Annotated in this window: 51 protein-coding genes, 4 tRNA genes and 1 pseudogene; 28 read left to right on the top strand and 28 right to left on the bottom strand. The window is 40.7% G+C overall.

Annotated elements, in window-relative coordinates:
* Positions 1-307: 307 nt before the first annotated feature.
* The 3 genes from WAE57_RS15095 to WAE57_RS15085 form a co-directional block, all read right to left on the bottom strand.
* On the bottom strand, positions 308-1,279 hold the full coding sequence (locus WAE57_RS15095) for a class I SAM-dependent methyltransferase (RefSeq protein WP_337711198.1): 972 nt from the start codon (positions 1,277-1,279) through the stop codon (positions 308-310).
* 293 nt (positions 1,280-1,572) lie between these two features.
* On the bottom strand, positions 1,573-2,271 hold the full coding sequence (locus WAE57_RS15090; protein ID WP_337711197.1) for a pirin family protein: 699 nt from the start codon (positions 2,269-2,271) through the stop codon (positions 1,573-1,575).
* A 193-nt stretch (positions 2,272-2,464) separates the two neighbouring features.
* Positions 2,465-3,700 (bottom strand): L,D-transpeptidase, encoded by a 1,236-nt coding sequence (locus WAE57_RS15085; protein WP_337711196.1) that lies wholly within the window; start codon positions 3,698-3,700, stop codon positions 2,465-2,467.
* A gap of 203 nt (positions 3,701-3,903) precedes the next feature.
* Between WAE57_RS15085 and hemE the strand changes: the two genes are divergently transcribed.
* The 5 genes from hemE (at position 3,904) to WAE57_RS15060 (ending at position 9,941) form a co-directional block, all read left to right on the top strand.
* A complete protein-coding gene (gene hemE / locus WAE57_RS15080) occupies positions 3,904-4,974 on the top strand; it encodes a uroporphyrinogen decarboxylase (RefSeq protein WP_337711195.1) in 1,071 nt (356 codons plus the stop codon).
* Between the two features lie 39 nt (positions 4,975-5,013).
* Positions 5,014-5,814: a DUF817 family protein gene (locus WAE57_RS15075; RefSeq protein ID WP_337711200.1), complete on the top strand. Its 801-nt coding sequence runs from the start codon at positions 5,014-5,016 to the stop codon at positions 5,812-5,814.
* 146 nt (positions 5,815-5,960) lie between these two features.
* On the top strand, positions 5,961-6,431 hold the full coding sequence (locus WAE57_RS15070; protein WP_337711194.1) for a DUF3015 family protein: 471 nt from the start codon (positions 5,961-5,963) through the stop codon (positions 6,429-6,431).
* Between the two features lie 70 nt (positions 6,432-6,501).
* The gene (locus tag WAE57_RS15065; protein ID WP_337711193.1) at positions 6,502-8,403 is read left to right on the top strand and encodes a DUF4105 domain-containing protein; all 1,902 of its coding nucleotides are present in this window, start codon (positions 6,502-6,504) and stop codon (positions 8,401-8,403) included.
* A 140-nt stretch (positions 8,404-8,543) separates the two neighbouring features.
* Positions 8,544-9,941 carry a diguanylate cyclase gene (locus WAE57_RS15060; protein WP_337711192.1) on the top strand — a complete coding sequence of 466 codons (1,398 nt, stop codon included), beginning with the start codon at positions 8,544-8,546 and terminating at the stop codon, positions 9,939-9,941.
* 8 nt (positions 9,942-9,949) lie between these two features.
* Here the strand turns inward: WAE57_RS15060 and WAE57_RS15055 are convergent, their stop codons facing one another.
* The 9 genes from WAE57_RS15055 to WAE57_RS15015 all read right to left on the bottom strand — a co-directional run bounded on the left by WAE57_RS15055 (position 9,950) and on the right by WAE57_RS15015 (position 15,589).
* Positions 9,950-10,507, bottom strand: a complete 558-nt coding sequence (locus WAE57_RS15055) for a DUF4385 domain-containing protein (protein ID WP_337711191.1) — start codon at positions 10,505-10,507, stop codon at positions 9,950-9,952.
* 263 nt (positions 10,508-10,770) lie between these two features.
* Positions 10,771-11,130 carry a cupin domain-containing protein gene (locus tag WAE57_RS15050; RefSeq protein ID WP_337711190.1) on the bottom strand — a complete coding sequence of 120 codons (360 nt, stop codon included), beginning with the start codon at positions 11,128-11,130 and terminating at the stop codon, positions 10,771-10,773.
* Positions 11,131-11,224: 94 nt separating this feature from the next.
* Positions 11,225-11,773 (bottom strand): GTP cyclohydrolase I FolE, encoded by a 549-nt coding sequence (gene folE / locus WAE57_RS15045; RefSeq protein WP_171264006.1) that lies wholly within the window; start codon positions 11,771-11,773, stop codon positions 11,225-11,227.
* A gap of 93 nt (positions 11,774-11,866) precedes the next feature.
* Complete coding sequence (locus WAE57_RS15040) at positions 11,867-12,553, bottom strand: Smr/MutS family protein (RefSeq protein WP_337711189.1); 687 nt, start codon at positions 12,551-12,553, stop codon at positions 11,867-11,869.
* Between the two features lie 15 nt (positions 12,554-12,568).
* A complete protein-coding gene (gene trpC / locus WAE57_RS15035) occupies positions 12,569-13,375 on the bottom strand; it encodes an indole-3-glycerol phosphate synthase TrpC (protein WP_337711188.1) in 807 nt (268 codons plus the stop codon).
* Between the two features lie 18 nt (positions 13,376-13,393).
* Entirely contained in the window at positions 13,394-14,440 is a 1,047-nt protein-coding gene (gene trpD, locus WAE57_RS15030) for an anthranilate phosphoribosyltransferase (RefSeq protein ID WP_337711187.1), read from the bottom strand.
* Positions 14,441-14,457: 17 nt separating this feature from the next.
* Positions 14,458-15,042 (bottom strand): aminodeoxychorismate/anthranilate synthase component II, encoded by a 585-nt coding sequence (locus tag WAE57_RS15025; protein WP_237787939.1) that lies wholly within the window; start codon positions 15,040-15,042, stop codon positions 14,458-14,460.
* 113 nt (positions 15,043-15,155) lie between these two features.
* Positions 15,156-15,359: an AlpA family phage regulatory protein gene (locus tag WAE57_RS15020; protein WP_337711186.1), complete on the bottom strand. Its 204-nt coding sequence runs from the start codon at positions 15,357-15,359 to the stop codon at positions 15,156-15,158.
* On the bottom strand, positions 15,356-15,589 hold the full coding sequence (locus WAE57_RS15015) for a hypothetical protein (protein ID WP_337711185.1): 234 nt from the start codon (positions 15,587-15,589) through the stop codon (positions 15,356-15,358). Before WAE57_RS15015 ends, WAE57_RS15020 begins: the two co-directional genes overlap by 4 nt.
* A gap of 9 nt (positions 15,590-15,598) precedes the next feature.
* Here WAE57_RS15015 and WAE57_RS15010 point away from each other — a divergent pair, with 9 nt between their 5' ends.
* The 11 genes and pseudogenes from WAE57_RS15010 to WAE57_RS14960 all read left to right on the top strand — a co-directional run bounded on the left by WAE57_RS15010 (position 15,599) and on the right by WAE57_RS14960 (position 24,038).
* Entirely contained in the window at positions 15,599-15,901 is a 303-nt protein-coding gene (locus WAE57_RS15010; protein ID WP_337711184.1) for a hypothetical protein, read from the top strand.
* Positions 15,902-16,457: 556 nt separating this feature from the next.
* A complete protein-coding gene (locus WAE57_RS15005; protein WP_337711183.1) occupies positions 16,458-16,640 on the top strand; it encodes a hypothetical protein in 183 nt (60 codons plus the stop codon).
* Between the two features lie 164 nt (positions 16,641-16,804).
* On the top strand, positions 16,805-17,242 hold the full coding sequence (locus WAE57_RS15000; protein ID WP_337711182.1) for a hypothetical protein: 438 nt from the start codon (positions 16,805-16,807) through the stop codon (positions 17,240-17,242).
* Positions 17,239-17,412, top strand: a complete 174-nt coding sequence (locus tag WAE57_RS14995; RefSeq protein WP_337711181.1) for a hypothetical protein — start codon at positions 17,239-17,241, stop codon at positions 17,410-17,412. The genes WAE57_RS15000 and WAE57_RS14995 overlap by 4 nt, the downstream gene beginning before the upstream one ends.
* 44 nt (positions 17,413-17,456) lie before the next feature.
* A pseudogene (locus tag WAE57_RS14990) lies at positions 17,457-18,251 on the top strand (hypothetical protein); the annotation flags it as partial.
* An 89-nt stretch (positions 18,252-18,340) separates the two neighbouring features.
* Positions 18,341-19,036: a phage major capsid protein gene (locus WAE57_RS14985; RefSeq protein ID WP_337711199.1), complete on the top strand. Its 696-nt coding sequence runs from the start codon at positions 18,341-18,343 to the stop codon at positions 19,034-19,036.
* Entirely contained in the window at positions 18,997-21,561 is a 2,565-nt protein-coding gene (locus WAE57_RS14980; protein ID WP_337711180.1) for a hypothetical protein, read from the top strand. Before WAE57_RS14985 ends, WAE57_RS14980 begins: the two co-directional genes overlap by 40 nt.
* Before the next feature lie 62 nt (positions 21,562-21,623).
* Positions 21,624-22,673, top strand: coding sequence for an acyltransferase (locus tag WAE57_RS14975; protein ID WP_337711179.1), 1,050 nt, complete (start codon positions 21,624-21,626; stop codon positions 22,671-22,673).
* Positions 22,674-22,750: 77 nt separating this feature from the next.
* A complete protein-coding gene (locus WAE57_RS14970) occupies positions 22,751-23,035 on the top strand; it encodes a holin (protein WP_337711178.1) in 285 nt (94 codons plus the stop codon).
* Positions 23,022-23,525 (top strand): lysozyme, encoded by a 504-nt coding sequence (locus WAE57_RS14965; protein WP_337711177.1) that lies wholly within the window; start codon positions 23,022-23,024, stop codon positions 23,523-23,525. Before WAE57_RS14970 ends, WAE57_RS14965 begins: the two co-directional genes overlap by 14 nt.
* Before the next feature lie 42 nt (positions 23,526-23,567).
* Positions 23,568-24,038, top strand: a complete 471-nt coding sequence (locus WAE57_RS14960; RefSeq protein ID WP_337711176.1) for a hypothetical protein — start codon at positions 23,568-23,570, stop codon at positions 24,036-24,038.
* Positions 24,039-24,053: 15 nt separating this feature from the next.
* Here the strand turns inward: WAE57_RS14960 and WAE57_RS14955 are convergent, their stop codons facing one another.
* Both WAE57_RS14955 and WAE57_RS14950 read right to left on the bottom strand, forming a co-directional pair.
* Positions 24,054-24,542, bottom strand: coding sequence for a DUF4760 domain-containing protein (locus WAE57_RS14955; RefSeq protein WP_165541304.1), 489 nt, complete (start codon positions 24,540-24,542; stop codon positions 24,054-24,056).
* 523 nt (positions 24,543-25,065) lie between these two features.
* Positions 25,066-26,271: an integrase arm-type DNA-binding domain-containing protein gene (locus tag WAE57_RS14950; RefSeq protein ID WP_337711175.1), complete on the bottom strand. Its 1,206-nt coding sequence runs from the start codon at positions 26,269-26,271 to the stop codon at positions 25,066-25,068.
* A 559-nt stretch (positions 26,272-26,830) separates the two neighbouring features.
* Here WAE57_RS14950 and WAE57_RS14945 point away from each other — a divergent pair.
* From WAE57_RS14945 to ubiA, 5 genes are all read left to right on the top strand, one after another.
* A complete protein-coding gene (locus tag WAE57_RS14945) occupies positions 26,831-27,058 on the top strand; it encodes a hypothetical protein (protein ID WP_337711174.1) in 228 nt (75 codons plus the stop codon).
* Positions 27,059-27,605: 547 nt separating this feature from the next.
* Positions 27,606-29,021, top strand: coding sequence for a type I glutamate--ammonia ligase (glnA, locus tag WAE57_RS14940; protein WP_171264001.1), 1,416 nt, complete (start codon positions 27,606-27,608; stop codon positions 29,019-29,021).
* 89 nt (positions 29,022-29,110) lie between these two features.
* Positions 29,111-29,389, top strand: coding sequence for a hypothetical protein (locus WAE57_RS14935; protein ID WP_237787938.1), 279 nt, complete (start codon positions 29,111-29,113; stop codon positions 29,387-29,389).
* Positions 29,390-29,492: 103 nt separating this feature from the next.
* Positions 29,493-29,993, top strand: coding sequence for a chorismate lyase (locus tag WAE57_RS14930; protein WP_237787937.1), 501 nt, complete (start codon positions 29,493-29,495; stop codon positions 29,991-29,993).
* Between the two features lie 17 nt (positions 29,994-30,010).
* A complete protein-coding gene (gene ubiA, locus WAE57_RS14925) occupies positions 30,011-30,889 on the top strand; it encodes a 4-hydroxybenzoate octaprenyltransferase (protein ID WP_337711173.1) in 879 nt (292 codons plus the stop codon).
* 389 nt (positions 30,890-31,278) lie between these two features.
* Here ubiA and WAE57_RS14920 read toward each other — a convergent pair whose 3' ends face one another.
* Positions 31,279-32,166 carry a LysR family transcriptional regulator gene (locus WAE57_RS14920; RefSeq protein WP_337711172.1) on the bottom strand — a complete coding sequence of 296 codons (888 nt, stop codon included), beginning with the start codon at positions 32,164-32,166 and terminating at the stop codon, positions 31,279-31,281.
* A 188-nt stretch (positions 32,167-32,354) separates the two neighbouring features.
* Here WAE57_RS14920 and WAE57_RS14915 point away from each other — a divergent pair, with 188 nt between their 5' ends.
* Positions 32,355-34,097, top strand: coding sequence for an FAD-dependent monooxygenase (locus WAE57_RS14915; protein ID WP_337711171.1), 1,743 nt, complete (start codon positions 32,355-32,357; stop codon positions 34,095-34,097).
* A gap of 152 nt (positions 34,098-34,249) precedes the next feature.
* Complete coding sequence (locus WAE57_RS14910; protein ID WP_337711170.1) at positions 34,250-34,498, top strand: hypothetical protein; 249 nt, start codon at positions 34,250-34,252, stop codon at positions 34,496-34,498.
* A gap of 78 nt (positions 34,499-34,576) precedes the next feature.
* Here the strand turns inward: WAE57_RS14910 and WAE57_RS14905 are convergent, their stop codons facing one another.
* The 7 genes from WAE57_RS14905 to WAE57_RS14875 form a co-directional block, all read right to left on the bottom strand.
* The gene (locus tag WAE57_RS14905; RefSeq protein ID WP_237787932.1) at positions 34,577-35,023 is read right to left on the bottom strand and encodes a DUF2726 domain-containing protein; all 447 of its coding nucleotides are present in this window, start codon (positions 35,021-35,023) and stop codon (positions 34,577-34,579) included.
* 54 nt (positions 35,024-35,077) lie between these two features.
* Positions 35,078-35,153 (bottom strand) — tRNA-Asn (locus WAE57_RS14900).
* A 103-nt stretch (positions 35,154-35,256) separates the two neighbouring features.
* Positions 35,257-35,508, bottom strand: a complete 252-nt coding sequence (locus tag WAE57_RS14895) for a hypothetical protein (RefSeq protein WP_337711169.1) — start codon at positions 35,506-35,508, stop codon at positions 35,257-35,259.
* Between the two features lie 252 nt (positions 35,509-35,760).
* Positions 35,761-35,836: transfer RNA gene (locus tag WAE57_RS14890), tRNA-Asn, on the bottom strand.
* 5 nt (positions 35,837-35,841) lie between these two features.
* Positions 35,842-35,917: transfer RNA gene (locus tag WAE57_RS14885), tRNA-Asn, on the bottom strand.
* A 158-nt stretch (positions 35,918-36,075) separates the two neighbouring features.
* Positions 36,076-36,702 (bottom strand): superoxide dismutase, encoded by a 627-nt coding sequence (locus WAE57_RS14880; protein WP_337711168.1) that lies wholly within the window; start codon positions 36,700-36,702, stop codon positions 36,076-36,078.
* Between the two features lie 153 nt (positions 36,703-36,855).
* The gene (locus tag WAE57_RS14875) at positions 36,856-37,614 is read right to left on the bottom strand and encodes a Nif3-like dinuclear metal center hexameric protein (RefSeq protein WP_237787930.1); all 759 of its coding nucleotides are present in this window, start codon (positions 37,612-37,614) and stop codon (positions 36,856-36,858) included.
* A gap of 171 nt (positions 37,615-37,785) precedes the next feature.
* On the opposite strand from WAE57_RS14875, the gene WAE57_RS14870 reads away from it, so the two are divergent.
* The gene (locus WAE57_RS14870) at positions 37,786-38,967 is read left to right on the top strand and encodes a trypsin-like peptidase domain-containing protein (RefSeq protein WP_237787929.1); all 1,182 of its coding nucleotides are present in this window, start codon (positions 37,786-37,788) and stop codon (positions 38,965-38,967) included.
* Between the two features lie 159 nt (positions 38,968-39,126).
* Here WAE57_RS14870 and WAE57_RS14865 read toward each other — a convergent pair.
* Positions 39,127-39,202: transfer RNA gene (locus WAE57_RS14865), tRNA-Asn, on the bottom strand.
* A 238-nt stretch (positions 39,203-39,440) separates the two neighbouring features.
* On the opposite strand from WAE57_RS14865, the gene WAE57_RS14860 reads away from it, so the two are divergent.
* Positions 39,441-39,899, top strand: a complete 459-nt coding sequence (locus WAE57_RS14860) for a hypothetical protein (protein ID WP_337711167.1) — start codon at positions 39,441-39,443, stop codon at positions 39,897-39,899.
* A gap of 94 nt (positions 39,900-39,993) precedes the next feature.
* Here the strand turns inward: WAE57_RS14860 and WAE57_RS14855 are convergent, their stop codons facing one another.
* Together WAE57_RS14855 and WAE57_RS14850 are read right to left on the bottom strand one after the other, a co-directional pair.
* Complete coding sequence (locus tag WAE57_RS14855; protein WP_337711166.1) at positions 39,994-40,428, bottom strand: PaaI family thioesterase; 435 nt, start codon at positions 40,426-40,428, stop codon at positions 39,994-39,996.
* Positions 40,429-40,575: 147 nt separating this feature from the next.
* The gene (locus tag WAE57_RS14850) at positions 40,576-40,824 is read right to left on the bottom strand and encodes a hypothetical protein (RefSeq protein WP_337711165.1); all 249 of its coding nucleotides are present in this window, start codon (positions 40,822-40,824) and stop codon (positions 40,576-40,578) included.
* A gap of 295 nt (positions 40,825-41,119) precedes the next feature.
* Between WAE57_RS14850 and WAE57_RS14845 the strand changes: the two genes are divergently transcribed.
* Positions 41,120-41,971 (top strand): DMT family transporter, encoded by an 852-nt coding sequence (locus WAE57_RS14845; RefSeq protein WP_337711164.1) that lies wholly within the window; start codon positions 41,120-41,122, stop codon positions 41,969-41,971.
* 110 nt (positions 41,972-42,081) lie between these two features.
* On the opposite strand, the gene WAE57_RS14840 is transcribed toward WAE57_RS14845, so the two are convergent.
* From WAE57_RS14840 to map, 3 genes are all read right to left on the bottom strand, one after another.
* Positions 42,082-43,308, bottom strand: coding sequence for a pyridoxal phosphate-dependent aminotransferase (locus WAE57_RS14840; RefSeq protein ID WP_337711163.1), 1,227 nt, complete (start codon positions 43,306-43,308; stop codon positions 42,082-42,084).
* Positions 43,309-43,598: 290 nt separating this feature from the next.
* Entirely contained in the window at positions 43,599-44,018 is a 420-nt protein-coding gene (locus WAE57_RS14835) for a hypothetical protein (protein ID WP_337711162.1), read from the bottom strand.
* A 532-nt stretch (positions 44,019-44,550) separates the two neighbouring features.
* The gene (gene map / locus WAE57_RS14830) at positions 44,551-45,378 is read right to left on the bottom strand and encodes a type I methionyl aminopeptidase (RefSeq protein ID WP_337711161.1); all 828 of its coding nucleotides are present in this window, start codon (positions 45,376-45,378) and stop codon (positions 44,551-44,553) included.
* A 208-nt stretch (positions 45,379-45,586) separates the two neighbouring features.
* On the opposite strand from map, the gene rpsB reads away from it, so the two are divergent.
* On the top strand, positions 45,587-46,339 hold the full coding sequence (rpsB, locus tag WAE57_RS14825) for a 30S ribosomal protein S2 (RefSeq protein WP_086175302.1): 753 nt from the start codon (positions 45,587-45,589) through the stop codon (positions 46,337-46,339).
* A 139-nt stretch (positions 46,340-46,478) separates the two neighbouring features.
* Positions 46,479-47,354, top strand: coding sequence for a translation elongation factor Ts (tsf, locus tag WAE57_RS14820; RefSeq protein ID WP_086175303.1), 876 nt, complete (start codon positions 46,479-46,481; stop codon positions 47,352-47,354).
* The last annotated feature ends 106 nt before the right edge of the window (positions 47,355-47,460 follow it).

The following is a 47,460-nucleotide window of genomic DNA, read 5'->3' as shown; positions in this document are numbered from 1 at the left end:
TTCATGACTCTAATATCGACTAAAATCTATTTTCAATTTCAGCTTTACGAACAATTTTTAGTTTTTAAAATAATTTATGAAAGAAGTCTAATAATTTTTGAATATATATTATGCGTAATTAAAATTTATTTATTTAATGTTACTGCAATTAATAGCTGGTGCTGTGGTTGCGCAATAACTTTCCATTCATCATAAGACAGAATAGGTGGAAAAGCGGCTACAGATTTAACAGTAGTCGCTTTGTTCTTTCTATGGGTCTCGACCTTAGCTAAACGCCTTTTAAATTTTTTTGATATTACAGTCACTTTTAACCCATCAATTCCAGTTTCACCAAAGCCAAAGCAATTCTTTCTATATGTTGATAAGCGGGTTGCTCCAATTCTTCGCCAAAAACATCGGGATCAATTTCTTCATAACACCAGTTCATATTGGAATAAGCAGTCATAAGCTGCTTTAAGTGTTCTAAAAATCGATTGCCATCTGCTCTTATAGCAACCCCGGTATATAAAAATAAACAGCCTTGGGGATTTAGTCGTTGAATGCCTTCTTTTACAATATTGAAGGCGAGTTCATTACCATCGAGTTGATCACCACCATGTCGATATTGGCGCTGATCTGCATCCATTAAATAAGGGGGATTGGCAAAAATAAAATCGAATTGGCCATCTAAATGGGCAAATAAATTACTGGAAACGGGATAAATATGGTTTAAACCAGCAAAGCTTGCATTGATCTGGCTATAAAATAAGGCCTTAGGGTTCAGATCCGCCACGATCATTTCTTTAAATTCCGGAGAGAACTTGGCCAAACTGATGGCAGCTGCAGAAGTGCCACAGCACAATTCCAACCCTCGTTTGAACGCATGGGCATGAGTCGATAAATATTGTTTCAGCTGATAAACAAAGCGATAAGTATCCGGGCCAAAAAAAACCGAGTCAGCGGCCAGGGTAGGAAAACTGGAATGAATAAATAATTCATCATCTAGCGATGATACACGGACATGACTGCGCCACTGATGCTCATGGAAATGAATAAGTTGATGTTTTTTCAGCACTGCAAAAAGTACAGGCTCAATGTCAGCTTCCGTAAATGCTGAATTCCAGCCGAATATATCCCTAAGTGTAATGGCTTTGTTCTGGGTATTGCTGTTTCGGCTTAAAATACGCTGATGGGAAAGCGGCGTGATGGTGGTAAAGCGATAGTTTTGTTGTTTTAAATAACCTAATAAAAAAAGTAAAGCCTGTTGCTGACTTGTTTGAATATCTAAAATCTGATTCATATGGATTTTCTCTTCTAATAATGAACGTATACCTGATGTTTAGGTTTTATCTATTCATGCGTGAAATAAAAATAAGATAAATTGATATTCACCTAAAACAGGCTGGCTTTAAGTAAAAGTGTGATGAGGATTGGTTTGATTTATATATTTTTATTATAGGGATATAGCAATTACCCTAACTTTTGAATGGCTAAGTTATTAATCTTATTTAAATTTAATAATTAACACGATCGAGATGACCATTTTACAATGATCATCTCAGGCTGAGGCTTATAAGCTGATAAATCGCGTTTTTAATGCTTCACTTCAGGTAAGTCAAACCAGATCACTTGCGCAGCTTGCAACGCTTCAATCTGACTTGCCTCTATAAAGGCAATAGCACCCCCAGCTTCTACAGTATGCTCTGCAATTTTGACTGCACCAGAAATCACATGCACATAATTTATATGTTGGGTCGCTTCAATGTTGAGGCTTTGACCCTGCTGGATTAATGCAGTTTTCACTTCAGCTTGCTGGCGAATATGCATTGGTGCATTTGCGTTGGGGCCAACAATCAAATGCCATTGATTCGGTTGTTCACGTGGATCACATTTGATTTGTTGATAGTTCGGTTCTGCATCACGCTCATTTGGAATAATCCAAATCTGCAATAAATGAACCGGTTCATCCCCTTGGTTGATTTCACTGTGCTGCACACCCGTGCCGGCGCTCATCAGTTGCCATTCACCGGCAGAAATTCCACCTGCATTACCCATGCTGTCTTTATGGGAAATGGTTCCCTCAAGCACACAGGTCAAGATTTCCATATTGTCATGCGGATGGGTGCCAAAACCGTTATGCGCAGCAATCAGGTCGTCATTAATGACACGTAAGGCACTCACGCCCATATATTGCGGGTTGTACCAATTGCCGAAAGAAAAGCTGTGTTTGGACTCGAGCCATCCCATTTTGACATGACCACGATTTTCACTTGGATGTAAGAAAGCATTCATAGTGCTGTTCCTGTCTTTATTCTTGAATATAAGCATTATTCTAATGATTTAAAAATGACTTAGAAATCATAAAAAAACAACAAATCATCCTATATTTGAAACGCTATTTTCTGATGATGTCTTTCATTTAAAATGCACCAGATATCAAAAAGCCTGCAATAGATGCAGGCTTTTTTTGTGCAGTGTATAGAGATTATTCCAGAAATTTAACCGTTACACCGGATTTGACTTTTTTACCCAGGTCATTGGCATCCCAGTTGGTTAAACGGATACAGCCATGCGATGCAGTTTTAGAAATTGCAGATGGGTTTGGTGTACCGTGAATACCAAACGATTTTTTGCTTAAACCAATCCAGATGTTGCCTACAGGAGCATTTGGACCTGGTGGTAAAGAAAGCGGTTTAGTATTGTTACCTTGAAGAAAGTTACTTGGTGAATAGCTATACCATGGGTTTTGCGCTACGCCAGTCACTTTATAAGTACCTGTTGGAGATGGCGTGTCCGAGCTACCAATGGTTGCAGGGAATGAGCCAATCATCTGGTTGCGGCTGTTAAATAAGTACAGTTGTTTTGCACCTTTATGCGCAACAATCAGGTGAATATCTTCCGGAACTTCATTGCGGATATTGGCTACAATAATCTTTTCACCGGCTTTTTTGAAGGTTGCTTTAGGATTTAACTTTTTCAAAAAGTCTTCATCCATATGGAACTTTTCACCCAGCATTTCGGTGACACGCGTGTAATACAAGCCTTTCATTTTTGCTTGCAAGGCATAATCGTGAGGAATAGTTTGGGCATAAGGACCTTTAAGATCCGCATCTGTCAGGGTGTATTCAATAAATGCGGGCTTGGAACCTTGCTTGGCAATCAAAGCATTCCAAGTTTCTTGAGTTAAAACACCTGTTGGCTGAATGCCATTAATTTGCTGGAAGGATGCAATGGCTTTCAGGGTATTTTTACCACTTGAACCATCAATTGCACCCGGAGAAGCATGGGCATTGTTTAACATGACATGCGCGCGTGCATAAACAGGGAATTGACCCTTGCCAATATTTTCATACCATGTCGCGTTGTTCAGGCCATCGATAGTCCAGGATGCTTTGGCAGCAGCACTGGCATTGCTCGGTAGTGTTGCTGTTTTTGTAGTAGGTGCAGCACCGATTGGAGCAGTCTCATCTTCAGTATTTTGAAGATCTTGCAAGGTTTGCGAAGCCTTATTCAGGTCTTTTTGTTCTTGAGGTGTAATCTGTGTATTTACAGTGCTTTGAGCGCTAGAAGCTGCTTCAGTTGCCAGAGGATCAATCGGATCTTGAACGGCAACATTGGTAAGCTTTTTAGGATTTAATGGTTGTTCAGCAGTAGATGCGGCAAATGCTGTACCCGCAAAAATGCAACTTAAACTCATGGCGAGTAATGTGCGAACGAACATGTAATTCAACCTTAAGAATTCTTCATTAACTATGTGATAAAACTAGCCAAGTATTGCAGAAAAAATGAGGAGATGCAGTATTTGTTTTGTGTAAAAATTATTTTACATTTAACGTGATCGATTTTTAACTGCAATAGAAGTTATTAAATTTTCGACCTTTTTGTTATGATGGTTCGAAGATTAAAAATGAGATGGGAAAGTAAATGACGACGCTAAAAAACGATCGTTTTCTGCGGGCCTTATTGCGTGAGCCGGTAGATACCACACCAGTTTGGATGATGCGTCAAGCAGGACGTTATTTGCCTGAATATCGTGAAACACGTGCCAAAGCAGGTGATTTTCTTTCCCTGTGCAAAAATAATGATTTTGCCTGCGAAGTGACCTTACAGCCTTTGCATCGTTATGATCTGGACGCTGCCATTCTATTTTCAGATATTTTAACAGTTCCCGATGCTTTGGGACTGGGCCTGTATTTTGAAGCTGGGGAAGGTCCGAAATTCCATAAAACCATCCGTAGCGAAAAAGATGTGGCGAATTTACCTAACTTCAATGCTAAATCTGATCTTGATTATGTGATGAATGCGGTAAGCACTATTCGTTCTGCATTAGGCGGTCAAGTGCCTTTGATTGGCTTTTCAGGTAGCCCGTGGACACTGGCCACCTATATGGTAGAAGGCGGTTCTAGCAAGGATTTTCGCTATACCAAACAGATGATGTATGCACAGCCTGAAGTGTTGCACGCTTTGCTGGACCGCTTGGCCATTGCTGTGATTGATTATTTAAATGCACAAATTGATGCCGGTGCGCAAGCTGTACAGATTTTTGACAGCTGGGGCGGTGCGCTGGCACATCGTGAATATATCGAATTTTCACTGAATTACATGCAAAAAATTGTTGCCGGTTTAAAACGTGAAAAAGACGGGCGTAAAGTTCCGGTCATCTTATTCACCAAGGGCGGTGGTCAATGGCTAGAGCCTATGGTCGCCACGGGTGCAGATGCCTTTGGCCTGGACTGGACTACGCCATTGAATGTGGCGCGTCAAACTGTGAATGGCCGTGCTGCATTACAGGGTAACCTTGATCCGGCTACTTTATATGGCTCGCCAGAGTCGATTGAAAAAGCCACCAAAGCCATGCTTGATGATGCTTATGCAGGTGGTGAAAAAACCGGTTATATCGCCAACTTAGGTCATGGTATTACCCAATGGGTCGATCCTGCGAATCCTAAAGTATTTATCGATACCGTGCATGAATATAGCGCTAAGTATCTTTAAGTACGTGTGAGTAAACTCATTTTTTAGGATTCAACCTTGATCAGTCTGTTTAAATCATGTTTTGAGTTCTCATTTAAGGCAGCTTCGGCTGCCTTATTTGGGATTTTACTGCTCGTTGCTTTTGTACTTACAGCATCCATGGGAAGCCAGGAGTTTTATGGCTTCTTTCGTTATGACTATTTGCTGTTTTATGCCTTAATCATCCAAGTCTGTTTGCTGTATTTAAAACTGGAATCGTGGGCCGAAGCCAAGGTCATTGCCCTGTTTCATATCATGGCCATGGGCATGGAAATTTTTCTGACTCATCCACAGATTGCATCCTGGCAATATCCACAGCCGGCTGTATTTAAAATACTGACTGTACCCTTATTCGCAGGATTTATGTATTCGGCAGTGGGCAGTTTTTTTGCCCGATCCTTAAGGCTGTTTCAGGTGTCGTTTGAGAAACTGCCAAATTTTAGCAACATGCTGGCTTTGGCGGTGCTTTCCTATATTAACTTCATGAGTAAATTTTTTGTTCCAGATATACGCTTGGTGCTGTTTGCCTGGAGCGTGATTATTTTCTGGAAAACCAAAATTCGCTTCCAGTTGCAACAGCATCAGCTGCAACTGCCGATGTTACCGGTGCTAATTATTTTGGCGTTTATTATTTGGATTGCAGAAAATATCAGTACCTTTAATAAAATCTGGTTATATCCCAGTCAGGTCGATGCCTGGCATATGGTGGGCTGGGGCAAGCTGGGTTCCTGGTATTTATTGCTGCTTTTGAGCCTGGTTTTGGTGTTAAAAATACTTGGGAAGCGTAGTGAAGATGGGATTTGGAAGTTAAAAAATAAATAATTTCAAATGTTTATCTAGTGATTGGTAACTTTAGTATAAATTGTTTTGCGTTGTGAGAAAGTTGCAGCTATCTTACAAAGGTGTAATAAAAATTGCACAACTGTGAAGAATTAAAATACTTGGATAATAAATTCTGGAGAATAGCCATGATGAAAAAATTAGCTTTAGCTGCAGTTGTAGCACTCGGTTCTAGCGCAGCATTTGCAGATAGAGATGCTGGTTGTGGTATCGGTTCACAAGTTTGGGCGGGTAAATCGGGTAAGGCGCCTAAAATTCTGGCTGCAACGACTAACGGTCTTTTTGCCAACCAGTTATTCGGTATTACTTTTGGTACCTTAGGTTGTAGCGGTACAGGTACAGTCACTGCTCAAGCCGTGACTTTTACCAATGAAAATGCTGAATCTTTAGCGCGTGATATGGCTGTGGGTGAAGGGGAAAGCTTAAATGTCCTTGCTGAACTTTTAAATATTAAAGCACAAGACAAAGCCCGTTTCTTTGCGGTTTCTAAACAAAACTTCGCTAAAATTTATTCAGCAGAAAATCATGATTCTTTACAAGTGCTTGCATCTTTACAGGCTGTGATGGCTAGAGATGAAGTGCTGAAAGCCTACGTATAATCGCATATCCCAAAACCCTGTCATCTTGACGGGGTTTTTCTTATTGAATAATTGATAATTCCAGATTTGCATGAAATCACTTGCGTTCGTTTTTGCTTTAACCTCTGCCACAGTTGCCTATTCAGCAACGACTGTCCAAATCGCTCAAGCTTATGTCGCTCAGCCCTATATAGAACGTGCAATACAACAAAAACTAGATCAAGACATCACTTGGCAAAGGCTGATGTATGCCGATAAAAAAGCACACAGTGAAGTTAGTTATGCAGGTTTTTTCTTATCCAATGACGGGAAGACTGATTTAAGGCAGGAATTACAGGCCAATATCCAAGCCTTATTTCAATCTGCAGAACCGAATCAATCGGTACGGTGCCGTTTTCCTGCACGCAGCCAGTGGTTAATGCAGCAACTCAATATTTCAGAACAGCAATTGCCAGTGGCCACTTGTCCGGAATTGCAGGACTGGATCGGGCAGATCAAGCCTTATAAAGCCACACTCATCTATGCAACCGACTTTATGGGCAATCCCAGTTCCATGTTTGGGCATACCTTGTTGCGTCTGGATCCCAAAGATCAAAAGCAGCTGAATCTAGTTTCTTATGCGGTGAATTATGCGGCCACAGTCACCGAGGGAGAAGACTGGTCTTTTGCATGGAATGGTCTAACTGGTCAGTATCCAGGTGAATATTCCTTAATGCCCTATTACCGTAAGGTGAAAGAGTATGGCGATCTGGAAAGCCGTGATTTGTGGGAATATGAACTCAATTTAAGTGCCGATGAAACCCGCTTTTTAGTGCAGCATATCTGGGAAATGAAACATGTGAGTTTCCCTTATTACTTTGTCAGTGATAACTGTGCCTATCGTTTATTGGGGCTGATTGATCTGGTTCGCCCACAGCTTGATTTAAAACAGCAATTTAAAGTGGCCGCCATTCCGGTGGAAACCATTAAGGCGATAGAGCAGCAAGGCTTGGTCAAAGAAACGGTCTATCGGCCTGCTTTAGAAACCCAATTGCTATCACAAGCCAGACGGCATGGTAAAAGCCTAGCCAAAGTGGCGCACCAAGTCGCTTTTGCAGAAACAATAGAGATGTCTAAGCAAATAGAATCTTATAAGGACTTAGATAAAGCCAAGATTTTAGAGATGGCTTATGACGATTTATATCTGCAATTGATTGGAACTCAAGTTGAGCCAGATTTTGCCCAGCCACGGTTACGCCAGTTATTGAGTTTACGCAGTCAAATTGACCTGAACAAACAACGCCAACAACCGCTACGGCCGAAAATGGATCCGACGCAGGCTCATGATGCACGACATTTTTTGCTAACTATGGGCGAAGTGCAGGGTGAAAAATTTATTGAGCTGGGACAGCGTCAGGCATATCACGACCTGATTGATCCGCAAGGCGGTTTTCGAACCGGTACCCAGTTATTGTTCTGGGATGGTTCAATCCAGTATCGCGATGATGAATTGAAACTGGAGCATTTTGATTTTCTGAACGTGAATTCTTATAACCCGCTAACTCCCTTTAAAACGCCACTCAGCTGGGGTTTTAATTTTGGCTGGAAGCAGGAGGCTTTGGATCAAAAGGGTCAGTTCAGTGAACATGAGCAACATGGTATTGCCAATTTACAGGTTCAGATGGGCTATAGCTATGCAAACCCGGAGCGTGAGCATTTGTGCTATATCCAACTGCAAAATCATATACAGGCAGCTAAGGCTCTGGATCAGGGCTGGCGTATCGGTATGGGGCCGACACTAGGCTGTCAAAATATCTGGTCAGATCACGTGAATAGCTTGGTACAGCTTGAATTACCGTATTGGCAAGATAGTCAGCAATGGCAACTTAAACTGAATACCCAGTGGCAATATGTCATTAATTCACAAAATGCACTTCGATTGAATTGGCAATATCAGCAACAAGACCATAAGGACTGGATGAAAACCAGTCTGGGATATGTGCGTTTCTTTTAGAATAAGTTGTTCAATAAATGTAAGTTTTTTCTCATTATTCATATAAAGCAAGCATGAGTTCACACGGTATTTTTTATCATTATTTGTTATATTAATAACGTAATTTTCTCGCTCTCTAAAAAAGTCTTGGAATAAATGGTATGAATACTGAAAGTATTGCCGTGCTTGCTGCGCAATGGAAGTCGGTTTGTCAGGACTTTTCAATAACTGATTTAAATGACACTTTTCAATTTATTCAAGCGCATTCCCAGACACTGGTTTATGAATTTTATAAAAATATCATGCAGGAAAAGGAAGCTTCCTATTTTTTATCCGATGATATTGTTCAGAACCGCTTAAAAACCACGCTTAATCAGTGGTTAATAGATTGCTTTCAGGTGCCCTTGCAGCAGAACTTTACTGAGATTGTAGAAAAACAGCTGATGGTCGGAAAAGTCCATGCGCGTATCGGCATTCCTTCCTGGCTGATTATGCGTGGTGTCAGTGAGATTGAAAAGAAAGTCTTTTTACTTCAGAGCGAACAGGTGCAAGCAAATAGTTTGTGTATGGCCTCTTATATCGTACAGATATTGGGTTTTGCTTCTGAAATTATGTGCCGCTCCTATGAAGTCAATCTGGAAAAAAATAATGATATAAAACATACCTATCGTTTGTTTTCTGCCATGCAGGATGTAGCGGCGCAAAAGGACAAGCAGCGCAGCTCATTATTAAACTGGGAAAATGAGCTGATGTTTAAGGTATTTTCCCACGAGCCGAAATTTACGCATCCCTTGCTGTCAAAATCTGAATTTGGCTTATGGTTTATTCATAAAGCTGCTTATGCTTTTACCGGGTCGGAGCAGGTTACGGCCATTGTTGATCGTATTTACCAAATTGATCCGCTAAGCCAGCAGATTTTAAATGCTGCCAAAAAAGATAAAGCCATTCAGTTGATTCAGGATATTCGTGATAAAAATAGAGAGATTCAGCATCTGGTCGATCAACTTTTTCAGGTGGCAGAGTATATCGACTCGGGCAGTGATTCCCTGACTCAACTGCTCAATCGACGTTATTTGAGTACCATTGTTTCGCGTGAAATTAATTTTTCCCGTAAAAATAATGCGCCGCTGTCTTTGCTGGCCATAGATGCAGACCACTTTAAACGGATTAATGACAAATTCGGACATGCAGCGGGTGATTTAGCTTTACAGTTTATTGGTGAAGTCCTGCTGGAGTCCATTAAGGGAAGTGATTATGCATTCCGGATTGGAGGGGAAGAGTTTTTATTGTTGCTGGTTGATAGCGATTTAATCCGGGCAAAAGAGATTGCAGAACAGATCCGTAGCCGGATTCAGGAAACCACCGTTGGTAACCGACAGGGCAGCAGTTTTAATTTTACCGTTAGTATCGGTTGTGCACTTTATGATGGCCATCCCGACTATCAGCGTTTTCTGGATGCTGCTGATACTGCACTGTACGCAGCCAAGAATAGTGGCCGAAATCGGGTCTATGTGGCTCAAACCGAGTTACAAGCCTCAACTATGACTGTACAGAGTTAACAAAGCGCCTAGCTATTGGACTGCTGAAGCCAGGCTTTGAATTTCTGTTTCTGTGCTACATATTCGGGATGGGCTTTGGCTGCATCCCATTTTTGTTTAAAAATTCTTGCCGCTGCCGCTTTGATGGAATCTTCTGTTTGACGCGGCAATTCCTCACGCTCATGTGCACCGCTTAACCCTTTTTTATCATTAGGCACAGGTCCATCATATTTTTTTCCGCCTTTATGATTGGCATAGCGCCGTGCATGGGTATAACCCATCTGTAAAAACTTGCATGCCATATCGGCCCCGACAAAATCGTTCTGTTGTAAATAGCCTAAGAAAAGCTGATAAATTTTTTCACTGCTGATTCGGGCTTTATCTTCATCGGCAAAACGCCAGTAGGGCAGGATTTCTGATTTATAAGGTTCAACCAAAAGCACGCCTTGTTCCCCACGACCAATTCGGTACAGTTCAGGCTGTTGTCTAAAATCAATTTTCTTAAAGTCGAGTGAGTAGTCAAAGCTTGTCGAGACCACCCGTGATTCCCGACGTGGCGTGGCCTCAGAGGAGGTTTGTCTGGTCATAGTCTCTCTGTGCTTTTCAGCCCTTTAAGTCATTATGAATAAGACATGCGGCATGATGTGTATCTAAATTTTGTTCAGATTTTTATCTACTATTTTTCTGATGCTTTCATTTGTGTGATTACTCAGTTAAACGTTTAGAAGAATGTGATCAGTAATAAGCTAGAGAGAAGGGTTCATGTTATAAAATGTACTGAGTATGCGACTGACTACTCGTTTAAAATTTTTATAAAAACCTGAAAGAAAAAAACCAGTATCCACAGGTTTTAAGCTTCAACCACCACGAAATATTTTTTAACCGCTTCAACCACTTCAAATTTTCCAGTAAAGCCGGGTGGAATAATGCCAGCCTCACCTGCTTTAATTTCGACAAAACTCTGCATTTTAGAATCATGCAAGCGTACTACGCCTTCAATCACCTGAAAGAATTCCTGTTTGTTGTCAGCAAATACAATATTCCATGCACCTGCTTCACAGCTCCAGATGCCACAGTTCATATTGGGATGCTCATATAAACTTTCAGTTAGGCGTTTAGGATTGCCCGCAACCAGACGATCAGGACGGGGATAATCAATGGTTGTTTCACTCTGAGTTAAACCGTGACCTGCTAACCAAATAGATGACATGATTTATCCTTAAAATCGAAAAGTTGCATAAACAAAAGAAATTAAAGCACAAATAAAAAAGCCTCAACAAGTGTTGAGGCTTTTCAATGATGAATTAATAAGATTCAGGTAGCGCACTTAAAAACTCTCGGCGTTCCTCTTTATTGGTTTTAAAATCACCGACAAAAGAAACCGTACGGGTAGTGGATTCCTGTTTGCCTACACCACGCATCATCATGCACATATGCGCAGAATCAATCATCACCGCCACACCACGTGCTTTGGTCACTTCAGCTACGGCTTCTGCAATTTGCTGAGTCAGGTTTTCCTGAATTTGCAGACGACGGGCAAACATTTCGGTAATGCGTGCAAATTTGGATAAACCCAACACATTGCCTTCAGGTAAATAGGCAATATGCACACGGCCATAGAACGGCAGTAAATGATGTTCACAGAGTGAATAAAACTCGATATTTTTGACCAATACCATTTCACGGTTATCGGAAGGGAAGACCGCACTATTGGTCACTTCTTCCAAAGTTTTGCTATATCCAGACGTTAAATACGAAAAAGCTTTAGCAGCACGCATTGGCGTATCTTTAAGACCAGGACGATTAAGATCTTCACCAACGGCAGTTAAAATGTTGGCGTAGGATTGCTGCATAGACATAAGACGTGTTCACTTACACTGATATTGAACAAGGACGGCATTGTAGCAGAAAACCACTCCAATGCCTGCTTTTGAGGAAAAATCCGATTACTGTTTGAATTTTGGGTTCTTTTCTGCACGTTTCAGCAGAACCAGAACCGCACCCGTGCCGCCTTGCTTTTCAGGAGCACTGACAAAGGCTAAAACATCACGGTGCTGACGCAGCCAGCCATTCACATAGGTTTTTAAAATAGCTTCAGGCCCTTTGCCATGTACAATCTTAATGACGTTCTGATTTTCATCTTTGGCCATTTGAATAATCTGTAGTACAGCTACACGGGCTTCTTCTACGGTACAGCCATGTAAATCGACTGCTTCAAACCAGCGCAGGTTGCCTGCTTTTAAATCTTCAAAAACTTTATGCTGTAACGTGGCAATGCGATAGCTTAACGCCGCTTGGCTGGCTACCGGATTAAGCATGGCTTGAGTATCCGACAGCTCCGCCTGATCGGTTTCCATAGGGCCGGTTGCAGCTGCACGTTTGGCTAAAATTTTTGCATCCGGTTTTTTCTTTTTGTTCTTTTCAATCTTTGCAATATTACTGCTGTCGATTTTTTTGACACCTTGCATCGATTTCTGGAACAAAGCGAAATCATCTTCCTGCTCTTGCTGAGGCTGAGCTTTAGGCTCAGGTTGCTTGGCAATGGCAGTTGAATGCGGATTGGTCATTTGCTTTTTAAAAGATTTCAGTAAATTGTACTGATCTTTCGAAAGCGAAGAATCATGTTTACTCATAATCTTAATTATTCATCAAACAGTTTCAGGCTGACCAAACAATGCCGTGAAGGCATGGTCTGGACGAGGCTGTTTCATAAAACTTTCACCCACAAGGAAGGCATGAATATCATGTTCTTGCATCATGTGGACATCATCTGGAGTGGCAATACCACTTTCAGTCACCAGTAAACGTGAAGGCTCAAGTAATTTTTTCAAACGAAGTGATGTATTTAAATCGACATCAAAGGTTTTTAAATTACGGTTATTCACGCCTAACAGACAACGCTCTGAAAGTCTCAGTGCACGTTCAAGCTCAGCTTCATCATGCACTTCAACCAGTACATCCAAGTTATGTTCAAAAGCGGTTTTAGACATTTCTTCGAGTTGCTGGTCAGACAGGCACGCCACAATTAAAAGAATGCAGTCAGCATGCAGGGCACGTGCTTCAATCACGCCATAAGGGTCAATCAGGAAATCCTTGCGTAATGCAGGTAGGGCACAATGCGAACGGGCAATCTGGATATTTTCATCCGCACCTTGGAAAAAGTCCACATCTGTCAGTACAGACAGGCAAGCAGCACCTGCCTGTTCATACTGCTGGGCAATTTCAGCAGGATTAAAGTTCTCGCGAATCACGCCTTTCGAGGGGGAGGCTTTCTTGATTTCAGCAATCACGCCTGGACGCTTGTGTTGTAAAGACTGCGCAAAACCACGCACAGGTGTTGCCGCCTGAGCCAGTTCTTCCACATCTTTATAGCTGTGTTGCTTAAGACGAGCAGCAAATTCTTGCTGTTTACGATCCACAATTTTACCTAAAATTGTATTTGCGATATCTACCATGATCTTTGTCCTACCGTCTTAAGCTTCGTATTCTTTTAAAGTTTTTGTGTATTCAGACAAAATGCCCATCTTTTCCAAAGCTTGACCACCATAGATAATGTCATGTGCCAAAGCAACGCCTTGCTTATAGCTGCTGGTCAAACCTGAAACGTAGATCCCTGCACCGGCATTCAGTGCCACCATATTTGCCGCTTTTTCACCGATTGCAGATTTTTTCTTGCCTAAAGCATCTTTAATCAAAGCCAGGCTTTCAGCTGCACTATCTACAGAAAGGCCGGTTAAAGTTTGCGATTCAATGTCGACTGCTTCAGGCTGAATTTCCCATTCGGTAATTTCACCGTCTTTCAGTTCAGCCACATGAGTGGAAGATGCGAGACTGATTTCATCCAGACCATCTTTAGAATGCACCACCATGACATGTTCTGCGCCCAGTTGTTTGAGGACTTCAGCCATAGGGCGGCAAAGTTCGGTAGAGAATACGCCAATCACAAAACGTTTTACCCCGGCCGGATTCGTAAGCGGGCCAAGCAGGTTGAAAATACTGCGGAAGCCGAGTTCTTTACGCGGGCCAGCAGCATATTTCATCGCTTTGTGATGATTGGGTGCAAACAGGAAACCGATGCCCATTTCACGGATGCAACGTTCAGTTTGCTGCATGTTGAGGTCAAGATTAATCCCGGCCTGTTCTAAAAGATCAGATGAACCTGATTTGGATGACACACCACGGCCGCCATGTTTGGCAATGGTTGCCCCAGCAGCTGCAATGACAAAACTTGATGCAGTCGATACGTTAAACAGGTTTTGTCCGTCACCGCCGGTACCGACAACGTCGACTAAATGTGGAAGATCGCTGACATCAATTTTAATCGCAAATTCACGCATTACACGAGCAGCTGCGGTAATTTCGTCAATGCTTTCGCCTTTTAAGCGTAGGCCCATCATTAAAGCACCAATCTGTGCATCAGTGGCTTGACCATTCATGATGGTACGCATCACTTCTTCCATTTGCGGTTGAGTGAGCTCGATATTTTTAGTGATGTTATTTAAAGCTTGTTGAATATTCATAATCTTGATAGCGCTCGTTATGCGTAAATTTCTAAAAAGTTTTTGAAGATTTGGTGACCGTGTTCACTCAGAATGGATTCAGGATGGAACTGCACGCCTTCAACCGGCAATGTCTTATGTTTCACGCCCATGATCTCTTCCATAGAGCCATCTTCTTCATTGGTCCAGCAGGTCACTTCTAGGCATTCTGGCAATGTCGCCTGATCAATCACCAGGGAGTGATAGCGCGTTGCAGAAAATGGGGAAGGCAGATTGCTGAAAATCCCTTTATTGCTGTGATACATGTCCGATAAACGGCCATGCATGACTTTTTTGGCGCGAACCACATCTCCACCAAAGGCTTGTCCAATACTTTGATGTCCCAAGCACACTCCCAGTAAAGGAATTTTGCCGGCAAAGTGCTGAATTGCAGGAATGGAAATGCCTGCTTCGCTTGGTGAACACGGGCCAGGACCAATAACGAGATACTTCGGTTGCCATCGCTCGATATCTTCCAATGTAACGGCATCATTACGGACTACTTTTACTTCCTGATTTAACTCGCCAAAATACTGGACGATGTTATAGGTAAAAGAGTCATAGTTGTCGATCATGAGAAGCATATCAAGCGTATCCCTTAGAAATTTATGCATTTATTTTGTTTTACGGTTTTGGTTACCCGTACCATTACCCGTTTTAAGAAAAGTACCCATGCTGACACAAAATAAAAAGCCTGCTAGGTGCAGGCTATATTATCAGATTCTTGCTTGTATTTTTCGACTTCTTTTTTGACTTGCGACTCGTGCCAAAAAACATCTTTTTCGCTTAGCTTGATTGGCTTTGGAAGTTCACCATGTTTTAACATTCTATAAAATTTAGTACGACCAACAGAAAGCAAACTCATAAACTCCGATGCTCGTACTCGCTTATCAATATTCATGACACCTCTCCCAAAGCCAGCACCACACTTCTCGGCAATCCGCTTAAATAAGTGCTAAACAAGTGATACAACTTGTCCGCATTCATCTCATTAATTTCGATCAACGCACCTGTGCCAGACTGAACACGCTGTCTCGACCATCCGCGCATATCAAAAGTGAACTCATTGTCAAAATCCACTGCATTGATAATTGCATTGAATGAGCCGACATCACCGGTATCCATTTGCATCAAGATAGCTTGTCAGATAAGGATGCTGCTGAATTGCGTGCAGTACAAGCTGCTGAAAATGAGCGCAAGCGTATTGAGGCTGAACAATTTGCTCAGGCTGAAGCAGAGCGCAAGGCTGAAGAAGCTCGATTGGCTGACAAGCAGCATAAAAACCGTATCTGCAATGAAGCGCTAAAGCTAATTGGATTTGATGCTGATGAGCCACACCGCTCATCAAAAAGCTATGAAGACAAATTTATGGCAGATCACCATATCCTTTTTAATGCCCTGAGAAATGTTCTGTGTAAGCAATATCAGGGCACCAGATTCTAATTAGGTCGAATCCGCCATAATTAAAACCTTTCGAATTCGAAACCTTTAAAAAGACATTTATACTACTGGTGGTGCCTTTACAAATGAGGGAACCATATCGAGTAGATTAACGGAATGATGAGATTTTTTAATATTTAATAAATCACAAATTAAGATAAGCTAATAATGTGATTTGATTAGAATTATTTTTGTTTTTGGTATATTTCGCCACTGAATATTATTTGATTAGTGTACAAAATAATCAACAGAAACTTGGTGGTTTCTAAATGACCTTACCACTCTCAAGGTCATTAGTTTATAGGCCCATATCCAACTACTACTGGAGTGGGCTTTTTTTTGCATGGAGAAAAGTAATGCTCCGATTTCTACGTAAATTATTCTGCTTTCATGCTTATGAGTTTGATTACGACCATGAGCGTGGATATGTCCAAGAATGCCGTAAATGCGGTAAAGATGATTGATTGATTCTCCAAACTTGCCGGACGTATTACGGCACATAAGACCCCGCTCAATATGCATTATTGGCGGGGTTTTTCTTTTCTTATTGGTGGTACCTATGACAGACAAAGTACAAGCGAAACAAGACTTAGAATTTTGCAGTGCTGAGCTGTCTAAGTATCAGAATCTCAGTCGATCAGGATTAACTCGAAATGAGTTGCTGGCAATTGACGGCATCATGATTAAGTTGAAAGAGCGGATTTCCTATCCAGAGTCATGCCGACATCACCAAAGCTATTAGCTTCATGCATACCCATGCCAAGGCTGTGAAGCACGCCGTGAATGGATGAAGAAGCAATATGAGCGATCAAGAGAAAGAATGCGGTTGTGTAGGGTCGCTCCCGAACACTGTTTACCCAACAGCTTCCGCACTATATTTGGGTAATTGCAGGGGTGCAAAATAAAATGAATCCATTAGAAAGAATAAATAAAAGCGTATTTGGTTATGAAAAAGAGTTTGGCTGCACACCTGATATTATTTATTTAACAAGACAATTTTTTGAAGCTATTTTAAGAGATAGATCTATTGGTTGTATTTTACCAATGAATGACGAGCACCCAGAAATATTTGGAATGAAGGTTTTTGTTATCCCACATCTAGATGGCTTGGACTTTTCTCTATTTTCAGCATGGCACTTAAACAGGTTGAGCGATAAATACAAAAAAGACTCTAGATATAGTGATTACACTATTGAGATTGTGGTGCCAAGATATTCTTCTACGGAAGTTAGTTGTGTAGCCAATGGGTCTGCTGCACCAACAATTAATGATCAGGCAGCTCTAAAAAATATTAAGGTCACTGCATCTGCGAATATCCTTAAGGATTGGGTGAAGCAAAAATGACTCCTGAGCAAATCAAAGATCAAGCACTAGATGGTGCAACAGGATATTGCTTCATTAGTAATCATCTTTTTTATATTTTGGATAAGGGTAAGGAAAGGTTCGCTTACTCGCAAATTTATCCTCATTGGCAGAAAGTTGAAAAATACGAGATAGAAATAAAGCCGCTTTAAACCATGAACCGCCCACTGAGGCGGTTTTTTAATGAGTAAAATTTATGTCAGCAATGCTCCCAGACTGGACAACCGCTTGCCCAGATTGGGAGAAGCGTATTGTTGCAAAAGAATCACTCATGCCATGCAAGCCGTTATTTCCTGAAGTAGCGGATATTGCTTTAAGTATTTTTAATGAATTAATCCTGGTCGATGTGATGGATAAGGATGCAGGTGAGGAGTCATTAAGAGACTTCTTAGCCAAGCATTTAAACGTCGAAATCGGCATGAACCTGCGTGCAAACCGTTGGGCAGGTGCTGAATATTGGCTGCAGCAGTCTAAGAGTTTCACTCTAAGCAAATTAATTGATCAATCAGATGTGATTACTGCCGGTATCGATGGTGGTGGTCTGGACGATTTGCTCGGATTTGCAGTGCTAGGGCGGCATGCAAAGAGCCGTAAATGGTGGCTTTGGAATCATGCCTGGTGTTTACGAATTGCTTTAGAGCGTCGAAAAGAGAATGCACCTAAATATTTAGACTTTGAAGTTGAGAAAAGTTTAACGATTGTGGATTCCGTAGGGCCTGATATTGACCAGCTTGCCCAATTTGCCAAGCAAGTTTATGACAGCGGCAAGCTCGATAAGATTGGACTTGATCCTTTAGGTCTTGGCGGTCTTTTAGATGGCCTACTTGCTGTTGGTATTCCACAAGAACAGATGATTGCTGTAGCGCAAGGGTACAAGCTCGCAGGGTATATTCAAACGACTGAACGTAAATTAGCGGAAGGTAATTTATATCATGCAGGTCAAGACTTAATGACCTGGTGTGCTGGTAATGCTCGAATCGTTATGAAGGGCAAACCGCAACTCCTGCCGCTGGTCAGACTGCTGAAGAAGCTAAAAAATCAGCTGAAGGCAACCCAGATCCCGAAGGTAAAAAGCCGAAAATTGAAATTGTGCCACTCGCTAAAGGTGTCGGCTTTGCACAATATGCACGTGCAAAAATTTGCTCTCAACTGGATGCAAAAGAAAGCCGCTATATTTCCCCACTCGATAAAGCTAAAGAGCTGGGATTTGGTGATGAAGTTCAAGACCTTATTGCAAAAGCAACTTTGGGTACCACAACTGATGGTGGTTTTGCATCAAAGTTGGTAGCTGAAAACCGTTTAGTTGGTGAATTTGTTGACATGCTTCGTGCTGCAACTGTATTTGATCAGCTTTCTGGTTTCCGTGCAGTACCGTTTAATTCGAAAATTCCTAGCCAGTTAACTGGTGGTACCGCTTCATGGGTAGGTGAAGGTGCAGCGAAACCTTTAACTAATCCAACTTATGGTGAAGTGGAAATCAAAGAGCATAAGCTTGCTGCTATCACTGTTTACACTCAAGAATTAATGCGTCGTTCTGATCCTGCAGTCGATGTGCTTGTTCGTGATGATTTGATTGAAGCGTCAAAAACTTTGATTGATAGCACTTTCCTTGATGCGGTTGCAGCAAGCGCGGTTCACATCGCAAAGAAAAAAAAGTTATCGAGCTTAACAATAGCGAGCGCTTTGTTTTTGTTGGCTCATTTAGCGAAGCGCGATTCTCATCAATCCGATATTGGTTGCGTCAATCAAAAATTGCACCGAGCGCCGAATCATTAAATCTTTTTGATGAAAAAATGATATATCGTGGCTTTCATGCGGCGACGGTTGGTGGTACGGATGCAGTGACATTTGCTCAAGACAGTGCAATTGCAATTATTCCAATTGAACGATTTTATGCTGATGGTGTACTACAAGGATTAACGATCACGCCTGAAAAATGGGAAAACCTTGTCGCTGCTCGTACAGGATTTATGAATGACCAACTAACAGTTATTTCCGGATTCACTGGTAATAATTTTGCTAATCGCGCAATTCCAGAAGATGCAAAATATGCATTTATTAATTTTGCTGTAGCTGGTGTAGATAACACAAAATATGCAAAGTATGTAAAGTATGTTCGACAAGGGTATGAAAAACTAACTGTAGCTGAATTAAATGATAATCAAGCTTATGCATTTAATGCTCAAAAAGCCGGTTTTGTTCGTCAAGTTGATAGTCTTGGCACAGCATTTTATAAGCTCGATAGAGATATTTTTGAATATCCGTTGCAGCGAGTTAATACAGCAGAACTAGCTCCAGCTTTATTTGAATTTATTAATGATGTTTATTATGGACCATCTAATGCAGCAAGTGTGTTTAAGCCAGATGGTACGATGCGAAAAGTGTTTATTGAAGTAGTTACGCGTGTGGTCTCATCATTAACAATACGTGTATCAATTGAATCTCAATTAGAGTCAGGTTTTTATGAGTCAACTGCATTAACAAATATTAGTTTTAATGGTGCGACCTTACTAACTTCAACAGAAGCTTTGTATCGTACAATTACTTCAGATAACATGACGCTGTTTGTCGTTATCAATCCAGCATCGTTGGTTAATACTAGCTCAGTAACTCTATTGACGTCAGAAACCGGACAAGTAAAGCAAACATATTTATTAAAGCGATATAGTGATACTGTCACTAAAAATTACGATCGTTTTGATAGCTTTGAAATGTCTAAGCCGCGCTTTGTTTCGAACTATGACTACACACCACCAACTGCAAAACTGGCTGAATCATGGGTTGAAAATGGCGCAAAAGTTTATAAACTTGCAGGAACAGACAGCAACGCAAAGCATGAACAATGCGCATTGACTGCACAAAAATACATTGAAATTGACGGGAAAAAAGCAATCACTGTATTTTGCTCAACAGAAACAGATGTAACTTACTCACAAGCTCAAGTTAACTTAAACCGAAATCAATCAGCTCTACGAAATTCAAATACAGCACTTGGTCAATATGTGCATCCGGATGTTGTATGTATTCCGGATGGATTTCTGGGCTATAAATACTGGATGATTAATAGTCATTATCCTTATGGAAACCCGACTATTGAAGACCCTGAAGTATTCGCATCTAATGACGCTTTGAATTGGGAACGTGTTTTACATACTGATGAAAAGTTAACAAATAGTATTCCGTTTCGCATTCCAAAAAGTTATTGGGATATTTACGATATACGCAGTTTTGATGAGCGTTTTTATCTGTTTATGCCGATTCCGCGTATTACAGCAACAATGGAATTTCAAACGTCGAGCGGAATTTCACAGCAATCTGTAAAGTCAATTTTAAATCATGATCCAGCAATCAGTTATCAAAATGGCTGGTTGAACTTCTATCTCACGTATAACTTTGGTCTTGAAAGTGTAGGAGCACGTCATCGCTACACAGTTTGCTACCGAACCAAAGATTTTGTGAATTGGGAGGTTGTTCGGGAGGATGGATCTAGCTTTGCTTATGATCAGACTTCTGCTCAAACTATTTTTAGCTCAACAAACGGGGTGCGTAATCATATTGCGTATTTTGACAACACAACAGCTACAGATGCATCAAAGCAATTTGTACGTGTGAGCGATGACGAGTGGTATTGCTATGCGGTTCGATCTGAATCAAATACAACAACACTTGTACGCTATGCTGGGACAAGCCCATATCAATTCAATTGGAATGCGCGTCAAATCTGCACAATGACACCAAATTACATCGATATGCTTTGGCATATTTGCGTGCAGTACATTTCAGGTAAGTTCTACTTTATGTACGCAGGTGTGATGACTGAATCAACAAACGGTGTGGATTTCATAAACGCAAATCAGCCCTTTTTTCACGCAGGGATGCAAGCTGAAATCTACAAACCTTATTTTTGTTTAGGTCATGATAATAAGGTCAAAGTAGGTGCTTCAATTGCTGCGCGAAATATATCTACAGAGCCACATATTAGTACAGGACTTAATGCATTAAATAAGTTCACAACTGTGCGCTATGTGCCAATGACTGTTAGTTTTGAATATCCATCAATGGCTCACATCTTGGCGATGGGACAGCAGATCCGCAAAGATGCCTTTATTGATGTTGTTATTTCAGTTAATCGTGAGCGTACTAAGCAGTTTTTTATGCATTACATTCCAAAAGTTAAAGGGCAGGCAACTTTAAGAAACATTGAACTAAGAAAGGGTGATTATGTTCGTGTGGTTGCGTATCTCAATACAACCGGCGTTGGAGTAGCAAATTTTGAGGGTATTTTAATTGATGAAAGATAATTAATTTTTCAGCCAAACAAAAACACTATAAACTGTCGAAAAATTAAAATTTGGTATTTGCTATGGAAATCACTATTAAGCAATCCAATCATTTAAAATCGATAGCGATTCTGATGATGCTGTTCTTACATCTTTTCAATACATTAGATTATGAGGGGTTATTTACCCCTCTTATTTATATAGGAGAAAAGCCGCTAGTATTTTATCTTTCACTTTTTTCTGATGCTTGTGTTCCTATCTTCGCTTTTGTTTCTGGCTTCGGCTTATATTATAAATATAAGCAAAATAGAGAAAAATATAATCTTAGAAGTAATGTAAAAAGAATTTATTCTTTATATAAGATTTACTGGATTATTTTATTTATCTTCGTTCTAGGTTTAGGGTTATTCATGCAAGTTGATGGCTACCCTGGTGATCTAAGTAAATTTCTTTTAGCTTTCTCAGGTCTTACAGCATCGAGTTACAATGGTGCAGCATGGTTTTTCACCATATATGTTCTATTTGTTATTTTTTCTAAACCAATTTTTCAGATTTTAGATCGGTTTCCTAAAAGTGTTTTTATTAGCTTACTAGCTCTATATTTTGTAGCATTTTATTTTAGGGTTTATAAAGCAGATATTTTTAATAATGCAGTATTGCATTGGTTGCATACTAATCTAGCACTCTTTGGAACTACACTTTTTCAATTTTTATTGGGCGCTTATACTCTTAAATACTCTTGGAAAGAAAAAGTTTCTATTTTTTTTGAAAAAATCCCCCTAAGAAATGTATCGGCTAACATAGGTATAATTGGTCTTATACTTTTTCATGCTTACATTCCCAATTTTATTGTTGCACCGATTACTGGCTTAGGATTTATCTTACTTTTTACACAAATGAATCTGCCCAAATTCATAGAAAATATATTGGATTTTTTAACTCCTCATGCTACGAACATATGGTTAGCACATATGTTCTTTTATTTAATCTTCTTTAGAGATTTTATATATAGCCCTAAATATGTGATACCAATTTTCGTATTACTAGTTATATGTTGTGTAGTCACTTCATATGTTGTTAATTTTATTTTAGGATTTAAATTAAGAATACATAAAGTTAAAGCTATTGATTAACATCACCCAACAAACCACCACCGACCCTGATCTTTAATTAGATCAGGGTTTTTTATTACCAAAATTTAGGGGGCGAAATGTCTGAAACGACAGGGCAAGCAATTGCTGAAGCAAGTGCAGCAGTTACTTCGGTATCAGCAAAAACAGCAGTGGGCGGATCAATAGCCGGATTATCTGGGAAATTTTTAGGGTTAGATCCGGTTACGGCATTGGGTTTAGTTATCGCAATCTCTGGTCTGCTTGTGAGCTTTATGAGTTTTTTAATCAACTGGTACTACAAGCGACAGGAAAATAAACGTGCAGATGAATTGCATCAAATTGCACTAAGAAAGGCGAATGGTGAATGCAATGTCAAAGACTAAATATGTAGTCACACTATTAGCAGCTTCGGCTGCTTTTTTTACGTCTTTAGAAATACATGAGGGTTACTCGGCAAAGCCTTACAAAGATGGTGGAGGGGTAATTACCCAAGGCATTGGCTCAACAGTCAAGCCGAATGGTCAACCAATCAAAATGACCGATCCAGTTATCACACGTAAAACTGCTCAAGAGTGGGCAAAAGCCCATGTATCCAAAGATGAGGTTACTTTCCGTAAATCGCTACAGGGAGTGAAGTTGTCTCAGGTGGAGTACGACACATTTTTAGACTTTTCATACAATTTCGGTGCTGCAAACTGGCGCAATTCATCCATGCTTCGTAATCTAAAACAAGGAAAATATGTCCAGGCTTGCCAGTCACTGTTGAAGTGGAAATATGTGGCCAAACGTGATTGCTCCATCCGATCTAATAACTGTTATGGGGTTTGGAAGCGGCAGGTTGACCGTTATCAAAAATGTATGGGAGTGCAGTAGGTGCCAATACTTTTATGGATTTGGAATAACAAGCGTTGGACTGTGATAATCATTCTTTTGTTGGGCTTATTTTTTCAAGCATGGCAAGCGAATAGTCTGGCAGGTGATTTACGCAAAGCTGAAACCGCATGTGATGTACGTGTGGCCAAAGCAATTAAACCTTATCAAGATTCAATAGTAAAAGCCCAGGAAAAGAAAGCCATCACTGAAAAAGCCTGGTCAGATAAATATATTGAGGTAGAACAAAATGCGATTAAAAAAATACAAGATGCGAATGCTGCCGCTCGTAGTGCTGACTTGGCTGCTAGTGGGCTGTCAAAGCAACTCAGTGAAGCCAACAAACGTCTGTCCACAGCTTCCCATCAAACCATCGTTGAATACACCATTACCAACAATGAGTTACTCGAAGCTTGCACAGCAGAATATCGAAGCATGGCAGAAAAAGCAGATGGCCACGCAATTGATGTCGAAAGATTAAGTAACGTTTGGCCGGAAGAAAAAGCCCTCAAGTGAGGGCTATTATCATATTTATTCATTTTCCCATTGGGTAACTAATCGTTCAAACTCACAATAAATTTTTTGATTATTTCGTTGTTTTCGCAACTCATATATATAGGGCTTCAAAGCATTCCAGTCATTAACAACTGATGTTTTTCTCATTCTTTTATATATACCGCCATCCAAAGCTTCTTCAAATATTCCGCAAGCTAGAAACTCATAGTGATTTAGGTATGCAAAAACAATATCATTTTGAGACTTATTTGCTTTAATATCACAAGCAAGATTCGTTAGATTTACATTCCCCGAATCACGCATTTCAATAAATTTCTTTTTACAGTCTAAATAAGACACATCCACTCTTTCGTGCAAGGCGAGATCAATTGTGGCGCGCTGGCGTGCCTTTTTTTCATTCTGTGTATTTTGAATTTTTAGTGCTTTAACTTGTAGGGCATTAAAAATTAACGCACAAGCAGCGATCAATAAGCTGATTGTTTGTAGAAAATTTGGAAGTGTCATGCCTAGGATCATTACAGGCTCGTTCAATTTTTTACCCCAATAAAAAACAACCCTCACATGAGGGTTGTTTTGTCTAACTTATGGTTAATTAAATCTTAAAGGTCGCAACCCTCGAAGCACTCGACAGCTGCAAATACCACTTTAGCATCTTTCATAATAAACTCCTTTGGGTGTGTGAAATAGATATATTATAATTAAAATTAATTTGCTAGGTATAAAAAATCCTACTAAACTTCTTTAAACCTTTAGCATGTGCCAATATTATTCTAAAGTGAATAATTGGACAAGGGTTTTAGTATTTCTTTTTGTTATGATTAATATACTTAACAATTCATATCACTTCAGTTTTCCACTCCTCTTAATAAAATACCTCAACTCCACACCCCACTCAAAACCACATACTCACTTCCACATCCATGCAAATAATCAAAACAACTATGCCAGACGCTCCAGCCTAAATTTTTATCCCAGGGCTCAGCAAATTTCATGCAGTGCTCAATGTGGAAATATTCGAGTGTTTTCATTATTTCGCCCACCCATCAACCATATTCGCCCAATCCTGCATCATCTTTCTACGGTCATTTAGATACTTTGCATGATTATATGATGCCCTGGTCTTGTTATCATCGGCATGGGCCAGCTGGGCTTCAATCCATTTTTCTTCGTATCCCAGTTCATTTAATAGTGTTGATGCTGTAGCGCGAAAGTCGTGTGCAGAAACATCCTCAAGCCCCAAGTTATCCAGCATCCTGTTTAAAGTCATTTGGTTCAGCATTCCATCGGGTTTATATACCGCAGGGAATACAAACTTCTTATTTCCTGAATTGGCATGCTGAATTTTTAGAATGTTATAGACCTGATCAGACATTGGTAAAATATGAGCTCGGCTTTTCTTCATGGCAGTTTTTGGGAAATTAACTACACGTTCATCAAAATCAACCCATTCCCATTCCATTCTTCGAATTTCAATTGTTCTAAGCATTGTATAGAGCAACATAAATCCGGCATTTTTAACTGTTTCCGCACCGCCATAATTTTCCAGCCTAGTACGTACCTGAATGCGTTCCTCTTTGGTTAATGGCCTGGCATGCGTAACATGTGGACGAGCAACAACATCACGCACAGCATAAGTTGGATCGTTTTCAGCTCTAAGTGTGGCAATGGCATAGCGCATGACAGCACCAATAAACTTTCTGTTTTGAATTGCGGTTACTTCGCCGGTACCACGATTTTTTTGAGACTGAACGCGCTTGATTGTATTTTTAATAATGGTGAGCACATCAGCTGAGGTTACGTTTCTAATATCCTTATTGCCAATAATCGGCAAAATATCCTTTTCAAGTGATACTTGGAATTGTTCAGCATAGCGATCCGACTTAGTTTTTAGTCGCTCTTTTGCATACTCAGCTGCTATCACTTTAAAGGTGTTAGTAATCTTCTCATCTTCAGCCTGCTTGATTTGTTTTCGCTCTTCAACTGGATGAATACCTTTCGCAATTTTGGCTCTCATTTCTTCGCGTAATAGGCGTGCATCTGCAAGACCAATGGCAGGGTATTCACCAAGGCTCATAGATGATTCCTTACCGTTAAATACAAACTTGAAACGCCATACCTTTACACCGGTTGGGCGAACCTCAATGTATAGGCGATCTGCATCTAAAATGCGATAAACCTTATCTTGCGGTTTCAGTGTTTTAATTTTCGCATCGGTTAATTTTATTGTGGCCATAACGGGTAACGGGCGGGTAAGATTTGCATTACCCGTGATATTACCCGTTTTTTATGTGGATTATAAAGAACTAAATGGAACTAATAAGAACTTAATTTATATTTGAATCATTGAATTGTGCAGGGTTTGAGAACCATAAGGAATCAACAGGAATTTTTATCTTTCTTTTCGATCATTAAAAGCATGAGCTAACCTATTGAAATTTGCGCACTTAACTGTGCTCGAATAGTCCAAGAATACTCGCATGATTCGAGTTTTCACTGCATAGTCTTATTTAAACTAAAAGCAGTCAAAACGGCTAAAAAAATGGAGTGCGAATAATCATAGCAAAAAATAAACATTTTCTGCTGAACTATTTCTATGATAATGATTTTAGAGAAATCACTGCGAGTGAATAAGCTGATTTATTTGCATTTTATGGTGAATGAAATTCATTGAAGATTGTTTCAATAATTTGATGCTATTTTTTGAATATGGTAGAGGCTTGATCTGGATTTAAAAGCACTGAATGGTAAATGATTAATATATTTTAGTAATATACTTTCTATAAGTAAGTAAAATGGCTGAATTTGATTTATTGGAATTCCTTCATAAATCATTTTCCACTTACGATAAGTTATTCTTGAGGCCAAAATTAAACATAGATTTTAGCAAGTATTGGAGTCACGAGAGCGGCATGGATGTCACACGTTTTCCATCATTTGGGGCAGTGCTGATTTTAAAAAATCGAATATTTTTTGACTTACGTAAGTTATCTATTGAAGCTTGGCTTCATAAAGGAACATAAATTACTGGACATTAGATTTATATGTTGTCACCAAAATGGCGCAGAGTGTTTCATAATTTTGAAACTTTAAAATAATTAAAGTTTAACAGCTGAAAAAATAAAAAATATATAAATAATAATAAGATATAATTTATTTGTGGTTTAATGGGTTTTTAGCTTAAAAATTAAAATTCTGAAAATATTTATTAATGAAATCATTAATATGACAGAGAAAAAAATTATTAAGTATTTATTTTAAGCGGAACCGATACATATTTAGTCAAATGGCAAGTAAAGCAGGGCTTTTGTTAGAGGTAGAAAATAAATATGCACCAATTTAGTACATTAAAAGCAGCTTTTTAAGTAAAAGCAATTAAGAGTGTTTGAATATGGTGCATTTGCATTTGTACACAGTATAATAGCCTCAAAGCAAAGCGATTAAATCTTCTATTCTGATAAAGAATTCAGTATTTTATCTTTGTTTTTTTAAAGTTGGTATGAGAATTGCTTAACAGATACCAACTACTAACACGCACTTAGCAGGTGCAACAAAAATCATCGGAGCAAAATGAGCATGGCGAACAAGGTCCTTCAACTCATCCAAGAAAGTAGCGCAAAATGGGTCGATTTTCGCTTTACTGATACTAAGGGTAAAGAGCAGCATGTAACTTACCCTGCAGATTCAATCGACGAAGATACATTTGAAGACGGTAAAATGTTTGATGGTTCTTCAATCGCTGGTTGGAAAGGCATTGAAGCATCTGACATGATCTTACGTCCAGATGCAGAAACTGGTTTTGTAGACCCGTTCTTTGCTGAGCCTACAGTTGTTGTGACTTGTGACGTAATCGAGCCATCTACTGGTCAAGGTTATGAACGCGATCCACGCTCAATTGCTCGCCGTGCAGAAGAATACTTAAAATCAACAGGTATCGGTGATACTGCATTCTTCGGTCCAGAACCAGAATTCTTCGTTTTTGACGAAGTGAAATGGGACATCGACATGTCTGGCGCGCGCCACACATTGATCGCTGAAGAAGCTGCTTGGTCTACTGGTAAAGATTACGAAGCTGGTAACTCAGGTCACCGTCCACGTGTTAAAGGCGGTTACTTCCCAGTACCTCCTGTAGATTCTTCACAAGATATGCGTGCTGATATGTGTGCTCGTATTGAAGACATCATGGGCCCAGGTCGTGTAGAAGTACATCACCATGAAGTTGCATCTTGTCAGTTAGAAATTGGTGTAAGCTTCAACACTATGGTTCGTAAAGCGGACGAAGTTCAACAGTTTAAATATGCGGTTTGGAACGTTGCTCACCAATACGCTAAAACTGCGACTTTCATGCCTAAACCAATGGTAGGTGACAACGGTTCTGGTATGCACGTTCACATGTCTATCTCTAAAGATGGCAAGAACTTGTTTGCAGGTGATGAATATGCAGGCCTTTCTGAAATGGCATTGTACTTCATCGGCGGTGTGATCAAACATGCTCGTTCATTGAATGCAATTACTAACCCTTCTACAAACTCGTACAAGCGTTTAGTTCCACATTTCGAAGCACCGATCATGCTTGCTTACTCAGCACGTAACCGTTCTGCTTCTATCCGTATTCCTTACGTTTCTAGCCCTAAAGGCAAACGTATTGAAGCACGTTTCCCAGATCCAATGATGAACCCATACTTAGGTTTCGCTGCATTGTTGATGGCTGGCCTTGACGGTATCCAAAACAAGATCCACCCAGGTGAAGCTGCAGACAAAAACTTGTATGATCTTCCTCCTGAAGAAGAAGCTAAAATCCCTACAGTGGCTCATAGCCTAGATATGGCGCTTGAAGCTCTTGCAGCTGATCATGATTACCTTCTTAAAGGTGGCGTGTTCACTAAAGAAATGCTTGATGCGTATATCGAACTTAAAACTGAAGAAGTACGTCGTCTTAATACGACTACTCACCCAGTTGAATTTGATATGTACTACAGCTTGTAATTCATATTCGAATTTAAGTTCAAGAAAAACCCGCGCTTGTCGCGGGTTTTTTGTATGATGGGGTGAAAATTTACAAGAGTCATCACTTTATGGCAAAGCCACGTAAAAAACAGACCAGCTTTTATCCTTGGATTGATCCACTTGATCACGACAAGGGATTTAAAATGAATTTCTCGACTGTGGAATACATGGAAGTGGGTCGTACAGTTGAAGGTTATAAGCAAGCAGAGTTTATAGGGCTTAAAAATCCTGAATTGGCTTTGGATTATACTTATCCTGAATCATTTTATTTAAGTGCTGAAGGCATGATTTTAATCAAGACTCCGCAGGGGAAATTTGAAGTGATAGCCAAGACAGACAACTGTTAAATCAAGATTTTGTTTTAAATTGAATGATGATAAGTAAACTCAAGTCTTCTGAATATCATTTAAACTGTGTATAAACTTCCACATTTTCAAGAGCTTTAACGTTATGCGTGAACCGCGTGCATACGCAAATCAAAATTCAATCATTTTACCTGTATTAAAGCCGTGGTTATATGCTTCAGGTTCACTGACACAGCAATTAACCGATTTTGCGGGTGGGGTATTCAAGGTTCAGCCCATTGAAGAGCATTATCAGCGGCTTCTGCGTGCAGATGCGCAATGGATGAATATGCCACATCAGCATACTTCGTGGGTGCGTGAAAGCTATCTATATGGCTGTGAAGATGCACCGTGGGTCAAAGCCAAAAGTATCTTTCCAATTTTAAGTTTGCAATCCCGGGCACGCATCTTTCAGCATATTGGTAAAAAACCAATCGGATGGTTTCTATTTCAACGCACCAATCCGGTTTGTCAGCGGCGGGTAATTTTACTTGAAGATGGCTGGACACGACAAAGTTGCTATACTTGGCATGGTTGTAAATTCATTGTGCAGGAAACTTTTTTGCCTGCATTTGAACGCTTTATTCAACAAAAAATTAAACAGTAACCTGGTTAAGGAATGTCATGGCAACTGCGCATCAAATTACCTGGCGTGAACGTCTGGAAGCTTATTATTATCTCTGCCGTTTTGATAAGCCGATTGGCACAGAACTGGTGTTCTGGCCGACCATGTGGGCACTTTGGGTGGCTAATCAGGGAATTCCAGGCATCGGGATTTTAATTCCCATGATACTAGGTACCATTTTTATGCGTGCTGCAGGTTGTGCCATTAATGACTTTGCTGACCGAAAAGTGGATGCGCACGTAGAAAGAACAAAAAACCGTCCTTTGGCTACTGGTGTGATCAGTGCCAAAGAAGCCATTTATGTGTTTTTGCTACTTGTCGCTGCCAGTGCCTGTATGCTGTTTTTCTTGCCTATTGAAACGTTCTACTGGTCATTTGGGGCGCTGTTCCTGGCATTTATCTATCCCTTTATGAAGCGCTACACCAACTTGCCACAAGTCTTTCTAGGCGCGGCATTTTCCTGGTCCATTCCGATGGCTTATACCGCAGTGGGACAGACACCGGATTTAAGCTGCTGGCTTTTGTACTTTGGCAATCTGGCATGGACAGTGGCGTATGACACCCAGTATGCGATTACCGACCGTGAATATGATTTAAAGATCGGGGTAAAATCGACGGCCATTTTATTTGGCAAATATGACATTGAAATCATTTCCTTATTGCAAGTCATCAGCCTTATATTGATTGGTACGGCGCTGTATCTAGAAAATCTGTTGATGCCATTCGGTTTAATCGCGTTGTTATGCGTGGCAGCCGATTTTATCTATCAGTGGAGCAAAACCCATGACCGTGATCCGCAGCGCTGTTTCTGGGCATTTCGGCATAATCGCTGGGTGGGCGTCATGATTTTTGTTGGAATTTTCCTCGCTTTGCTTTAGCGATCATTTGAAGTAAAAATCGTCAAAAAAAGTATCCTCACGGATATTGCTGTCCTGTAGTTGAAGTCCAGTTGTTAGATTCGCGAGTGTGGCAGGGATGCCACACATTCCCCATCCTTGCGCTGCATTTTAAAGCAATGCTTAAAACTGGCTCAGGATGTCGTGTATGGGGAATATAGACTTTTGCCTACTTTTGGTCTGTCAAAAGTAGGGTTCAGCTTACACAAAGCCACTTAAACTTTTAAAGAAAAGACAAGGCCATGAAAAAAATAAATATCAAACACTTAGAAGTAATAAGTCATCATGTTAATACAGTGCTGAAATAAAATTCAAATTATGAGATAGCACTCTCCATATGGATACTTTTTTATTGTCGGCAGATGTTTCCATCATTCTTCCAACTGAATTTGCATCTTCAATTCCTGCGTAATCAACTGTAATGCTGCATTTTTTGAGTTTTTTCTAAAACTGGCATACAGCTGCAAGGTAGGAAGCTCAAATTCGGTCGCCACCACCTGCACATGATCGCCTAGAAATTTCAACAGATATTCCGGAACGAAACTAAAGCCCATGCCCATATTGATCATGTTGATATGTTGCAGGACATTGGTCACCCAAAGCATCTGATGATGCTGTAGATATTTAAGCTGTAATTGCTGATTGATCTTTTCATAGAACACCGGTGAGGCACTTTGCTCGCACATGATGATGTTCTGTTTGCTCAAGTATTCACGACTGATTTGATGTTTGGAAGGATGTAATTTTACTGCTGCAACGACATAGATTTTTTCAGTCAGTAGGCACAGGTTTTCATAATCATCATGCTGAATGGCGTAACGGGTAAAGGCCAGATCCAGTTCAGCATTTTTTAGACGCTGAATCTGTTCAAGACAGGTCAGGCTTTGCACATGAATGTGCAGATCCGGAATTTGCTGCTTGAGTTTGTCTAGAATTAACGGCATGACCTTCAGTTCTGCCACATTTAAAAAGCCAATATAAATCTGGTTATTTTTATTGTAGGCGACCTGACGTGCAGCAGAGATAGCTAGCTGGGCATTTTCCAGTGCATTCTGTGCATAAGGTAAAAAGGCTTCACCTTCATCGGTCAGACAGATTTTTTTAGAGGAGCGATCAAATAGTAATACTCCAACTTCTTCTTCCAGATCTTTAATCTGCTGGCTTAATGAGGGTTGGGCAGTAAACATCTTTTCAGCAGCTTTGGTGAAGCTGCCTTGCTGGGCCACACTGACAAAATATCTTAAATGACGTAATTCCATAACTGACCGCACGTTTAAACCCGATTGCGCAGCTTCATCCTATGCTGATACTGCGAATACGATTATGAAATGTAACAGACTTAGAAGCTATGCAACCATAGTTTAAGCCTATGGGTGTTCTGTAAAATAAGGATGTTGCATACACTGAGATCAGACAGCTGAAGGGTAGCATGGAAAAGGAGTATGTGATGTCTGAGCAATTTGATGCGGATGTGCTGGTGGTAGGAACAGGTCCTGCTGGGTCAACCTTGGGACTGGCATTGGCCAATTATGGCATTAAAGTCCAGCTTTTTACCCAGTTTAGCTGGCTGGCCAACAGTCCACGTGCACATATTACCAATCAGCGTGCCATGGAAGTGTTGCGCGATCTCGGCGTAGAAGAACAGGTCAAGCAGATTGCCACGCCTTGGGAACAGATGGGAGAAAGCCTGATTACTACTAGTCTGGTCGGGGAAGAAATAGCCCGTCTTAGCGCCTGGGGTACTGGGGATGAGCGACATGGCGATTATGTCAAAGGCAGTCCATGTCCGCTGGTAGATTTGATCCAGCCTAAAATGGAAGCATTGTTAGCAAAGAATGCCGCCGAACGCGGTGCGATTTATAACTTTAATACCGAATATCTGTCTCATACTCAGGATGAACACGGTGTGACGGCAACTTTTCTAAACCGGATTACCAATACCGAGTTTAGCTTGCGGGCCAAATATCTGGTGGGTATGGATGGTGCACGTTCTAAAATTGTCGAGCAGTTAAATCTGCCGCTGGAAGGCGTCATGGCACGTGCTGGTACAGTGTATGTGACCTTCAAGGCGGATTTAAGCCAATATGTGCAGCATCGTCCGGCGATCCTGCAATGGATTGTCAATCCCGAAGCCAGCTTTGGTGATTTGGGGATGGGGCTGTTGCGTGCCATTACGCCATGGAATGAGTGGATTATGGGTTGGGGCTTTGATATTTCCAAAGGTGAGCCGCAGGTGACTGAAGCACAGGTACGTGAGCGCCTGAATGCTTTTGTCGGGGCGGAAGTTCAGGATGTAGAAATTGAAAAACTGTCTTACTGGTATGTAAATCAGACCTGGGCCACAGAATATTCGGTAGGGCGGGTATTTTGTGGTGGTGATGCCGTGCATCGTCATCCACCTTCTAGTGGTCTGGGGTCAAATACCTGCATGCAGGACGCATTCAACCTGGCCTGGAAACTGGCCTATGCGGTGAAAGGCTGGGCCAAAGAAAGCCTGCTGGATTCTTATACGGTCGAACGTGCACCTGTAGGCAAGCAGATAGTCGCCCGTGCCAATCAATCTCGTTTTGACTATAAGCATCTCAAAGAAGTCTTTGGTTTTGATCATGGTGTAACGACACAGGCAGAGATGTTACAGCGAATTTTTGCTGAAGATGATACTGGTGCCGAGATTCGTCAAAAATTATTCAAGGCCCTGGAAATTAAACATTTCGAATTTAATGCTCAAGGGGTAGAGCTGAATCAGCGTTATGATTCAAATGCGATGATTGCCGAGGTGACAGCGGAAACCTTTGCCCAAGATCCACAGCTTTACTTGCAGGCAACGACACGCCCGGGTGCAAAACTGCCACATACCTGGCTGATTGATGCCAAAGGACAGAAGCAATCAACCTTGGATATCGTGGGACACGGCCGTTTTAGCTTGTTGACCGGACTGTCCGGTACAGGCTGGAAAAATGCGGTGCATGCCTTGAACTTGCCTTATCTGGATGTGATTCAGATTGGTTCCCGGGAATATCGTGATGTTTATGGAACATGGAACCAGAAATCTGAAATTCATGAAGCGGGGGCTGTACTGGTGCGTCCGGATGGTTATGTGGCTTGGCGAATGCAAGACAAACCGGAAGCTGACTTTGATTATCAAGCAGCCTTACGAGAGGTACTGTTAAAAATTCAGCTTACTGTTTGACTTTGATGGGTTTTGACTGGGAAAAAGCCGGTTTCGACCGGCTTTTTTTATAAGAATCTAAAAAACTAGGCTGATAAGTGGTTGAGACAGTTTAGGGTTTTGTTATATTGGACGGTAAATTTAGTGTGTAAATAAACTGACAGGTATTGATTATGTCGCAATCAGGGTCGAAGCCGAATCCCAAAAAGATGATCATTCTGATGAGCCTTGGGCTACTTATTCCGATTTTTCTTGTCTCTATGGCCTATCTGGCAGTCAGTAGCGATGAGAAAAACCAGCAGAAATATAAGCAGCAACAGGCTGAAATGCTGGAACGGATCAAAGCCCGTGAGGCGGCAGAAAGGTCCGCTTCTGAGGCGACTGTAGAATCTTCTACTTCTACCCAGCAAGGCAATAAATAATTCATCGTTACATTGAGCTTGTTGTATTGAATTTGGAGCCACCGCATCATACGGTGGCTTTTTTATGGCGAGCACAGATTAATTTAGAATATCTTTTTTTAAACTGTGGACACTGGGGATATCGGTATAGCGATAGACCTGATAGCCGGCTTCATGCAGCATGGCATCGCGTTCGGCATCTTCCTGCTCTTTGCCTATATGGCTTGGATCATCCAGTTCAATAATAGCGACTACCTCAAGTTTTTGATTGAGCAAAACGAAGTCGGTGACTTTGCGATTAAACTTGTTACGGATTTTAAAGTTATTGTTGGTGATGAGAGCGCTAAAAGCCACTTGAGCCAGAAGATGGTGTTGGGGGAAGGTTTCTTTGAGACGAATAAACATCTTGCTTTCGAAAGGCGTGATTACGCGTTTGGGAAAGAATTTTTGCCGTGGCTTGAACAGTTGCTGAAAAACAAGGGTCAGCAAGGCTAGGCTGGCAATACAACCAATAAGGAAAAAAGTGAATTGACTTGAATCGAACACAGCACAATCTTGATATAAGAAAAAACCCACTCAGTTGAGTGGGTTTTTAGAATCTGGCTCTCCAACCTGGGCTCGAACCAGGGACCTGCGGATTAACAGTCCGTCGCTCTACCGACTGAGCTATTGGAGAATCTGGTACGCATTCTATGTATCTCAGCGTACAGGGTCAAGGGCTGAGGGTTAAAAAAACCATGAAAATGAATTGAATGTTTTAAAAATAAACTTATTACTGATTATTTAAGTGCTTTTATTAGGTTTATATAATTTTCTTTGCTTTGTAAGGGCTCTGCAGCACGGCATTCATTGATCAATTTCATCAGCTCGGCTTGGCTGAGCTCAGGCTTGAGCTGTTGTTGAATGTGTTTTAAAACATCTGGGTTCTTTTGCGATAAGTTACGGGTGCAATGAAATAAGCGTTCATACATGAGCGCGGAAGCCTGCTTTTTATTTTCAGAATTTTGACTGCATTGAAAAACGGCGAACATGACAACAATCAAAATAATCCAAAAAATGAGAGATTTTAACCAGGTTGCATTCATAGAATTTTATTAAAGTCTTTTTATTAGAATGAACATAACTAAATTTTAATCGGCGAACAATAGATAGGTGAATGGTCAACAATTTGGAGGCTGGTAGTTAAGCCAAAAGTTTAAAAAAGTATGGGTTATATAAGAAGCGAAGCGAAATTTAACCAATAAAAAAAGCCCACTTCATCATGAGTGGGCTTTTTAGAATCTTGGCTCTTCCACCTGGGCTCGAACCAGGGACCTGCGGATTAACAGTCCGTCGCTCTACCGACTGAGCTATGGAAGAATAGATGGCTCTCCAACCTGGGCTCGAACCAGGGACCTGCGGATTAACAGTCCGTCGCTCTACCGACTGAGCTATTGGAGAATCTGAAGCGCATTTTAGGGATGAAAACTCAAGTCGTCAACCAGATAATGTAAAGAAATGAATCATTTGCTTTATTAATATTCGTTTAGGATGCAAAAGCAAAAAAATCACCCATAAAGGGTGATTTTTTAAACGGAAAAATAAAATAATTTCAAATCTTATTTTTCAACGCCAGCACCTTGACCTGCAAGTTTAGCGTTAGCGTAGTCCCAGTTTACCAAGCTTTCTAGGAAAGTTTTGATGTAAGCAGGACGTGCATTACGGTAGTCGATATAGTAAGCATGTTCCCAAACGTCAATAGTCAACACAGCAACTTTACCGTGAGCAAGTGGAGTATCAGCATTTGAAGTTTTAAGAATAGATAAGTTGCCATTTACTTGGTCAGCAACCAACCAAGCCCAACCTGAACCGAATTGAGTTGTTGCTGCAGCAGCAAATTCTTCAGCAAATTTTTCGTAAGAACCGAAAGCTTCATCAATTTTAGCAGCTAAAGCACCAGTCGCTTTACCGCCACCGTTTTTAGCCATACAGTTCCAGTAGAATGTATGGTTCCAAACTTGAGCAGCATTGTTGAATACGCCAGCTTTAGCAGCATCACCAGCAGTTGCAGTGATGATTTCTTCTAAAGTTTTACCTTCAAGGTCTGTGCCTTTGATCAGGTTATTCAAGTTTACAACGTAAGTGTTGTGGTGCTTGTCGTGATGGTATTCTAAAGTTTCTTTGCTGATGTGCGGAGCAAGATCTTCATAACCGTATGGAAGTGCCGGTAAAGTAATCGTTGTCATGTTTTCAATTCCTTGCATTTTGCTGGGTTTTAACATTAAGTGGCTTTATTGTAATAGATTCTTGAGGGAAATTGCGCATTGCTTATAAATAACAATACAGAATAAAGCCTGAATTTATACGTATAAAGAAAATGTAAAACCGCTCATGTTGAATTAAATCGGATTGTTTAATTCGAAGTAACTATACTCAATATCAAACTGTTCTGAAATAGCTTTTGCCAGCCTTTGCACACCATAACGCTCGGTTGCATGATGTCCGCAGGCATAATAATGCACATTCAATTCCTTGGCTTCATAAAACGTCCGTTCACTGACTTCACCGGAAATATAGGCATCACAGTTTTGCTCCGCCGCTTTGCCAATAAAATCTTGCGCGCCACCGGTACAGAAACCGATTTTCTGGATTGTTTTTTTATCCGCAGCAAGATGAATGGCATTAAAACCTAAACATTCCGATATATACTGCTTAAAGTCTTCGGCAGACATGGGCTGTTTTAAATAACCAATATTGCCAATCGGGTTGCGCTCGCCAGGATCTAAAGCTTCAATCTGTTCAAGTTCTAAAATGTCAGCAATGGCAGCGTTATTGCCTAAAGCAGGATGTGAATCTAAGGGCAGGTGATAGCCTACCAAAGAGATATCATGTTGAATTAAGCTTTTAATGCGTTTGCCGCGCATACCCGTAATTGGGTAGGGTTCACCTTTCCAGAAATAGCCATGATGAACCAAGAGCAAGTCCGCACCTTGTGCAATGGCTGCGTCAATCGCATCTTGTGATGCAGTCACCGCACACAAAATTTTATTGACCTCGGGTTTGCCTTCAATTTGCAAACCATTTGGTGCATAGTCTTTAAATTCGTGTGATTTCAGGGTCTGATCACACCACTGAATAATCTCGTTGAGCTTTGCCATAAATGTCCCGGAAGCCTAAATATTTAATCTCATCAAACCATATTTTAAATTGTAACTAAAGCATCACAAAACTCTTGAATTATTTTTATGTTTCCATCTCTATTTCATTTTACAATGACACATAAATTACTTAGTCATCAACGAATTAAAATATTGTTAGAGGAAATTAACGTGCGTCGCACCTTTTCGTGGTTACCTTGGGTTTTACTCATTTTGGTTACTCTCGGTTTTCTAGTATGGCAGCAAAATCAAAAGCCCAAAGCACCTGTTGCGGCTGATGGTATAAAAATGCCTGTGGAAAAAGTAGAGCCATTAGTCAATACCAACCGAACAGGTGGAGTCAGTTCTTATAGTGCAGCAGTGAAAGTTGCAGCACCTGCCGTGGTGAATATTTTTACTACTCAGAAAGTGAATAAGGCTGAGCATCCGCTGTTAAATGATCCTGCATTTCGTGAGTTTTTTGGTGATCAGGTTCCAGAACAATTTGGTCAGGAACCAAATGAAAATAGCCTGGGTTCAGGAGTTATTGTTCGTGCAGATGGTTATATCTTAACCAATAATCACGTAATTGCTCAGGCTGAACAAATTGTGGTGGGATTGAATGATGGACGTCGTGCAGTTGCAAAAGTGATTGGCACAGATCCGGATTCAGATCTTGCTGTGATTAAGATCGAGCTGGATAAGCTTCCGGTGCTACCTTTTAAATTGAGTGGAAATGAAGTCGGGGATGTGGTGCTTGCGATTGGTAACCCGTTTGGTGTGGGACAAACCGTAACCCAAGGGATTATTTCTGCAACCAACCGTTCGGATTTGGGTATCAATACCTATGAAGACTTTATTCAGACCGATGCAGCCATTAATCCGGGTAACTCTGGTGGTGCATTGATTGATGTAGCGGGTAATCTGATTGGTGTAAATACCGCTATTTTCTCTCAATCCGGTGGTTCGCTCGGGATTGGTTTTGCCATTCCAGCCAAGGTTTGCCAGCAAATCCTGAATTCAATTTTGAAAGATGGTCGTGTGGTTCGTGGCTGGCTGGGTATTAGCCTGATGCCGGTGCAACAGGAAAACATTCTTGAGCCTAAGCAAAATGGTGTGGTGGTTGCAGACGTGTTGCCCAATGGTCCGGCTGCAAAAGCGGGTATTCACAAAGGTGACAAGATTATTCAGGTCAATGGTGAACTCATTACTTCAGCTTCTCACCTGATTAATTATGTCGCGTTGCAAGCCCCGAATAGCCGCATTAACGTTGAAGTGGTACGTGATGAGAAACCATTAACGCTGAATGTGGTGGTGACCGAACGTAAAGCACAGAATAATAATTCACAATATATTCCTTTACCTCAGCAATAAGGCAATCTTTAGATTGATCAATATTGAGATGGGGTAAATAGATAAAAAGCGCATTTCGATGCGCTTTTTTATTGGGTGATTTTCATGGTTATTAAAGCAGAGTTACAAATAATCAAGGCAAAAAAAAGCCCGCTTTAGTGCTGCGGGCTTTTTCGTATTTGGCTCTCCAACCTGGGCTCGAACCAGGGACCTGCGGATTAACAGTCCGTCGCTCTACCGACTGAGCTATTGGAGAATCTGCATGCGATTATAAGGAGATTTTGCAGGGGGTCAAGCTAAAAGTGTCATGATTCCTTAATTTTTCTACCGTATGCTTTTTATTTAAACAACTAAATTGAAAATGTTAAAAAAACTTGCACAGCCAAAATGGGCTTGTTAGATTAAATTCATAACAGAGCGTTTGAATGAAAGTTCAAACAGTGTGGATTTAAACCAACTTGCCAGCACTAAAATGGCTAAACAGGAGAAAGCGAATGCATACGCTGACCATTGCCGAAATTTTTTCAAATTTATCTTTTTATCAAGACAATTACCTTTCAATTATTCACGATCCAGAGCGCTATCAAACAGCCGTAGAGGATGCTTATATTCAGGTCTGGCCTGTGGGCACTCAGGCTTTATATCTGGGCGATTTATTGCAGTTGTGGTTTAGTGATAAATGGTTAATCGATTCACCCTGTCAATTGCTCCTGGACAGCTATTCCAAGGGACGTAAGCAGTCCTTGCAGCGTGAGCATGACCTGTATTTGTATCAATTAAATGGTAGTGCTTTATCGGGACGCAATAACTCTAAAGTCTGGTCTGTTTCAGAACAGAAGAAACTCTCGGTTTCTCTGGATAGCGTATTTAAGTATTTATGTATCTATAAGGGAACTTCGCGTCCGGAAGTGTCTTTATCAGCACTCACAAAATCGTTTAAATCAGCCGTTTAATTATGCATAAACAATCATGCATTAGCATAAGAGCTTAGGAAATGACTTAAGCTCTCTCAGCATCATTCAATACTCATTGAATGATCAGGATGTGCTATGGACGGATAATCATGCAAGTTGCAGTGGCATGAGCATAAAGTTTGCCATCTTCATCGACAATTTGCCCTTCAGAAATACCCAGGTTCTTACTGATATTAATGATCGTGCCAATTGCGAGGAGTTCTTTGTTCTGCGGAATTGGACGGCACATTTTTACATTTAAATCGATTGTGCCGTAGCCAATGCCTGCTTCCAGCATGGAAAAAACTGCACATCCGGTAACTGAGTCTAAGACTGTGGCGGCAAACCCGCCGTGCACGCCGCCAAGCGGGTTTAAATGGCGCTGATCCGCTTTGACTTTAAAATGCACTTCACCCAGTTCAACTTTTTCAGTCAGCATGGGAATGGTTTCGCTCATTGAAGGTGCTGGAAGTGTTCCGGCGCACATTGCTTGCATAATTTCTAAGCCAGACATTTGTTGAGGATTCATTCTGTTCGTCCTTAATTTGAATTAGGTTCCTTTTTGGAACTTAAAACCAATTAATCAAAAAACAGACTGAACGTCAACGCGTGTAAATGGAACGCTCAGTCCATTCCATAGGATTTGAATTTGCGCTTATAAGATAGATTGATTTATTTAGTAGCTATAAGACAGATAAGTTTTATCAAAGCTGTCAAATTGCTGCAGAATTTTCATGGCGATTTCCTCGCCTGTGGCCCAAGTGGTGACTGATGTTTTTGGGTTAACATCAATAATGTCTAGATTCAGACAGAGGGTCTGCGGGCTTTCAATAATAATAAACTGAGGCGAGCGGGACTTTAAGCACTTGGCAATATAGCGTTTAATATTTTCTTTTTGATATACATCAATAATTTTATAGCGCATGTGCTGCCCTCGATTGTCTATCTGCATTATTTGAACGTATTTTAAAGTTTAAATGAAACTTTTTACAAAGGTATTAAAAAGTTAAATGTATCAAGAAAGTATTTTATTAGATTTGAACAGTAAGAAATCATGCAGCTTAAGCGTCGATTTTAAGTGCTTAGTGAGCTGAATGTTGCTGTGCTATTTTAAGCTGGCTAATCTATGAATTGAATAAGCATAAGTAGAAAAGCCTTATGGATTTCATAAGCGGAATTCGCTATATCTAAGCGATGCTGTTGAATAGGGACGCTCAACCATGTTGCTTAAAATCATGATTGCCATGCTGGCTTTTGCTGCGAATTCGGTTTTATGTCGTCTGGCGCTGGCAGAACAGCAGATTGATCCCATGAGTTTTAGCCTGATTCGGGTATGCAGCGGTGCAGCTATTTTGTTGCTGCTCTATATGCTTTCTGGGTATAAAGCCAAAATAAGATGGAATATTAAAAACGGATTTTTTCTAGCGCTGTATATCATTGCTTTTTCATTGGCTTATTTGCATATTGATGCAGGTGTAGGGGCATTACTGTTATTCGGCACAGTCCAGTTAAGCATGGTTGGCTATGGCTTGTGCCATGGTGAAAAAATCAATATGCGACGTGGTGTTGGATTGAGCGTTGCAATTATCGGTATTTTAATTCTTTTACTTCCTGGCGCCTCGGCACCTCATTTAGGTTATGCCGCGATAATGGTGCTTTCGGGAATAGGCTGGGCGATGTACAGCATTGCAGGCAAGAATATGCAAAGTCCGTTGGCAAGTACCTTGGCAAATTTTGTGATGGCTATTCCTTTTGTCTTGCTGGCTTATGCTGTGTTTTACACGAAAAGCTTTGTACAGCCTCAAGGTGTACTTTTAGCAATACTGTCGGGTGGTTTGGCCTCTAGTGGTGCTTATGTACTGTGGTATAGCATTGTGAAGCAGATTGACCGTGTGACGGCCAGCAGTGTACAGCTGTCTGTGCCGTGTTTAGCTATTTTAGGTGGTGTGCTGTTTATTGGTGAGAATTTAAGCTGGAGAATTATTATTTCTGCGGTGATTGTTTTGGTGGGAATTGCGCTGGTTGTTTGTGATAAGTCTGTGTCAAATTCAGCGTTTAAAGTGGAATCATAATTGAGAATTTTAGCTATTTTTTAGTGTTGTTTATAATTCTTTATATCTGAAAATATAAAAAACCCGCTTCAAGAGCGGGTTTTTCTCATCAAACTTATTGCTAAGTCAGATTATTTTTCAGCAGCAATTGAAGCAATCGCAGCGTCAACGCCTTCGATTGAATCAGCAGCTTTCTTGATACGAGCAAGCGCATCTACAAGTACTTCGTCAGCAGTTGCATAAGAAATACGCATGTAGCCGCCTAGACCGAATGCATCACCAGGAACAACGGCAACACCAGTTTCTTCCAATAACCATGCAGAGAATTCTGTGCAAGATTTTAAGCCTTTCGCATGAATCAATGGACGGATGTTTGCGTATGCATAGAATGCACCATCAGCAGGTAAGCAAGTAATACCTTTAATGTCGTTCAAGCCTTTTACAACTAAATCGTGACGACGTTTGAAAGCTTCAATCATTGGCTCAAGAACGTCTTGAGGACCATTCAATGCAGCTTCAGCAGCAACTTGTGAAATAGAAGTTGGGTTTGAAGTTGATTGAGACTGGATTTTCTTCATTGCGCCAATCAATTTAGCAGGACCCGCTGCATAGCCGATACGCCAGCCAGTCATTGCATAAGCTTTAGACACACCGTTAAGCACAATTACGCGGTCGTAAAGGTCTGGAGCAACAGTAGCGATGTTATAGAATTCGTCGTCCCAACGGATTGGTTCGTACATGTCATCAGAAGCAACAAGTACTTCTGGGTATTTACGAAGCACTTCAGCCAAAGCTTCTAATTCAGCTTTAGTGTAGATCATGCCAGTCGGGTTAGATGGGCTGTTTAATACCACTAAACGAGTTTTGTCAGTGATCGCAGCTTCTAATTGAGCAGGTGTGATTTTGAAACGTTGTTCTTCACCACATTTAACAACTACAGGAACACCTTCAGCAATGATCACCATGTCTGGATAGCTTACCCAGTATGGTGCAGGGATGATGACTTCATCACCTTTGTTTAACAAAGCAAGTGCCAGGTTAAAGAAGGATTGTTTACCACCGCAAGAAACCAGGATTTGGTTTGCTGCATAGTCAAGATTATTGTCGCGTTTAAATTTCGCGATAATCGCTTTTTTAAGACCTGGAGTACCGTCAACAGCGGTATATTTAGTAAAACCGTTGTTAATAGCAGTAATTGCTGCATCTTTGATGTGTTGTGGGGTGTCAAAATCTGGTTCACCTGCGCCCAAACCAATTACGTTTTTACCAGCAGCTTTAAGTTCAGCAGCTTTATTGGTAACAGCAAGTGTAGGGGACGGTTTGATGGCATTTACACGATCAGAGAGACGTACGTCCACGGCAGTATTCCTTCTTATAGGGATTAAAAAATAAAAAGCACACTATCTTAGCCTAAATTGCGCCAAAAAGGGGAGAGAGAATCAGCGATATCTGAAAAAAGTGTGGTGCTTTGGTTAAAGACTATTTGAATGATAATAAAAAATCGAACGGTTTATTAGCTTGGTAGATCGAGAAAATAATATTTTAAATGAATGAGATAAATATTGTATAGAGCACGGTCACACTGCAATCCGAGAATATTATGAAGGAATTGCAGTGTTTTACTGGCTTCAATGATCAAATTGAATCATTAATAGGCATAATTTAAATCGGTGTAATCATTAAGTGATTTTTGCAAATGGCTATTGATAAACTCATGCACATCAGCAGTCGTCATTGGTTGACCCTGTTTGGTAATGACATGTTCAATAGGCTGCTGACCTTGGGCTGTAATGGTATAAACAAAATTACGCGTCACTTTGAAACCTGCTTCTTCTTTGAGGATGCAAGTCACATAACGATAGCTATGCTCAAAGTTTAAATCGGTATGTGAAAATACAAACTGATCGAATAATTTCATACTTTGACCGTTTGCCAAGGCCTTGAGCTCATCCACAATGCTAGCACTAAATTTCATGCCATAGCGTTCAGAGATTGGTTTCTGGTCAATTAACAGTGATACAGATTCATCATCATTCTGGGTGACGGTGACATTACTAAAATTGGACATGAACATCTCTGAGGTAAATTGCGAAGCTGTTCAGTATGGTGGAAATGACTGAAAAATCAATTCAGAGCTGTATGGATTTTGGACAAAATATCTCAAGATTAAAATTTAAAAACATTAGGGTCTGTTGACAATTCTTCTATGTTTGCGACTGCGCGTATTTTTTAGATGATACTAGGCGTGAAATACAAAATTTAGTCATTCTAAATGCGTAGTTCACAACGACGTAGCATCAAAAAATACGCTAGTCCCAGCTGCGCCTTGCGCTGCAAACAAAGCAGTGCTTTGTTCTTGCTCAAGTTGTGGCTAAAATTATCTCAGACTTCGTTATGAAATTTAAAAATGGAACCACCATTCTTTGCATTTCATTCTTGCGACGTATACGTCTCATGCTCAATTTTAGCCTACAACGCAAGCCATTTATGAAATGTCAATAGACCCTACTTAGAAGAATTAAAAAGAGAATCAAAATAAAAAAGGCTACATCAGATGTAGCCTTTTGAATGTTTATTTATAGTCAAGATGCCAAGCAGAATTAAACATTAAAACGAGACAAGTCTTCTTCAGGACGGGCAGTCAATACTTCAACACCGGTTTTAGTCACTAAAAGGGTATGTTCATATTGTGCTGACAAGCTGTGGTCTTTGGTCACCACCGTCCATTTGTCACCTAAAATTTTGGTTTTCCAGTCGCCACCGTTTACCATCGGTTCAATGGTAAAGGTCATGCCTTCTTCAAGCACCATGCCGGTATTCGGTTGACCATAATGCAGAACTTGCGGTTCGTCATGGAATACAGTGCCAATACCATGACCGCAATATTCACGTACGACGCCAAAGCGTTCTGATTCAACATATTTCTGGATGGCATTGCCAATATCACCAATGGTCGAACCTGGTTTTACCGTCGCAATACCGAGGTACATGGCTTCTTGCGCCACTTTGCATAAACGATCGGCAAGAATTGAAGTTTCACCGCCGACGATATACATCATATTGGTGTCGCCGTGATAGCCATCTTTAATCACAGTCACATCAATATTTAAGATGTCGCCTTTTTTCAGGATTTTGCTTGCAGATGGAATACCGTGACAGACCACGTGGTTGACTGAAGTACAAATCACATGCTGGAACGCCGGGCGACCAGGCGCTGCACCATAGCCCAAGCAGGCAGGAATGGCATCCTGTTTATTGACAATATAATCGTGACAAATGGTATCCAGTTTCAGGGTAGATACACCCGGTTTGATATGCGGTTTGATCATATCCAAAACTTCTGCCGCCAGTCGACCCGCCACACGCATTTTTTCAATTTCTTCAGGTGTTTTGATTAAACGGCGGGGAGCTTCGTAAGTACTGTTCATGATCTTTAAAAACTTTTGGAAATTTGTGTGTGACTATGGTATAAATAGCCGCCCATTTTATCAAATGCTTTTTCGTGAATAAATTTTCACGGGCTTTGTGCGATGGGGCAATAAAATCCGCACATATATCGACACATTTCTCTGGGTGCCTGCAAAGGTGGAGAATGCGGATATATGGAGGCCTAACCCAAACTTTAAGGTAAAGAAAATGGCAGATTACAACGTAAGCATGCGCGACCTTCTTCAAGCAGGCGCTCACTTCGGTCACCAAACTCGTTTCTGGAACCCAAAGATGCGCGAATACATCTTTGGTGCGCGTAACAAAATTCACATCATCAACCTTGAGCACACTGTTCCTGCGTTAAATGATGCTTTGAACTTTGTTAACAATCTTGCAAGCAAAAAGAACAAAGTATTGTTTGTTGGTACTAAACGTGCTGCTTCTAACATCATTCGTGAACAAGCTCAACGCGCTGGTCAACCATATGTAGACCACCGCTGGTTAGGTGGTATGTTGACGAACTGGAAAACACTTCGCCAATCTATCAACCGTTTAAAAGATCTTCAAACTCAATCTACTGACGGTACTTTCGCTAAACTTACTAAACGTGAAGCTTTAGAACGTACTCGTGAAATGGAAAAACTTGAACGTGCTTTAGGCGGCGTTAAAAACATGGGTGGTTTACCTGACGCATTATTCGTAATTGACGTTGACCACGAATCAATCGCGATTAAAGAAGCTAAAAACCTTGGTATTCCTGTAATCGGTATCGTTGATACAAACTCTAACCCAGACAACGTAGATTACGTTATTCCTGGTAATGACGATGCGATCCGTGCGGTTACACTTTACGCTTCTGCTATGGCTGATGCTATCCTTGCTGGTAAAGAGTACGCTCAATCACAAGCAAATGCTCAAGCTAAAGGCGAAGAAGCTGCTAAAGAAGCTCCAGAGGCTTAATGCGTTTTGACGCAGAATTGTCATTTTTGCGACATGTAATCGTGGCAAATTAAGCGTCAAGCAAGCAAAACGGCCCAGAGAACACTTTGGGCCGTTTTTGTTGAACAGATTCATTTTCTACCGTATTTAGGAGAATAACATGACTGCAGTTACTGCGAGCATGGTAAAAGAATTGCGTGACCGTACTGGCCTAGCAATGATGGAATGTAAAAAAGCATTAACAGAAGCGGACGGTGATATCGAATTAGCGATTGATAACCTTCGTAAATCTGGTCAAGCAAAAGCAGCTAAAAAAGCTGGTAACATTGCTGCTGACGGTGCAATCACTATCGTTCAAGAAGGCAACAAAGCGATTCTTGTAGAAGTAAACTGCCAAACTGACTTCGTTGCTAAAGACGAAAACTTTGCTGGTTTCTCTGCTAAAGTTGCTGCTGCTGCTCTTGCTGCAAATGAAACTGACGCTGCTAAAATTGCTGAATTGAAACTTGAAGATGGTTCTACTGTTGAAGAAGCGCGTATTGCTCTTGTTCAAAAAATCGGTGAAAACATCCAAGTACGTCGTGCGAAAATTGTTGAAGGCGAAAACCTTGCAGTTTATAAACACGGTTTAAAAATCGGTGTTGTTGTATCTTACAACGGTGATGCTGCGACTGGTAAAGGTATTGCAATGCACGTTGCTGCGTTCAACCCGGTTGCTGTAAATGCTGAAGGCGTATCTGCTGATCTTATCGCTAAAGAAAAAGAAATTGCTGAAGCGAAAGCATTAGAATCTGGTAAACCAGCTAACATCGTTGAAAAAATGGTGACTGGTTCAGTTGAAAAATACTTGAATGAAGTTGTGCTTGAGCGTCAAATGTACGTAATCGACAACGACAAGAAAGTTGCTGATGTTCTTAAATCAACAGCTACTACAGTTGTTGAATTCGTTCGCTTCGAAGTAGGTGAAGGTATTGAGAAAAAAGCTGAACTTTCTTTCGCTGAAGAAGTTGCTGCTGCTCAAGCTGCTGCAAAATAATCTCTGATTATTTGCAAAAAAAGCCCTCTAACGAGGGCTTTTTTTATGCCTTAGATTAGCATTTGAAGTGCAACACCATGTTCTTGGAATAATACCTGACTCGGAA

The sequence above is a fragment of the Acinetobacter sp. NS-4 genome (assembly GCF_037402435.1).
GTDB lineage: Bacteria > Pseudomonadota > Gammaproteobacteria > Pseudomonadales > Moraxellaceae > Acinetobacter.
The sequence above is the reverse complement of the archived record's forward strand: the minus strand, read 5'-3'. Positions and strand labels throughout refer to the sequence as shown.

What these genes read in the sequence shown, in the direction of transcription:
- WAE57_RS14835 (WP_337711162.1), bottom strand. Translation starts at nt 44,018, where the DNA reads ATGTCCAATTTTAGTAATGTCACCGTCACCCAGAATGATGATGAATCT.
- WAE57_RS14915 (WP_337711171.1), top strand. Translation starts at nt 32,355, where the DNA reads ATGTCTGAGCAATTTGATGCGGATGTGCTGGTGGTAGGAACAGGTCCT.
- WAE57_RS14845 (WP_337711164.1), top strand. Translation starts at nt 41,120, where the DNA reads ATGTTGCTTAAAATCATGATTGCCATGCTGGCTTTTGCTGCGAATTCG.
- rpsB (WP_086175302.1), top strand. Translation starts at nt 45,587, where the DNA reads ATGGCAGATTACAACGTAAGCATGCGCGACCTTCTTCAAGCAGGCGCT.
- WAE57_RS15090 (WP_337711197.1), bottom strand. Translation starts at nt 2,271, where the DNA reads ATGAATGCTTTCTTACATCCAAGTGAAAATCGTGGTCATGTCAAAATG.
- WAE57_RS14965 (WP_337711177.1), top strand. Translation starts at nt 23,022, where the DNA reads ATGTCAAAGACTAAATATGTAGTCACACTATTAGCAGCTTCGGCTGCT.
- tsf (WP_086175303.1), top strand. Translation starts at nt 46,479, where the DNA reads ATGACTGCAGTTACTGCGAGCATGGTAAAAGAATTGCGTGACCGTACT.
- WAE57_RS15095 (WP_337711198.1), bottom strand. Translation starts at nt 1,279, where the DNA reads ATGAATCAGATTTTAGATATTCAAACAAGTCAGCAACAGGCTTTACTT.
- WAE57_RS14920 (WP_337711172.1), bottom strand. Translation starts at nt 32,166, where the DNA reads ATGGAATTACGTCATTTAAGATATTTTGTCAGTGTGGCCCAGCAAGGC.
- WAE57_RS14970 (WP_337711178.1), top strand. Translation starts at nt 22,751, where the DNA reads ATGTCTGAAACGACAGGGCAAGCAATTGCTGAAGCAAGTGCAGCAGTT.
- WAE57_RS14930 (WP_237787937.1), top strand. Translation starts at nt 29,493, where the DNA reads ATGCGTGAACCGCGTGCATACGCAAATCAAAATTCAATCATTTTACCT.
- WAE57_RS15050 (WP_337711190.1), bottom strand. Translation starts at nt 11,130, where the DNA reads ATGTCATCTATTTGGTTAGCAGGTCACGGTTTAACTCAGAGTGAAACA.
- WAE57_RS15015 (WP_337711185.1), bottom strand. Translation starts at nt 15,589, where the DNA reads ATGCAAATGGATACCGGTGATGTCGGCTCATTCAATGCAATTATCAAT.
- hemE (WP_337711195.1), top strand. Translation starts at nt 3,904, where the DNA reads ATGACGACGCTAAAAAACGATCGTTTTCTGCGGGCCTTATTGCGTGAG.
- WAE57_RS14880 (WP_337711168.1), bottom strand. Translation starts at nt 36,702, where the DNA reads ATGACAACGATTACTTTACCGGCACTTCCATACGGTTATGAAGATCTT.
- WAE57_RS14955 (WP_165541304.1), bottom strand. Translation starts at nt 24,542, where the DNA reads ATGACACTTCCAAATTTTCTACAAACAATCAGCTTATTGATCGCTGCT.
- trpC (WP_337711188.1), bottom strand. Translation starts at nt 13,375, where the DNA reads ATGGTAGATATCGCAAATACAATTTTAGGTAAAATTGTGGATCGTAAA.
- WAE57_RS15065 (WP_337711193.1), top strand. Translation starts at nt 6,502, where the DNA reads ATGAAATCACTTGCGTTCGTTTTTGCTTTAACCTCTGCCACAGTTGCC.
- WAE57_RS14950 (WP_337711175.1), bottom strand. Translation starts at nt 26,271, where the DNA reads ATGGCCACAATAAAATTAACCGATGCGAAAATTAAAACACTGAAACCG.
- WAE57_RS15025 (WP_237787939.1), bottom strand. Translation starts at nt 15,042, where the DNA reads ATGCTTCTCATGATCGACAACTATGACTCTTTTACCTATAACATCGTC.
- WAE57_RS15055 (WP_337711191.1), bottom strand. Translation starts at nt 10,507, where the DNA reads ATGACCAGACAAACCTCCTCTGAGGCCACGCCACGTCGGGAATCACGG.
- folE (WP_171264006.1), bottom strand. Translation starts at nt 11,773, where the DNA reads ATGCAGCAATCCTACGCCAACATTTTAACTGCCGTTGGTGAAGATCTT.
- WAE57_RS14945 (WP_337711174.1), top strand. Translation starts at nt 26,831, where the DNA reads ATGGCTGAATTTGATTTATTGGAATTCCTTCATAAATCATTTTCCACT.
- WAE57_RS15005 (WP_337711183.1), top strand. Translation starts at nt 16,458, where the DNA reads ATGACAGACAAAGTACAAGCGAAACAAGACTTAGAATTTTGCAGTGCT.
- WAE57_RS15020 (WP_337711186.1), bottom strand. Translation starts at nt 15,359, where the DNA reads ATGAATATTGATAAGCGAGTACGAGCATCGGAGTTTATGAGTTTGCTT.
- WAE57_RS14910 (WP_337711170.1), top strand. Translation starts at nt 34,250, where the DNA reads ATGTCGCAATCAGGGTCGAAGCCGAATCCCAAAAAGATGATCATTCTG.
- WAE57_RS14995 (WP_337711181.1), top strand. Translation starts at nt 17,239, where the DNA reads ATGACTCCTGAGCAAATCAAAGATCAAGCACTAGATGGTGCAACAGGA.
- WAE57_RS15085 (WP_337711196.1), bottom strand. Translation starts at nt 3,700, where the DNA reads ATGTTCGTTCGCACATTACTCGCCATGAGTTTAAGTTGCATTTTTGCG.
- WAE57_RS14855 (WP_337711166.1), bottom strand. Translation starts at nt 40,428, where the DNA reads ATGAATCCTCAACAAATGTCTGGCTTAGAAATTATGCAAGCAATGTGC.
- trpD (WP_337711187.1), bottom strand. Translation starts at nt 14,440, where the DNA reads ATGAATATTCAACAAGCTTTAAATAACATCACTAAAAATATCGAGCTC.
- WAE57_RS14850 (WP_337711165.1), bottom strand. Translation starts at nt 40,824, where the DNA reads ATGCGCTATAAAATTATTGATGTATATCAAAAAGAAAATATTAAACGC.
- WAE57_RS14860 (WP_337711167.1), top strand. Translation starts at nt 39,441, where the DNA reads ATGCATACGCTGACCATTGCCGAAATTTTTTCAAATTTATCTTTTTAT.
- WAE57_RS15070 (WP_337711194.1), top strand. Translation starts at nt 5,961, where the DNA reads ATGATGAAAAAATTAGCTTTAGCTGCAGTTGTAGCACTCGGTTCTAGC.
- ubiA (WP_337711173.1), top strand. Translation starts at nt 30,011, where the DNA reads ATGGCAACTGCGCATCAAATTACCTGGCGTGAACGTCTGGAAGCTTAT.
- WAE57_RS14975 (WP_337711179.1), top strand. Translation starts at nt 21,624, where the DNA reads ATGGAAATCACTATTAAGCAATCCAATCATTTAAAATCGATAGCGATT.
- glnA (WP_171264001.1), top strand. Translation starts at nt 27,606, where the DNA reads ATGAGCATGGCGAACAAGGTCCTTCAACTCATCCAAGAAAGTAGCGCA.
- WAE57_RS14875 (WP_237787930.1), bottom strand. Translation starts at nt 37,614, where the DNA reads ATGGCAAAGCTCAACGAGATTATTCAGTGGTGTGATCAGACCCTGAAA.
- WAE57_RS15040 (WP_337711189.1), bottom strand. Translation starts at nt 12,553, where the DNA reads ATGAGTAAACATGATTCTTCGCTTTCGAAAGATCAGTACAATTTACTG.
- WAE57_RS14935 (WP_237787938.1), top strand. Translation starts at nt 29,111, where the DNA reads ATGGCAAAGCCACGTAAAAAACAGACCAGCTTTTATCCTTGGATTGAT.
- WAE57_RS14895 (WP_337711169.1), bottom strand. Translation starts at nt 35,508, where the DNA reads ATGTTCGCCGTTTTTCAATGCAGTCAAAATTCTGAAAATAAAAAGCAG.
- map (WP_337711161.1), bottom strand. Translation starts at nt 45,378, where the DNA reads ATGAACAGTACTTACGAAGCTCCCCGCCGTTTAATCAAAACACCTGAA.
- WAE57_RS15000 (WP_337711182.1), top strand. Translation starts at nt 16,805, where the DNA reads ATGAATCCATTAGAAAGAATAAATAAAAGCGTATTTGGTTATGAAAAA.
- WAE57_RS15060 (WP_337711192.1), top strand. Translation starts at nt 8,544, where the DNA reads ATGAATACTGAAAGTATTGCCGTGCTTGCTGCGCAATGGAAGTCGGTT.